The following is a 57,671-nucleotide window of genomic DNA, read 5'->3' on the forward strand; positions in this document are numbered from 1 at the left end:
ACCGCTGTTCACCGCCGCGGCCGCGATCGGCCTGCTGCTCGGGCAGTACGTCAGCGCAGCGTGGGTCCGGTACACCCGGCCGCGCGCAAGCATGCCTATCCCGGCATGTGCCCGCTCCCCCGGCGCCCCGGCCGCCGCCGTACCGCACGGACCCGCCATGTGCGCCGCGACCCTGCTGGGCCTGACGCTGTGGTGATCACCCGGCAATCCGATACGGTCGCGCGCGACAGGCACGATGAACACCGCCGACCGCCTGCCCGGAGCGCGGCGCCGACATGGGAAGATGGTCGGCGTGCTGCGCTGGATAACTGCTGGAGAATCCCACGGACCCGCTCTCGTCGCCCTTCTGGAAGGAATGGTCGCCGGAGTCGAGGTGAGCTCGTCGGAGATCTCCGCACAGCTGGCGCGCCGCCGGCTCGGTTACGGTCGCGGCGCCCGGATGAAGTTCGAGGCCGACAAGGTCACCGTGATCGGCGGCGTCCGGCACGGGCGCACCATGGGCGGTCCGGTCGCAATCGAGATCGCCAACTCGGAATGGCCCAAATGGACCACGGTGATGTCGGCCGACGCGGTGGACGAGGCCGAACTCGCCGATCTCGCCCGCAACGCCCCGCTCACCCGGCCGCGTCCCGGCCACGCCGACTATTCGGGAATGCTGAAATACGGCTTCGAGGACGCCCGCCCGGTGCTGGAACGCGCGAGCGCCCGGGAAACCGCCGCCCGAGTCGCGGCCGGCACGGTGGCGCGGGCATTCCTGCGCCAGGCGCTGGGGGTCGAGGTGGTTTCGCATGTGGTCGCCATCGGTACCGCGGCGAACACCACCGGGGTGGTACCCACCGCCGCCGACCTGACCACGATCGACGAAAGCCCGGTACGGGCGTTCGATACCGCGGCCGAGGCTGCCATGATCGCCGAGATCGAGGCGGCGAAGAAGGACGGCGACACCCTGGGCGGTGTCGTCGAGGTGGTCGTCACCGGACTGCCGATCGGTCTGGGGTCGTTCACCAGCGGGGAGAACCGGCTGGATGCGCGGCTCGCGGCCGCGCTCATGGGAATTCAGGCCATCAAGGGCGTCGAGGTCGGCGACGGATTCGAGACAGCACGCCGCCGTGGCAGCCAGGCCCACGACGAGATGCGACCGGGTCCCGATGGTGTGCTGCGCTCGACCAACCGCGCGGGTGGCCTCGAGGGCGGAATGACCAACGGCGAGGCGCTGCGGGTCCGGGCGGCGATGAAACCCATCTCCACCGTGCCGCGGGCGCTGTCCACCGTCGATATGGCCACCGGCGCGCAAGCTTCGGCGATCCACCAGCGCTCCGATGTCTGCGCGGTCCCGGCGGCGGGGGTGGTGGCCGAATCCATGGTTGCGCTGGTGGTGGCCCAGGCGGCGCTGGAGAAGTTCGGCGGCGATTCGATCGCCGAAACGGTGAGCAACCTCGACGGCTACGTGAAGCGGATCAGCGCTCGCCCGCACCTGAACCCGGGCGAACACGTCGCCGACCCGGCGTAATGTCCGCGCAGACCGATCCGCGCGGCCCGCGGGTGGTGCTGATCGGGCCGCCGGGCGCGGGCAAGACGACGATCGGCCGGAAACTGGCCCGTGAATTGGGCGTCGAACTGTACGACACCGATGCCGGTATCGAGGAGACCTCCGGCCGCAGCATTCCGGAGATCTTCGCCGGCGACGGCGAACCCGGCTTCCGGCGCCTCGAAGAAGAGGTGGTGGGCCGGGCGCTGCACAACCAGCGGGGTGTCGTTTCACTCGGCGGGGGCGCGGTGCTGTCCGAGAGCACCCGGGCCCTGCTGCGGGAATGCACGGTGGTGTATCTGGAGATCAGTATCGCCGAGGGCCTGCGCCGCACCGGTGCCACGAATACCCGGCCGCTGCTCGGCGGCGCCGATCCGGATACGAAGTACCGCGAAATCATGCGTATCCGCCGACCGCTCTACCGGGAGGTCGCCTCGGTGCGGGTACGCACCGACGGGCGCAGTCCGGGCCGGGTGGTTCGCGCGATCATGGGCAAACTCGGCCTCGAGCCGGTTCACCCGGAAACAACCGAAACCGATGTCGCGGCCGGAGCCACCCCGCAGCGTGCGAGCCGCTCCCGGGCACGGCGTCGCGCCCGGGCACGCGCTCGGCGGGCGGCAGCCGCGCAGCAGAAGTCAGCCGGGGCAGCCCCGGTCGACGCCGCTACCGCGGACACCGGAGCGAACAACGATGCCGGCCGGGCAGCGGCGGCCGAAGGTGAGAAGCCGGGCGCACCGGCGGACCGGCGAACCGAACCCACCGCCCCCGGCCTGCGCACACCCGGCCGGTCCCGCCGGGCCCGGGCCCGGCGCGCGCGGGCCCGCAGACAACAACGTGAACAGGCCGAGCAGACCCGGACCGAACAGGCAAAGACAGAAACGGAGCAGCCCAGGTGACAGAACCGACGCGTATCGAGGTCCGCACCGCACAGCCCTATCCGGTGATCATCGGCCGCGGTTTGCTCGGTGATCTCGTCGAGGCCGTGACCGGTTCCGGTGGTGTGCGCACCGTCGCTCTCTTCCATCAGCCCTCACTGGTCGAAACCGCGGAGGTGGTGCGCACGACGCTGGCCGAGGCCGGGGTAGACGCGCACCGGATCGAGATTCCCGACGCGGAGGCCGGTAAGGAACTCGCAGTCGCCGGCTTCTGCTGGGAGGTACTGGGCCGGATCGGCCTGACCCGCAGCGATGTGGTGGTCAGTCTCGGCGGTGGTGCGGCCACCGACCTCGCGGGCTTCGTCGCGGCGACCTGGATGCGCGGGGTGAAGATCGTGCATGTGCCCACCACCCTGCTGGCGATGGTGGACGCGGCAGTGGGCGGTAAGACCGGGATCAATACCGAGGCCGGGAAGAACTTGGTGGGCTGCTTCCATGAACCGTCGGCGGTGCTGGTCGATCTGGTGACGCTGGAAACCGTCCCGCGCAACGAGATCGTGGCCGGGATGGCCGAGATCATCAAGGCCGGTTTCATCGCCGATCCGGTGATCCTGGACCTGATCGAGCAGGACCCGGAGGCCGCGCTCGATCCGGCCGGCGATGTGCTGCCGGAACTGATCCGGCGCGCTGTCGCGGTCAAAGCCGATGTAGTGGCCGCCGATCTCACGGAATCGGCGCTGCGGGAAATCCTCAACTACGGCCACACCCTCGGTCATGCCATCGAGCGCCGGGAACGCTACCGCTGGCGCCATGGTGCGGCGGTCGCAGTGGGGCTGGTGTTCGCCGCCGAATTGGGTCGCTTGGCCGGTCGCCTCGACGATGCCACCGCCGACCGGCATCGCAGCATTCTGGAAAGCGTGGGCCTGCCCACCACCTACGATCCCGATGCCCTGCCGCAACTACTGGAGGGTATGCAGACCGATAAGAAGACCCGCTCCGGCGTGCTGCGGTTCGTCGTGCTGGACGGGCTGGCCAAGCCGGGGCGGCTGGAAGGCCCGGACCCCGCGCTGCTCGCTGCCGCGTACTCGGCGGTGGCCGGGGCGGGCTCCAGTGGTGGCGGCGCAATCCTGCTGTGAGCGGAGCGAGTGCGGCGAGGCAGTCGGCAGCCAACCCCCGTTCGACGGCCTGCCTGCCGGCATCGCAGGCAGGCCGTACTCGCCTTCCATGGAAACCGGCGGAGCTGTCCTGAGGTTGCTCGGTGCGGTGTTCGCGTGGCGATGGCCGCCATCGGTGCAACCCGGTGGGCCCCTACCGACCGTATGGCTCATCGCCGGCCCGGCCGTAGGGACGCAGTTGCCAGCAGCCGTCTCGGCACGGTTAACAGCCGTATCAGCCGAGCACCGGACAATCCGCACGGCGCGCAGCCGCACCGTACCGGTGGCCGAGTGGCCCGCCGGCATACGGGCGAGCGCACCCGGGCGACTGACTACGAGATTCGGCTCACCGGCACATCGCGGAGAAACGGCGATTGCCGGTGAGGCCGGGGTCCGTCGCCGGCAGGCCGGTCTCAGGCGGCGGAACCGGCGGGCCGGAGTCCGGCGGTATCGGCCGGACGGCCCTGCTCCCGGCGTGCCTGCCGCCGGCCCACGGCCACACCGATGAGCGCCGGGACGAAGATCAGCAGCACGATGAACGCGGAGGCGGCAGTCGCCTCGAAGAGCAGTCCGGCGTCGCCGAGATCGACCCGCGGTACGAAATCCAGCAGCCAGGACACGAGGCCGCAACCGATACCGCCGGCCACCGCGGCCTGCAGCCACAGAATGGTCAGATCGGCGCCGCGTTCCGGATCGGTGTTGGCCCGCCGGTCCGCCCGGCCGTCCACCAGGCCCCACGCGACCGCGGCACCGATCAACACCACCAGGCAGAGCAGCCGCAGCCACACCCCGTAGGTCGGGACGAACCCCATCGCGAATCCGAGGAGTACCCGGAGCACGACGGCCAGCCCACCGAGCGCCAGTGCCCGCAACAACCACGCAGTCATGCCGATCACCATAACGCTCTTCACCGTAAACTAGAACCGGTTACAGAATATCGATGGCATACGGTGGCGAACCGGGCGATCAGCCCAGGTCGGATACCGCGGCCGCCATCGCCGCCCGCGGAGCGGGTTTCCCGGTGAACTGCTCGACCTGTCCGTAGGCCTGTTCGAGCAACATCTGCAGGCCGCCGACCACGGTATGACCCGCCGCCGCCACCGCTTCCGCGAGCGGGGTCGGCCACGGGTTGTAGAGGGCATCGAGCACCACCGGCGCCGCCGCCACCGCGCCGGCGATACCGGCTGCCGCCTGATACGGGACAGTGCTGACCACCGCCCCGGCCGCCGCGCAGCGCCCCGCCAGCTCGGGCGCGTCGAAGCCGATGACCTCGGAATCCGCGCCGAGTTGCGTGGCGAGTTCGCGCGCACCGGCGGCCCGGCCGGCGTCGCGCGCCACGATCGTGACCCGTCGCGCGCCCAGTCCGGTCAGCGCCAGCAGCGCCGGCCGGGCGGTCCCGCCGGCGCCGAGTACTACCGCTTCGGTCAACTCGGTCACCCCACCGCCGCGCAACGCACCCAGTACACCGTCCACGTCGGTACAGTCCGCCCGCCAACCGGATTCGGTCCGCACGAGGGTATTGGCCGAGCCGACGAGCATCGCACGTTCGGTGCGTTCGCCGGCATAGGCGAGCGCGGCCTCCTTACCCGGCATGGTCACCGATAGGCCGACCCATTCGGGTCCGAGTCCGTCCATCAGCCGTGGCAGTTCGGCCGCGGTGCATTCGATCCGGTCGTAGGACCAGTCCAGGCCGAGCGCCCGATAGGCGGCCAGGTGCAGCTGTGGAGAGCGGGAATGGGTGATGGGGCTGCCGAGTACGGCCGCCCGCCGTGGACCGCCGGTCGATACTGACCGCGCCGCCGATCCGGAGTCGGCCGTGCTGCCGGAGCCCTCCGCAGTCCCGGAAGGCCCCGTCGATCCGGGCCTGCCACCCGATTCAGCGCCCACTGTCGAGAATCCCGCTTTCCAATGCCAATTCGATGTTCTGCAGATGCTCGCCGTAACTCTCGGTGAACAGCGTCGTACCTTCCTTGTCGACCGTGACGAAATACAGCCAGTCACCCGGCTCGGGCTTCTCCATCGCCTCCAACGCCTGGATCGAGGGAGCGGAGATCGGGGTGGCGGGCAGCCCGGCCATGGCGTAGGTGTTCCACGGGGTGGTCTGCGCGCGATCGGCGTCGGTGGTGGCGACCTCGGTTTTGTCCAGGGCGTAGTTGACCGTGGAATCGAACTGCAGCGGCTGGCCGATATCGAGCCGGTTCACGATCACCCGGGCCACCTTGCTCATGTCCTGGGGCAAGGCTTCGCGTTCCACCAGGGAAGCCCCGATGAGCGTTTCGTAGGGACTCAACCCGTTGGCTGCCCCGGATTCGAGCAACCCGGTGGACTCGTAGCTCGCCGCGCTTTCGCTGACCAGTTTCCGCAGGATCTCCTGGGCGGACCCGGTCGGATCGAAATCCCAGCTGCCCGCGGCGATCAGCCCCTCGAGCTGACGCCGCCGGTCCGGCACCTGCCGGACTGCATCCATAGCCCATTCCGGCACGCCGAGGGCGGCCAGATCGGTACCGGCGCCGGCCTCTTCGAGTTGTTCGTAGGTGATACACCGGCGTTCGGGGCCGTCGCCGACACAACTGGCGGCGGCGATCTTGGTGTAGATGCCTTCCTTGCGGGCGCCGGTGTTCACATCGTGCTGATCGTGCAACTGCCGGCCCTCCGAGATGACCAGGCTGCCCACTCGGGTTTCCGGCGCCACCAATGCCGCGACGGCATCCCGACCGGGGCTGCGCTCCGGAATGGCGTAGTAGCCGGGCTGTACCGAACTCATGCTCTCGTTCTGTACGGCTGCCTCGTAGAACGCTGCCGAGCTGGCCACCACACCGGCTTCTTCCATGGTGGCGGCTATCTCGGTGGCCGTATCGCCGGCCGCCACGTGAACCACCACCGGCGCGCCACCCGGCCCGGGGAAATCCTCCGGCGGGGTGTAGCGGTTGACGAGCTTGTACACGCCGGCGCCGAGAATCAGCACGAGCACCACCGCGGCGGCCGCCCAGAGCAGCTTCTTGCGGCCCCCGCTCTGTTTCTCCCGGGCCCGCCGGGCGGCGGCTCGGCCCCCGCGGCGAGGTACCGGCCGGGAGCGGGTGCGCGGTCGCGGCTCGGGCTCGTCGTCCTCGTCCTCGTCGTCGATGTACTCGTCCTCGTCGACGTAGCGGGGGATGACTGTGGTGTCGTCGTCCTCGTACGGGTCCCAGCCGGTATCCGGCTCGGCATCCCATTCGGGGTCGTCGGCTACGGGCGTGGCGGCCGCCCGGCGGGACCGCTCCCAGGCCTTGTCGTCGCGGCGGTATCGCCGCTCGGCCTCACGCTGCCGGAACCGCGCCTCTGCCTGCGCCCACCGATCCGTCATTCATCGTCTCCGAACAACGCGGTCCGTTCCGCGTCCTCGGCCGACCTCATCATCGAACTCCGTTCGTCCAACCAGCTCTGCAGGATCGAAACAGCAGCCGCCTGATCGATCACCTGCCGCTGTCCGCGTGCTCGGACACCGCTGTCCCGCAGAGCGCGTGCAGCAGACACCGTAGTCAAACGTTCGTCGGAAAGGCGGATCGGCACTTCGGGCAGCGCGTCGCGCAATCTTCCGGCGAACTCTACGGCCAGCCGTGCCGCGGTGCCGCTTTCGCCGCGTAGCGTGCGCGGCAACCCGACGATGATCTCCACCGCCTCGTATTCCGCCGCGATCTCGGCGATCCGCGCGATATCCGCGCCGACGGCCGGCTTCCCGCGCGCACCGGGCGCGGCGGCACCTGTCGTATTGCGTCCGGACCGGCGGCCGGGCGCACCGGCCCGGGGCACCGTCTCCACCGGAGTGGCCAGCACACCGCCGGGGTCACTGGCCGCCACCCCGATCCGAACGCTGCCCACGTCGATGCCGAGCCGGCGGCCGCGGCCCGGGTCGGCATCGGGGTGCGGCCGGTCGACCGGGATATCCGCGCCGGAACCAGCCGCCATCAGCCGGCGTGTGTGCCGATATGGTCCCGGACCGCCGCCAGGCCCGCCTCGATACCCGACGGGTCCGACCCCGCGCCCTGGGCCATCTCGGGCTTACCGCCGCCGCGGCCGGAGATGCTCGGGCCGAAGACACCGACCAGCGCACCGGCGGCGAAACCCTCATCCTGGGCTGCCTTGTTCACGGTGACGACGAACGGCACCTTGCCCTCGTTATTTCCGAGCAACACCACGATGGCGGGCGTGGAGCCCAGCCGGCCGCGGATATCGGCCGCCAGGGTGCGCAGATCCCCGGCCGCGACGCCCTCCGGGGCGGCCGCCGCCACCAGCAGCACATCCCCGATCCGTTGCGCGGCGTCGGCGTACGAGCCCGCTGAGGACAACACCGCCGCCACCTTGGTCCGCTCGAGCTCCTTCTCGGCGACCTTCAGCCGATCCACGAGCTGCTCCACCCGTCCCGGAACTTCGTCGGAAGGCACTTTCAACATGGACGCGACACCGGCCAGCAGCGCCCGCTCCTTCGCCAGATGCCGGTACGAATCCAGCCCGACGAACGCCTCCACGCGGCGCACCCCCGAACCCACCGACGACTCCCCGAGCAGGGTGATCGGGCCGATCTGGGAGGAATGGCCCACATGGGTGCCACCGCACAGCTCCATGGAGAACGGTCCGCCCATCTCCACTACCCGCACACGGTCACCGTAGTTCTCGCCGAACAGGGCCAGCGCACCCATTTCGCGAGCCTTCGGCAGATCGGTGACGAAGGTGTTCACCGGATAGTCGGCGCCGACACCGTCGTTGGACACCGCTTCGATATCGGCCTTCTGCTGTTCGGAGAGCTGGCCCTGCCAGTTGAAATCGAACCGCAGATACCCGGGCTTGTTCATCGAACCCGCCTGCACCGCATTGGGACCGAGGACCTGCCGCAACGCGGCGTGCACCATATGCGTTCCGGAATGTCCTTGGGTGGCACCGCGCCGCCAACCGGGATCCACCTGGGCGAGCACCACATCGCCCTCGGTGATCTGTCCCTGTTCCACCGTGCACCGGTGCACCCAGAGCTTCTTCGCGATCTTCTGCACATCGTTGACGGTGAGCTTGGTACCGGCGGTGGTGATCGTGCCGCGATCGGCGATCTGACCGCCCGATTCGGCGTAGAGCGGGCTGCGGTCCAGGATCACCTCGATATCGGTACCGGCGACCGCGGTCGGCACCCGGACGCCGTCGCCGATGAGCGCGAGCACTCGCGCCTCGGAGGTCAGTTCGTCGAAACCGGTGAACTCGGTATCGCCCCGGTCGACCAGTTCCTTGTAGACGGAAAGGTCGGCGTGGGCATGCTTACGGGCGTGCGCGTCCTCCTTGGCCCGCTGCCGCTGCTCGGCCATCAGCGACCGGAAACCCGCCTCGTCCACGGACAGGCCGGCTTCGGACGCCATCTCGAGCGTCAGGTCGATCGGGAAACCGTAGGTGTCGTGCAGGGTGAAGGCGTCGGCTCCGGAGATCCTGCCGGTCTTACCGGCCGGGGTGGCCGCCTTGACTTCCTCGACGGTTTCGTCGAAAAGCCGCGATCCGGTGGCCAGCGTCTTACGGAAAGCGGTCTCCTCCCCGACCGCGACCGTTTCGATCCGCGCGAAATCGGTGGACAGCTCGGGATAGGACGGCGCCATCAGCTCGCTCACGACCTGCATGAACTGGCTCATCACCGGTTGCTCGGCACCCAGCAGCCGGGCCGAGCGCACGATCCGGCGCAGCAGCCGCCGCAGCACATATCCGCGCCCGTCGTTGCCCGGATTGACGCCGTCGGCGATCAGCATCGCGGACGTGCGCGCATGGTCGGCGATGACCCGGAAGCGCACATCGTCGGCGTGTTCGACACCGTAGGACCGGCCGGTGAGTTCTTGGGCCTTGTCGATGATGGGGCGCAGCAGATCGGTTTCGTAGACATTGTCGACACCCTGCAGCAGCAGTGCGATGCGCTCGATACCCATCCCGGTGTCGATGTTCTTCTTCGGCAGCACACCCACCGGCGGATACCCCAGTTTGGGGCTGTCCTCGCCGCGGACGTCCTGCATGAAGACCAAGTTCCAGATCTCCAGATAGCGGTCCTCGTCGGCGACCGGTCCGCCGTCGCGGCCGTACTCGGGTCCGCGGTCGTAATAGATCTCGGAGCAAGGCCCACCGGGACCGGGCACTCCCATATCCCAGTAGTTGTCCTTGCCGTCGCGGAACTGGATCCGTTCCTCGGGAATGCCGGCCACCTTGCGCCACAGCTCGGCGGCTTCCGGATCGGCCTCGTAGGCGGTGACCCAGATCCGTTCGGGATCGAACCCGTAACCACCGTCCTCCTGGGACCTGGTGATCAGTTCCCACGCGAAGCGGATGGCGTCTTCCTTGAAGTAATCGCCGAACGAGAAATTGCCGGCCATCTGGAAGAAGGTGTTGTGCCGGGTGGTGACGCCGACTTCTTCGATATCACCGGTGCGCACACATTTCTGCACACTGGTCGCACGCGGGTAGGGCGGCGTCTGCTGACCGAGGAAGTACGGTTTGAACTGCACCATGCCCGCGTTCACGAACAGCAGGTTCGGGTCGTCGAGAATCAGCGATGCACTGGGCACCTCCGTATGCCCGGCACGAACGAAATGGTCCAGGAATCGCCGTCTGATCTCGTGGGTCTGCACAGATATCCAGCCTACCGGGACGGTGCACGCGAATTATCACCGAGCCGGGTTAGCCGCACCGCACCGGTCGAACGCGGCCTGTCCGGTGCCTTCGGTGGACAGCCTGCCGCCCGCGACCATTCTGCTCCGGCGAGACCCGAGGCACCGGCGGCCCCTTCGAGATCGGCGAGGATCACGACGTCGCCGCGGTCGGCGCCTACCCTCTGCCGCGTCCGTCCCGGCTCCGCAGGCCACGTACTATCCTGCGCAGGGTACTCACCCGGGGACCGACCGCCCGCTCGTTGCCGTGGTCGGTCGGGTGGTAGTAATCCACACCGACCAGCTCATCCGGCGGGTACTGCTGGGCGAGCACACCGTCCGGGTCGTCGTGCGGGTACCGGTATCCCCGGGCATTACCGAGCGCCGCCGCACCGGAGTAGTGGCCGTCGCGCAGATGCGGCGGCACCGCACCCGCCTTACCGGCTGTCACATCGGCCATGGCCGCGCCGATCGCGGCCACCACGGCACCCGATTTCGGGGCCGTGGCGAGATGGATGGTGGCCTGAGCCAGTGCCAGCCGGGCCTCCGGCAACCCGACCAGCTGCACCACCTGCGCCGCGGCCGTCGCGGTCTGCAACGCGCTGGGGTCCGCCATCCCGATATCTTCGCTGGCGTGGATCATCAGCCGGCGGGCGATGAAACGCGGATCCTCCCCCGCGGTCAGCATCCGGGCGAGGTAGTGCAGGGCGGCATCCACGTCCGAGCCGCGAATGGATTTGATGAACGCGCTGATCACGTCGTAATGCTGGTCACCGGCCCGGTCGTAACGGACGGCCGCCTTGTCCACGCTGGCGGCGACCAGGTCGAGGTCGATCCGGCCGTCGAGCGAGGATTCCGCGGAGGCCTCCAGGGCGGTGAGCGCGCGACGGGCGTCCCCGCCGGCGATCCGCACGATATGGTCGATCGCCTCGTCGGTAACGGTGAACTGCTCGTCCAGCCCGCGGGGATCGGCGAGGGCGCGGGTGAGCACGGTGCGGATATCGTCGGCCGTCAGCGACTGCAACTGCAGCACCAGCGACCGGGACAGCAGTGGGGCCACCACGGAGAACGACGGGTTCTCCGTGGTCGCGCCCACCAGCAGCACGATCCGGTTCTCGACCGCGGCCAGCAGCGCGTCCTGCTGCGTTTTGGAGAACCGGTGCACCTCGTCGATGAACAGCACGGTCTGCTCCCCGGCGGTGAGCCGCCGCCGGGCCACATCGATCACCGCCCGCACCTCTTTGACTCCCGCCGACAACGCGGACAGCGCCTCGAACCGGCGCCCGGTGGCATGGGAGATCAGCGAGGCCAGCGTGGTCTTCCCCGTTCCCGGCGGCCCATAGAGCAGAACCGACGCCGCACCCGACCCTTCGACGAGGCGGCGCAGCGGTGAGCCGGCCCCGAGCAGATGCTGCTGCCCGACGACCTCGTCGAGGGAGGCGGGCCGCATCCGCACCGCCAACGGTGCGCGGGTATCACCGACCCGAACAGCCTGATCCTGCCCGGCAAAGCCCGGTGCATCCGGCCCCGCACCGGGCATATCGAACAGCCCGTCGCTCATGCCGCGCCTTCTGTGGGCCGGAGAGAACTACCGTGGTGACCTTTCGCTACCGCTTCCCGGCCTGACGCACTCATGGCTGCGACCGTACCGTCCGCCCCCGACCCCCGTCCCCACGTGGACTCGCCGGACCGTCCTGGACCCGCGTCACGGCCCTCTTGCGGGCGACAGCCACGACCAGAGCGAGTGAGTCCCCTTCGAGACAGACCCACGGAGCGGCCGGCGATAAACACAGCCCGTCCCTTACAGACCGTCTACTCGCAAGCAGCGTAAACAGGCCCCACTCCACGCTGAAACTGCGGCTTCGCCTGCACCGACCCCTACCTCAGCTGAGATGTTCGTCGAGCAGCGCGCACACACCTTCGGCAAAATCGCCGACCGCGTCGTTGCCGAGGCACCGCGCGTCCTCGGCCAGCCCGGCCCACCGGTTGAGCAGGGCATCCGATCGCGGCACCGACAGCCCGTGTTCGCGGGCGGCCGCGATCCGGGTGTGGTCCGCGGGCAGGAACCAGTACGTGCTCAGCCAGACCCAGATCAGCCGCGCCTCGAGGATCTTCTCGGCCAGCAGGTCGTCATCGGCGAGAGCCGGCCATACGCCGACCACCTCGGCCCGCCATGCCTCCACCATCTGATCGGCCAGTTCGCGGGACAGTTCGATATCGCACAGACAGCCGGGGAAGGACACCAGCGCGTACGCGATATCGAGGGTGGCGTCACGGAAACCGCCCCATTCGTAGTCGAGGATGCGGGCGCCCTCGTCGTTGATGATCACATTGTCGGGGCACAGGTCCGAGGGGCTGAACGCCCGGAACCGCCCGCCGCCGAACAGCCGGGCCCCGTGGGCGACCTGGTCGGCCACCTCGTCGGGCACGTCGATGCCGAGTTCGCGCCGCAGCAGGGCGGGTACCTCCGTGACGGCGGCCTCGGCCTGCTGGGCTATGCCGTCCACCCGGTGCAGTACGTCGACCCGGCGGAGCAGTGCGACGAAATCGAGTTCCCGTCCGACCGTGGCGGCATGCATCCGGCCGAGCGCCTGCGCGAATGCCATCATCGCGTTCTGGGCGGCCGGTTCGGCGCCGCTGCGCAGCACATCGGTGAGTTTGGTGTTCTCCCCCAGATCGCTCAGCACGAGCAATCGGTCGGGCAGACTGTGCGCGATGAGGTACGCGCCCGGGCGTTCGCCCCGGCTCAGCGCGGTGGTGAACTGGTAGGACACCGCTTCCCGGAGGAAGGCCGAATCGACGCTGGCGACCCCCGGCATGATCGTCACGTTCTTGGGGTCCGCGACGGCGCCGCGCACCTGCTTGACGATCAGGGTGCGTGGTAGGGAGAACGCGTTCTCGGCGACCCGGACCCGTAGGACGGTGGTCCGTCCGCTGCCGCTGAGTTCGGCGGGATCGCTCAGCTTCACCGGAGCACCCATTCGCTTTGTGAGCAACTGCTGTGCTGCGGATACGACTTCGGTGGCTCGTTCGGCCAGTAGTGCAGTCATCGCATCTCAAGTTACTCGCATTCGGTCACTTCTAGCGAGCGGTTGAACAACCTTTCCGTGTCGCCCGGCGTGTCAGACGTGTTCCCCGGTGTATCTGCGGCCTGCTTGACAGCGCTTCGCAGGTCGGGTTTTCTCGATCTGAACTGCTGTGCGCCACACCGGAAACCATTTGAGCCGAAAGGTATGCCAGCGTGACCGACACACCGAGTTCCGCCCCCGACTCCCCCGGTGCCCCGGACACGGCAGGCAGGCGGCCCACGCCCGGTGAAACCCGGCCCCCGACGCCCGGTGGCCCGGCCGCGGACGCCTCGCGAACAGGCGATTTCCCCGGAGGTGTGGTCCACGACCCGGGCCGGAGCGATCCGCCCAGGATGGAGAAACCCGTCACCACGGCGGGGCCGGGTACCGACCCCGCCGCGCGCACGGTCACCGATGGGCCCGAACCGCTCGCCACCACCGGCCGGCCCGCGCCGGACGGCACCATTCCCGATCCGGCCGCCGGCCAACCCGTCTACGGGCCTCCCGGCACGGGCCCCGGGCCGGAATCGCAGGTCTACGGCTACCAGGCGCTCGGCACGGGAGTCCCCGGCCGGCTCGATATCGGGCACGCGCTCAGTTACGGCCTCGAGAAGTTCCGTCGCAATCCAGGACCCTGGGTCGCGGCGACCTCGCTCGGCTTCATCATCTATCTGCTGTTCTACCTGGTGGCCCGGATCACCGAACCCCGGTCGGCGACCGCTCTGCTGGTGCTGTTCGCCGTTGTCATGGCCGGTCTCTGGGCGCTCCAGGCCGCCCTCGTACGAGGCGCGCTCTATGAAACCGACGGGTACCGGCCCGGTTTCGGTTCCTATTTCTATATCGGCAACTCGGGCAACGCATTCCTGACCGCGCTGCTGGCCTTTCTGGCAACGACTCTGGCCTCCGCGCTGTGCTTGATTCCCGGAATGCTGGTCGGTATCGGCTGTATGTTCTCGCTGCATTTCGCCATCGATCAGGGTCAGACACCGGTCGAAGCGATCAAATCCAGTTTCCTGCTGGCACTGCGCGATCCGTGGCGGGTGTTCCTGCTGGTACTGACCGTCGTCGTGGTGGCCGGCCTCGGCCTGCTCGCCTGTGGTTTCGGGCTGCTGGTGGCCGGTCCGGTGGCGGCGATCGCGGTGACCTACGCATATCGCACGCTCACCGGCGGCCCGGTCGCACCCGTCTGACGTACGCCGTCTTCCACAGAACACCGGCGCCGGACCGGCGGAATATCGTTCGGCGTTCGAGGAGTCGAACGCCGAACGCCCGTACCGATACTCCTGGCCGGAGCGAACCGGAAACGGGTCCGCCACCGCCGGTACGCACCCGGCCGCCAGTCGATGACATCAGCGGCCGGGTATCGGGTCCGTTGCTCTAGCCGGCTCCGGCCTCGGTGACCGCGGCCCCGGCCGCACCGTTGGTCTCGGCCTTGTTCTTGTCCTGCGGCCGGGCATCCAATCCTGCTTCTTTACGCTGCTGCGCGGTGATGGGCGCAGGCGCGTCGGTGAGCGGATCCACGCCACCGCCGGTCTTGGGGAAGGCGATGACCTCGCGGATCGAGTCGAGTCCGGCGAGCAGCGCGACGATCCGGTCCCAGCCGAAGGCGATACCACCGTGCGGCGGGGCACCGAAGGCGAAGGCGTCCAGCAGGAAGCCGAATTTCTCCTGTGCCTCGGCCTCACTGATGCCCATCACCTGGAAAACCCGTTCCTGCACATCCTTGCGGTGGATGCGGATACTGCCGCCGCCGATCTCGTTACCGTTGCAGACGATGTCGTAGGCGTAGGCGAGGGCGGAGCCGGGGTCGGTGTCGAAGGTGTCGATCGATTCCGGTTTCGGCGAGGTGAAGGCGTGGTGCACCGCCGTCCACGACGAATGGCCCAGCGCCACATCGCCGCTGGCGGTGGCGTCGGCGGCCGGTTCGAACAGCGGGGCGTCCACGATCCAGACGAACGACCACGCGTTCTCGTCGATCAACCCGACCCGCTGCGCGATCTCCGACCGCGCCGCACCGAGCAGGGCACGCTGCGCCTTGGCCGGTCCGGCCGCGAAGAACACACAGTCCCCCGGCTGGGCGCCCACATGCGCGGCCAGTCCCTCCCGTTCGGCCTCGCTGAGGTTCTTGGCGACCGGGCCGCCGAGCGTGCCGTCTTCACCGATCAGCACATACGCCAGACCTTTGGCACCACGTTGTTTGGCCCAATCCTGCCAGGCGTCGAGCTGGCGCCGCGGCTGGCTCGCACCGCCGGGCATGACGACGGCACCGACATAGGGGGCCTGGAACACCCGGAACGGTGTCTCGGCGAAGTATTCGGTGCATTCGGTGATCTCCACCCCGAAGCGCAGATCCGGTTTATCGCTGCCGAACCGGCGCATCGCTTCGGCGTAGGTCATATGCGGGATGGGGGTCGGAATCCGGTAGCCGATGAGTTCCCACAGCGCCACCAGGATGTCCTCGGCCAGCAAGATGACATCCTCCTGACGCACGAAGCTCATCTCGAGGTCGAGCTGGGTGAATTCGGGCTGGCGGTCGGCGCGGAAGTCCTCGTCGCGGTAGCAGCGCGCAATCTGGAAATAGCGTTCGATACCGCCCACCATGAGCAGCTGTTTGAACAGCTGCGGGCTCTGCGGCAGTGCGTAGAAACTACCGGGCTGCAGACGCGCCGGTACCAGGAAGTCGCGGGCGCCCTCCGGCGTCGAACGGGTCAGCGTCGGGGTTTCCACCTCGACGAATTCGTGCCGGGCCAAGACCGCGCGCGCAGCGGCGTTCACCTTCGACCGCAGGCGGATGGCATGGGCCGGAGCCTCGCGGCGCAGGTCGAGGTAGCGGTACCGGAGGCGGGCTTCCTCGCCGGGCTGCTCGTCGAGCTGGAACGGCAGCGGGGCACTCTCGTTGAGCACCTCGAGTTCCTTGACGTTCACCTCGACGGCGCCGGTCGGCAGTTCGGGGTTCTCGTTGCCCGCGGGACGCTGTTCGACCACACCGACGATCCGTACGCAATACTCCGCCCGCAGCCGGTGCGCCTGCTCGGCGGCCGGACCTTCGCGGAACACCGCCTGCGCCACCCCGGAGGCATCGCGCAGATCGATGAAGATCACGCCACCGTGGTCACGCCGCCGCGCCACCCAACCGGCGAGGGTCACAGTCTGACCGGCCTGCTCGGCTCGCAACGAACCGGCCAAGTGGGTGCGCAGCACGGGATTCCTTTCGACGTTCGGAGCACACCGGGACGGCCACCGGATGCGGTTGCCATCGTAGTGTGCCCCGGCCGGTGTACTGAAACGGATATATTTGCCAGCACCAGCAAAGTCGCAGCAAATACTTTCAGACGGGATGCTCGCATGACCTTCAACGAACGCGTGCAGATCGACCCCGGCCGCGCTTCCTCCGGTGGCGGCCCCGGCCGCGGCGGCAAGCTGGCCCTCGGTGGGGGCGCCGGCGGACTGATCGTTCTGGTCATCGCCCTGTTGATGGGTGGCGACCCCGGGTCGGTGCTCGGCGGGTTCACCGGCGCCCAGGACACGGGGCAGCGCGAGGTCACCGCGGGAACCCCCGAGCACTGCCGGACGGGCGCCGACGCGAATACCTATGTGGACTGCCGGGTGGTGCTCACCGCCCAGAGCCTCGATGCCGTGTGGGGCACGCAGCTGCCGGAACAGACCGGTATCGCCTACGAACAACCCGGGTTGCGCCTGTTCACCGGCTCGGTGGCCACCGGTTGCGGGTATGCCACCAGCGAGGTCGGCCCGTTCTACTGCCCGGCCGACCGCACCGCGTACTTCGATGTGGGCTTCTTCCAGGAACTCGTGGACCGCTTCGGCGCCGCGGGCGGACCGTTGGCACAGGAGTATGTGGTCGCGCACGAGTTCGGCCACCACATCCAGACCTTGCTCGGGGATATCGGCCGGGCCCAGCAGGATCCGCAGGGCCCGGAATCCGGGGCGGTACGCACCGAGTTACAGGCCGACTGTTACGCCGGCATCTGGGCACACTACGCCGACCGGACACCCGCGCCCGGCTCGGACACTCCCCTGTTGCAACCACTCGGCGATGCCGATATCCGGGACGCCCTGTCAGCGGCGGCAGCAGTCGGCGACGACCGGATCCAGGCGGCGGCGCAGGGCCGGGTGAACCCGGAGGTATGGACGCACGGCGCGGGCGAACAACGACAGAAGTGGTTTCTCGCCGGATATCGCACCGGTGCGGTGCGGGCCTGCGATACCTATTCCGCGGCGGATCTGGACAATCCCCAGGGCCTGCGCTGAACCGGTATCAGAACTGGCTGTCGTAGCCGGCGTCCTCGTCCGGATCGACCGCACCGATGACCTCCGGTGCCGATTCGCCCAACGGACCGGTGAGGTCGTCGTTGCCGGTCGCGCTGCGGTAGGACTCGACCGTACGACCGTGTTCCTCGTCGCTGTTGCGCTGACCGGCCGCACCCGGCGCGCCGCCACCCATGAAACCACTGGACGCGGGGGTGGTGGCCGCGGGAGCCATACCGGCGGGGAATGCGCCCGGCCGGACCACCGTGCCGATCGGCGGAGTGGTTGCGCCGGGAACCCCCGGCACCGACGGCGCTCCGGGCAGGCCCGGGGTACCGCCCGGCGCACCGCCGGTCGACAAACCCGGGCTACCGCTCGGCATACCGGGACTACCGGTGCTCAGTCCGGCCGCGGTGGTCGATGCCGGTTCCCCAGTGGTCGAGCCCAGTACCGACTCCAGCGCCGACGGATCCTGGGCAAGGCTCTGCGCCTGCTGCAACATCGGTTCACCGACGCTCTGCGCCACTTGCTGGGCGGCCTGCGCGGCCTGCTGACCGTCCACGCCGAGCATCTGCTGCACCACACCGCCCAGCTCCGCGGTCTTGCCCGCGAGGTCCCCGCGCGTGATGTTGGCAACCGTGACGGCCTGGCCCAGATGTTCGGTGGCCGAGGCGATGAGCGCGGTCTGCGCGGGCGGGGTCATCACCACCGGCGCGAGGGCGGTGGCCTGGGTGAGGAAGGAGGCCGCAATGGTGCTGAGTTGCGCATTGCCCTGCTGCACCACCGCGGCCGCGGCCTGCGTCATGGCCGAGATGTCGAAACCGCGCTGGCTGGTCTGCACGCCGGAATTGTTGGCTTCCTGCCCGGCCGTCTGGGCGGTCTGGGCAGCCCCGCTCTCCCACGACTGCCCCATGGCGGTCAGGCTGCTCTTGCCGACGCCCATCGCCACCTCGATGACCTGGGATGCCTGGCTGAGGATGGCGGTGGGGTCGAGCGCGCCGATGACCCCGGTCCCGAAACTGCTCAACAGGTCGCGAATGGGTGCGAACAGCACATCGATCCCGGGCAGCGCCGGGAGCGCGGCGCCGTTGAGCAGGGCGCCCACCGGATCGGACGGTAGTGCGGGGGCCGCTGCGGCGGGAACGCCCGCGGCGGGTGCGGCAGCACCGGCGGGCGCGCCCACACCGGCAGCCGTTGCCGCCTGGCCGAGGAGGCCCTGCGCCGTCTCGACCATGGGGGCCGCTGCCTGGTTCACGACGCCCAGCACATGATCTGCCTGAGCGGATACGTCGTCGACGGCGCCGGAAAGGATGTCCTGAGCGTCCGGCGGGTCACCGGCGAGCCCGGAAAGCCCCGGAGCCCCGCCCGGGACGCCTGCCGGCGCGGGGCCGTCTTCGGAAACCCGCTGCGAGAGAATGAATTCCGGCGATTCGACCGGCGATTCCCCCTCGGGTAGTTGCGCCAGCGGGATATCTTGGATGGCAGCACCCGGGTCCGGTGCGGTGGCCGGGGCCGCGGTCGCGGGGATATCGGCGGGCGCGGCGGGAACGGCATGCTGCAATTCCGGAGCGATGAGTCCCGCGGTGCCCGCGCCGTTGTCGAGCGGTTTCACAGCGCACCCCCCGCCGCGCCGAGCGCGCCGGCGGTGCCGTCGTCGGTGAGGTCGTAGTTGAGCGCGGAGGAGAACGCCGCTTGGGACAGGTGCTGATATTTGGCCGCGAGATCGTTGATATCGCGGGTCTGCAGCACCTGCGCGGCGGCGAACATGGCCAGATAGTCGGCGCCGATCAAACCGAACACCGGCGTCAGCGCGGCGATATTGCGCAGGGCATCGATATTGGCGACACCGGCGATTTCGGTGCCGATCCCGGCGTTCGTGGTACCGAACACCCGTAGCGCTTCGGTTTCCACCGAGGTATTGCTCATCGGGCTCCCCCCTGATTCATCGTGAACATCATCGCCACCGCGTGAAACTTCTCGTGTGCCACAACGACACGCGCCCCTGCGGCATCAAATGGTTGCCGACCGAATATAGCCCACCCCTCCGTTCCCGGACGAGACCGCGCCCGGACGCGAAACTAGAACAGGTTGCAAATTAGAACGAGTTCTATATTGTCGTCCGCATGAAGGTCGCAGTGACCGGCGCAGCCGGCTACCTGGGTACGAATCTGCTCCCGTTGCTCGCCGAGCGCGGCGACGAGATCACCGCCATAGACCGGGTAGCGCCCCGGCACGCCGCCGCGGAGAACGTCACCTGGGTGAGCGCCGATGTCCTGGATCCGGCCTCCATGCGGGCCGCCCTCGACGGCGCCGAGGTGGTGTACCACCTGGTCGCAGTGATCACCCTGGCAAACAAGAACGACCTCGCCTGGCGCGTGAACACCGAGGGCGTACGTGTCGTGGCCGAGGCCGCCCACGCCGTGGGCGTCCGCCGGTTCGTGCACGCGAGTTCGATTCACGCCTTCGACCAGTACAGCTGCGGCGGCTCGATCGACGAAACCACCCTGCGCTCCACCGACGCGGGCCTGCCTGTCTACGACCGGTCCAAATGGGCCGGTGAGATCGAACTCCGGAAGGTGATCGAATCCGGCCTGGACGCGGTCCTGTGCAACCCCACCGGCGTCTTCGGCCCCGCCGACCACGGAACCCCGCTCTCGCGGATCAACCGCTCCCTGCGCGACGCCGCGCGCGGCCGTATCCCCGCCATGATCGACGGCGGTTTCGACCTGGTCGACGTCCGAGATGTGGCACGCGGCCTGATCCTCGCCGGTGAACACGGCCGTACCGGGGAGAATTACCTGCTCGGCGGCGAGATGATCTCCATGCTCGAGCTCTGCCGGATGGCCGCCCGGCACGGCGGCAAACGAGGGCCCCGTTTCTCCATCTCGCCGAAGCTCGTCGCCGGTCTCATCCCGGTGATGGAGCCGATCGGTAAACGCCTGGGGACCGATGTCGTCTCCAAGGCGGCGCTCGGCGCGTTGGTTTCGGCGCCGCTGGTCGACCACGGTAAAGCCGCCGGCGAACTGGGGTATAAGCCCCGGCCGATCGACGATACCGTGCGCGATCTGGTGGCCTTCTTCGCCGACCCCCACGCCCCGCTCCCGGATTTCGACCCGGCTGCTTGACAGCAGTTAGAACGCGTGTTCGACTGGTCGCGTGCGGTGGCAGAACCAGACCCTGGACGCCGACGACGGCGCACTGCCCGGCCTCGGCCGGGCCGGGTTCGCCCGCACCGTACAGACCCCGGAGTTCGAGGGCATCACCTTTCACGAGGTGCTCTGCAAGAGCGCGCTGAACAAGGTCCCCGACGGCTCCCACCTTCCGTTCCGGTGGACGATCAACCCGATGCGCGGATGTTCGCATGCGTGCCGCTACTGCTTCGCCCGCGGATCGCACGAGTACCTCGAACTCGATGCCGGAACGGATTTCGACACCCAGATCGTGGTGAAGACGAATATCGCGGCGGTCCTGCGCCGGGAACTCACCCGCCGGTCCTGGCATCGGGAACAGGTGGCGCTGGGCACCAATACCGATCCCTATCAGCGGGCCGAGGGCCGATATCGGCTGATGCCCGGAATCATCGGGGCCCTCACCGATTCCGGTACGCCGTTCTCTCTCCTCACCAAAGGCACGCTGCTGCACCGGGATCTACCGCTGCTGAGCCTGGCCGCACGCGAAGTCCCGGTGCATATCGGGATTTCACTGGCCCTGCTGGACCCGGAGTTGCAGCGCGGCCTGGAACCCGGCACCCCGGGCCCACGGGCCCGCCTGGATCTGGTCCGCGCCTGCGGTGATGCCGGTTTCGCGGTCAATGTGATGGTGGCGCCGGTGCTTCCGTATCTCACCGACGGCCGGGCCCAGCTCGACGAACTGTTCGGCGAACTGGCCGCGGCCGGCGCCGGGTCGGCGGTCGTCGTTCCGCTGCATCTGCGCGGTAGTACGCGTGGCTGGTTCCTGGGCTGGCTCGCCGAAACCCATCCGGCGCTGCTGCGCCGGTACCGGCAGCTCTACCGGCGCGGCGCGGCGGTCGCTCCCGAGTACGCGTCGTGGCTCCGGGAACGGGTCGATCCACTACTGCGCGAGCACGGGTTGCGCCCGGATGAACCACGTCTTCCGCAGGCCCGTCCGGCACCGGAACCCGCCCGCACGCCGCAACTGGAACTGTTCGCCTGAACCCGGACGCCCGTTCGGCGGGCCGGTGCGGACCCAGGACGCGGCGCAGCCGCACGGAACGTTCGTGTGAAGTGGTCTCGCCGACTCGGGCCGATCCTCCGGGCACTCCCACCGGACCGCGCGCCGACGGCGCACCGGACGCGCACTTTCCCGGCGCGACGCCCCCCGGCAAGGGTAGGTTGGCGACTGGTAGCTCATTTCGACGAGGAAGTGAAGCACACATATGGTCTCGCACCCCGACAACATCGCCCCGTCCGATCCCGCGACCGCCGAAAACCCGCCCGGTGCAGCGGTACTGGATCGCGTCGTCATCCGGTTCGCCGGGGATTCCGGTGACGGTATGCAGCTCACCGGTGACCGATTCACCCACGAGGCGGCGGCGTTCGGCAACGATCTGGCCACCCAGCCCAACTTCCCGGCCGAGATCCGGGCTCCGCAGGGCACCCTGCCGGGTGTGTCGTCGTTCCAGATCCAGATCGCCGACCACGATATCCTCACCGCCGGAGACCAGCCGGATGTGCTGGTCGCGATGAACCCGGCGGCACTGAAGGCCAATCTGGCCGAGTTACCGCGCGGCTGCACCCTCATCGTCAACACCGACGAGTTCACCAAACGCAACCTCACCAAGGTCGGCTACACCGCCGATCCACTCGCCGGCGAGGACCTCGCGGATTTCGTCGTGCACCGGGTCCCGATGACGTCGTTGACCCTGGCGGCCACCGAACCCGCCGGTGTGGGCAAAAAGGATGGTCAGCGGGCGAAGAACATGTTCGCCCTCGGCCTGCTGTCCTGGATGTACGGGCGGCCCATCGGCGGCACCGAGAAGTTCCTGCGGGAGAAGTTCGCGAAGAAACCGGAAATCGCCGAGGCCAATATCCTCGCCTTCCGATCCGGCTGGAACTACGGCGAAACCACCGAGGCGTTCGCTACTACCTACCGGGTCGCCCCGGCCGCGCTGCCCGCAGGCACCTATCGGCAGATCACCGGGAACACCGCCCTGGCCTACGGCCTTATCACCGCCGGCTCGCTGGCGGGCATCCCGCTGTTCCTCGGCACCTATCCGATCACACCGGCCTCCGATATCCTGCACGAGCTGAGCAAACACAAGAACTTCGGTGTCACCACTTTCCAGGCCGAGGACGAGATCGCCGGGATCGGCGCCGCGCTGGGCGCCGCGATCGGTGGTGCCCTCGGAGTCACCAGCACGTCCGGGCCGGGGCTGGCGCTCGAGAGCGAAACCATCGGGCTGGCGGTGATGACCGAACTGCCGCTGGTGATCGTCGATGTCCAGCGCGGTGGGCCGTCCACCGGTTTGCCGACCAAGACGGAGCAAGCCGATCTGCTGCAGGCCCTCTACGGCCGCAACGGCGAATCCCCGGTCGCGGTGCTGGCGCCGCGCTCACCGGCCGATTGCTTCGCCACCGCGGTAGAAGCGTCCCGGATCGCGCTCACCTACCGGACACCCGTTCTCCTGCTGTCCGACGGGGCGATCGCCAACGGGTCCGAGCCGTGGGCCATCCCGGCGGTGAGCGAACTGGAACCGATCGACCCGGCGTTCGAACCCGCGGGCGACGATGATTTCCAGCCCTATGCCCGCGATCCGGAGACCCTCGCCCGCCCCTTGGCGGTACCGGGCACCGCGGGCCGCGCGCACCGGATCGGTGGACTGGAAAAAGCCGACGGCAGCGGTGACATCTCCTACGATCCGGCCAACCACGAGCTGATGGTGCGGCTGCGCCAGGCCAAGATCGACGGTATCTCGGTACCGCCCGCCGAGGTCGACGATCCCGACGGGCAAGCTCGAGTCCTGCTCATCGGGTGGGGCAGCTCCTACGGGCCGATCGGCGAGGCCTGCCGCCGTGTCCGCCGCCGCGGGGCCCGGGTCGCCCAGCTACATCTGCGCCACCTCAATCCGCTACCGCCGGACCTCGGCGACGTCCTGCGCCGCTACGACACCGTGGTGGCGCCCGAGATGAACGGCGGCCAGCTGGCCTGGTTGCTGCGGGCCGAGTATCTCGTGGACGTGCAACCATGGACGAAGGTGGCGGGAACGGCATTCTCTGCCCAGGAACTGGTCGGCGTGATCGACGCGGCCCTGGACGGCACACTTACCGAACTGGAGCAGAGCAAGGCCTTCACCGCGCGAGCTCGAGCGACGTATCGGGGGAACGGGGGCACCGCATGATCCGGTCAGGTCCCGAGACGGTAGCGGAGTGTGGCCGCGGAGGGCCCTCGATCATGCGCGAAAGGGGCACAGCATGACCATTATCGATACCTCACCGACCGGTGCGGACCTCGGCATCACCCCCGTCTCGGGTTCGACCGGCGTACCGCGCGCGGATGGTCCGCAGAAGGCGAAGGACTACACCTCCGATCAGGAGGTGCGCTGGTGCCCCGGCTGCGGCGACTACGTCATCCTCGCCACGGTGCGCGGTTTCCTGGCCGAACTCGGCCTGCGCCGGGAGAACCTCATGTTCGTCTCCGGAATCGGCTGCTCGAGCCGATTCCCGTATTACCTCGACGCCTACGGGATCCACTCGATCCACGGCCGGGCTCCCGCCATCGCCACCGGGCTGGCGGTGACCCGCCCGGATCTGTCGGTGTGGGTGGTCACCGGGGACGGAGATGCGCTCTCCATCGGCGGAAACCACCTGATCCACGCGCTACGCCGCAATGTGAACATGACCATCCTGCTGTTCAACAACCGGATCTACGGTCTCACCAAAGGGCAGTACTCCCCCACATCCGAAGCGGGTAAGGTCACCAAATCGACGCCCATGGGTTCGGTCGATCATCCGTTCAACACCCTGTCGGTCGCGCTGGGCGCGGAAGCGACCTTCGCTGCCCGGGCGCTGGACTCCGATCGCGCGGGTCTCACGGAGGTGTTGCGCGCCGCCGCCGAACACCGCGGCACCTCGTTCGTGGAGATCCTGCAGGACTGCCCGATCTTCAACGACGGTTCCTTCGATGTGCTGCGGCGCGGCGACAGCGAATCCCGCCTCATCCGGCTCCGGCACGGTGAACCCCTGCGCTTCGGCACCGACAGCGAATACGCGGTGGTGCAACGCGGTTTCGGACTCGCCGTGGCACCGACAGCCGAAGTTGCCGAGGACGAGATCGTCGTCCACGACGCCCACCGCGATGATCCCGAGTACGCCTACGCCCTGTCGCGCCTTTCCGACCAGGATCTGGACCACGTGGTCACCGGTATCTTCCGGGCCGTCCGGCGAGCAACCTACGACGACGGCGTCCGGGCGCAGACCAGCGCGGCCCAGGAGAAGATCCCGCCCGGGCCCGACGCGCTACAGCGTCTGCTCACCGGATCGGAGACCTGGACGGTCTGACCGGCGCATTCCCTCTCGCGCCGCGGGCCGGCCCGGGCAGCCGGATCGGCCCACGCGGCGGTTTTCGGCGCAAGGTACCGCGTCCCGATAATCACCTGGAATGCGGTGCTCACTCCGCTGCACCGAGCCGGCCGGGCGAGCCGGACCATCGCCGAAGCGATCGGCACGGCACTCCGGCAGCGGTGTGCAGTCCCGGCCTGTCCGCCTTTCGGAGCTTTGCAACCCGCTCGACGCCGCCACGGTGCCGGCATCCCGGCGCGTTCGTTCTCCGCGCCGCCGCGCACGGCGGGTGCACACACCTGCGCTGCCCAGCCGCCGAGGTCACCGATATCCAGACTGCTCACGCATCTCGGGACGGCGACTCATCGACCGCCACCTGTCTCAAAACAGTCCGGTGATCTCCTGGTCCGTGAGGACGATCGGTGCGACATAGTCCTTGGACCGGGCCGCGGTGGCCGCCCGGTACAGCGGGCGCTCCGGGAGGGCGGCATCGCGGGCTTCGGCGCGCAACTGGTGGACCAGTAGGTCGGCTACCGCGAGGCCGGCGGCGAGTTCGCTGCGCGACAGCGCGTCGGCGAGCCGGCGCAGGCCCAGGATATGCAGTTCACGGCCGCTGCCCGCATCTGTGTACATGGCAAGCGGCACCAGTTGGCGGTCCGGGCCGGCCGTGAGCCGCAGGATCACCCGGCTCAGACGGCCCGGGTGTACCAGCAACTCGACACCGGTTACGGCGGGCACTCGCAACCGGCGCGTCCGCCACAGTGTCCGCGCGTAGAGTGTGTTCCCGGCCAGCCACAGGCGCCGCCGCCGGACTGCCAGAACGTACCCGGCGGCCGGTACGGCCACCACGAGCGCCGCCACCACACCGGTGACCGGCCCCAGGAACAGTCCGGCCACCAGACCGACGACCAGGGCGAGACAAACCGCGACCAGCACCAGGCGGCGCAGCACCGGCGCGTACATCTCGGGTGCAACCAGGTCCAATCCGATTCGCTGATCGGCATCGGGTGGGGGCGAATCGGTCACGGCAGCGCTTTTCGGTCCGGGAGCAGGGTCGCCCGCAGAGTACTACGGGCGGTCGGACAGGGTGGCGACGATCTCCGCCAACGGGATCTGCCGCTGATCGCCCGTGCGCATATCCTTCAGCCCGATGGTCTGTTCGGCGAGATCGCGGTCGCCGAGAATCAGCGTATAGCGGGCGCCCGACCGGTCGGCGGCCTTCATGGCTCCTTTGACCCCGCGGTCGCCGTAGACCAGGTCGACGCTGATCCCGGCGGCCCGGAGTTCCCCGGCCAGCACCACCATCCGCTGTTTCGCGGCATCGCCGAGCGGAACCCCGAATACTTCGCAGCGGGCCGGATCGCCCGCGGCGACCCCTTCGGCGGCGAGCGCCAGGACGGTGCGGTCCACCCCGAGCCCGAACCCGATACCGGACAGCGCCTGCCCACCGAGTTCCGCCATCAGACCGTCGTAGCGGCCGCCGCCGCCGATCCCGGATTGTGCGCCCAGGCCGTCGTGCACGAATTCGAAGGTCGTCTTCGTGTAGTAGTCCAGGCCACGCACCATCCGCGGGTTCAGCACATACGGCACGCCGAGCGCGTCGAGGTGGGCGAGGACCCGGTCGAAGTGGTTTTTCGCCGTTTCGGACAGGTGATCGAGCATCAGCGGCGCGTCGGCGGTCAGCTCGCGGACCTCGGGCCGTTTGTCGTCGAGTACGCGCAGCGGGTTGATCTCGGCGCGGCGGCGGGTTTCGGCGTCGAGGTCGAGACCGAACAGGAATTCCTGCAACCGCTCGCGATACTGCGGACGGCAGGTTTCGTCGCCGAGCGAGGTGATCTCGAGCCGGAAACCGGTCAGGCCCAGACTGCGGAACCCGGCGTCGGCGACCGCGATCACTTCGGCGTCCAGCGCGGGATCGTCGACGCCGATGGCCTCCACCCCGACCTGCTGCAGTTGCCGGTAGCGACCCTTCTGGGGGCGCTCGTAACGGAAGAACGGACCCGCGTAGCTCAGTTTCACCGGTAGTTGACCGCGGTCCAGACCGTGTTCGATCACCGCGCGCATCACCCCGGCGGTGCCTTCCGGCCGCAGGGTCACGCTGCGTTCGCTGCGGTCGGAGAAGGTGAACATCTCCTTGCTCACCACGTCGGTGGACTCACCGACGCCGCGCGCGAACAGTTCGGTGTCCTCGAAGATCGGCAGCTCGATATGCCCGTACCCGGCGAGTCGGGCGGCGCGGAGCAGGCCGTCGCGCACCGCGACGAACTCGGCCGAACCGGGCGGGACGTAATCCGGCACCCCCTTCGGGGCGGAGAAGCTGCTGGTCTTGGTCACGGTGAACCAGTTTCCACCACCCGGCCCGGTCGAGTCCAACCGGTTACCGCGACCGCAGCGCCCGCCCGGCAGTACCGGGCGATATCCGGGGGCTCACAGCCGGAGATGGCAGACTCTCATTCCGGAACCAACAGACCAGAAGCGACCGGCCGGGCCCGGGCCCGGCCGCCGCACGGGAGGAACGTGGTAGTGCCGAGCAACGAACAGCGCCGAGCGGCGGCGAAACGCAAGCTGGAACGACAGCTCGCCAACCGGGCCGAACGCGCGCGCAAGCGTAAGCAACTCACCATCGCCGGATCCGCGCTCGGCGTCGTCGTGGTGATCGCCGCGGTGACCGGTGTGTATTTCCTGACCCGCGGCGAGGACAACGCCGATTCCGCCGCCTCGCAGACACCCGACGCCTCGCTGTCCAGTACGCCGGGCGTCGCACCGCCGCCGCCCGCGGCCGCCAAACCGGCGAGTGTGAACTGCGTCTACAACGACACACCGGAGCCGGCGGCCAAACCGGTGGAGAAGCCGCGCACGGAGGGGATCCAGACCGGCGACGGAAACGAGTCGCTGAGCCTGAGCGTGGACACCAACCACGGCCCACTCGGGCTGACGCTGAACAATGCCGAGTCGCCGTGCACCGTGAACAGCTTCGCCAGCCTGGCGGGCCAGGGTTATTTCGACGGTACGGATTGCCATCGCCTCACCCAGGGCGAGGGGCTGAAGGTGCTGCAGTGCGGTGATCCGACCGGCACGGGTACCGGGGGCCCGGGCTATCAGTTCGACAACGAGTACCCCACCGACCAGTACCCGCCGAACGATCCGGCTCTGTCGAAACCGATCACCTACAAGCGTGGTGTGCTGGCAATGGCGAATGCCGGGCCGGGCACCAACGGTAGTCAGTTCTTCATCGTCTACGGCGATTCGATGTTGCCGCCGAACTACACGATTTTCGGCACCGTCGACGAGGCCGGTCTGGCCACCCTGGACACCATCGCCGGGCTCGGCCAGGACGAATCCAACGGCCCGGGCGACGGGAAACCGAACCAGCCGGTGACGCTGAAATCGGTACGGATCGACTGAGATCGGCCGGGCGGGTTCGCCCCCGTAGCCGGCCCGTAGATATATGCTGGTCGGCGTTACGTAGTGAAGACTGTGCCCCTGTCTCTCGGGTAATCTCGAAAGTGGGAGTGCGCGTGACCATGTCGCGCTCACCGGTCGCCGTTCGGGCCGGTGCGCTGCCGGCGGGATCTTCCGGAGAGCGGATCCCGGCGGACCGTTCGCGGGTCGGGTGGCGAATCCCGATTCGCCCGGCGCGGCTCCGCTGCCGCCGGGCACCATGAACACCCATAGTGACCACCGCAGTATCGGGAGCAGCCATGTCCGAGGATATCGACGATATCGGCCGGGAAACCGCGGCCATGATGAAGACGATGTTGCAGATCGCGACGCTCGTCGCGCTGAAAACCCGGGAACGCGGTCAGCGTGAGGCCGAGGCCCGCGTGAAGCTCACCGAGGCGCGGGTGAAAGAGGCCAGGGAACTGCAGATCCGTGAGGCGCGCGATGCCAAGTCCAAGGATCCGCGCAACCTCGCATTGGCCCAGACCATTTCACGGGCGGCGGCCGAGGTGAAACCCGGCTCCTCCGTCCCGCAGCGGGAAACGGGCGCTTATCGCGGGGTACAACTGGAGAAGGACCGGGTCACCCTGGAACGATTCGCGGAGAATTCCGACCAGCTGACCGGGGCGGCCACTGCGGTGAGTTACGACTCGGTGGAGCGCCGGGCGGCGCTGGCCGCGCATCTGTCCAGGATCGGGATCGCCCCGGAACTCGCGGCGGCCCGGATGCTGGTCGAGGTGGGTCAGGCGGGTCCGGCCAGCGAAGCGGCCCGCAACCGCCCGGACCGGACCCCTGCGGTCCAGCGCGCCCGGGAGCAGGAACTCAGCCGAAGTCGCGGACTGGAACGGAGCCGCTGACCGCACTTCGGCGGTTCGCCGGAATTTCACCGGGCTGCGGCCGCCGGTGCCGATCGGCACAACACGAAAACGCCCGTCGTCGACGGGCGTTTTCGTGTACGGCACCACGGACCGTCAGCGTCGTGGATCCTCGATATCGATACCACCGGCGGGTTCGGATTCCGCGGCCGAACTGTTCTCGTTGTCCTCCGGTTCGCTGAACAACCCCTGCGGCGGTGCGGCCAAGGGCAGCGGATCGAGCCTGTCCTTGTGCCCGTTGCGTACGCTGCAGTACTTGAACGGACCGCGGGGATCGAGCAGAACCGCCATGTGCTGATCGGCATGGTCGAGGAACCACACACTCATTCCGGTGGCCGGATCCTGCCGGAGATGCTCCCAGGCCCGCCATACCGCGTCGAGCCGGACCACTGCCTCGGTGTGTTGCCACCATTGCGGGCACCAGACGGTATCGCTGAGGTCGCTGACCTGGCGGCGATAGACAACGCTGAGGTAGTTCTCGACGAACTCCACCACGTTCTCGTAGACGAGCTGTCCTTGCTGTGGGGGGGTCTCGGTCACAGCGGGCGAACCTCCTGCCTGTCTCCCGGCCCGTTATCCGGTCCGGGGGGTGTTTCTCCCGGTCCATTATCCGGTCCCGAGGGTGTTTCTCCCGGTCCACTGTCGGGTCCCGGGGATGTTTTCTTGATGAGCGATGGAGAGCCGATGAGATCGGCGACAAGAGTTTTCTGCTGCGGATCGTGCTGTTCGATCGACTTCTTCACCAGCGACGCGTATTCGCCCTCCCACCATGGCACAGTCCGCACCAGTACCGGCGGCGCACCGGACGAGAACACGATCGCGCGCCCGCGTGGCAGCGTGGCCAGCGCCTGCACCGTGAACGTCTTCGACGAGCCCAGCGACCGTGAGTAGCTCTTGCTGCCCTTGGATTCCGAGACCGACCCCGATATGGACGAATGCTCGCCGATCGCTTCCGAACGCTCGCGCAGGAAATTCGCATCGTCGACACCACTGCCGAACACCTTGATATTGGCGGCCGACCAGAGCGCGTTCATCCCGTCGTCGCCCCAGCACCGGGCGCCCTGCGCCCAGGATTGCAGGACAGTCATGACCACGATGCCGCGTGACCCGAAGTGGCTGTACTGCTTGGGCAGATCCTTCCAGCGGACCACATTCGCGGCCTCGTCCAGCACGGCCAGCAGCGGAATCGGCAACCGCCCGAACGCCGATCTCGACGCCTTGCGCATGGCGACATCGATAACGGCCTCGGTGAGCGCGCTCACCAGCGGGGCGGCGGACCCACGGCCTTCGAGGGACAGGCTGTAGAGCGTGCCGTTGTTCTCGATGAACTCCAGCTCGTCGAACTGCGCCCGGTCTCGTTCGTTGGGATCGGTTCGCGGGGTCACCCATTTGTGCACATTACGCAGTTTCAGGCAGCGCACCATTTTCTTGGCGGTACTGAAGATCCCGCTGCGGGTCCGCGGATCGGCGTCGTACTGGGCGCGCAGACCGGACGCCGAGTAACCGTGCCCGGCATTGGCCAGCAAGATGACCGGCTCGTGGTCGTTCGGGTTGGTCACCCATTCCCAGATCTGCGTGATCGGCCGCATGCCGACCGCGGCGGCCAGGAAAAGACCCGCCAGCAGGTCTTCGGCCTCCGGGTCGAAGAAGTTGTCCTTACCGGAATCCGAACCGCTGTCGGCGTCGGCGAAATGCCCGGCCAGCCGCGCCGCCCGCATCTCGCAACCGTCGCTGTGCGCGTCCACCCAGTCCAGCGGGTTCCAATACCAGGTGGGCTCCTCGGCCGCGACGCCCTGCGGATCGAATACGAAGGTCCGGCTGCCCTTGGCTTCCCGGACGTCCCGGGTGGCATCCACGACATCGCGCTTGTTGGAGGTGGCCAGGACCGGGCCGATGGCACTGAGAATCGCCGGAATGACCCGTGAACTGGATTTCCCCTGCCGTGGCCCCCAGATATCGAGGTGCAGGTCCTCGTAGGAGCCGTAGAGCATGGAGCCGTCGGCGACGGCGACCCCGATCGGCACTCCCGGCGCATCGTCGGAGCCGAGCCGTACACCGAGCTGGGCAGCCTTTTCCCGGACACCGGCCTCGGTGATGGCCGCGATGGCACCGCCGTTGCCCATGACATCGGCCTTGTCGTCCACCGCCAGCCGGCCGATACTGCGCTTGGCGGCGGCCCGGCGGCGCCACAGCACGAACCCGGCCAACGCGGCGACGACCAGCACCAGGATCACCGTGGCGCCGGTGGGCCAGCGCAGTTCGCCCTTGACCATGCCCGCGATGATGGCGATCGGATTGACCGGCATATCCTGCTTCTGCAGCGAGAGCATATTGCCCAGATGCAGCGCCGCCCAGACGGTTCCTAGGACCGCACCGCCCACATATATCGCGATCAGGGTGAGATCCGGGCCGGGGACGGCCGGATCCTTCACCGGTTTCTTCTTCGCCATACCTGCCTCCTCAGTGGTCCCCGCCCGTGGTCACCGATAGCCGTCGAGCCGCCAGCCCGCGGGCGTATGCACCACGGTCGCGATCACGGTGGCCGGTGCCAGGGGTTCCTCGCGGCCGTCCGGGTAGACGACGGTCTGCTCGATTCCGATCTTGTACTGCCGCACAGCAGGATCCGGTCCGGCGGGCGGCCGCTCCCCGGACGCGAACGTGAACGCTTCCACCCGCGCACCCGCCGCCGCCCATTCACCCCAGCGCAGCGAAACACCGGGAACCGCCGCGGTATCCGTGGGCGCGTCCAGAACCCGGACCAGGCTGGGGCCCAGGAATCTCCGCGCGCGTTCCAAGGAATCACCCGGCACCTCGGTTGCCGGTTCCCACCGGTAGATCTCCCGCAGCGCGGCGACAGCGACTCCCTCGGGCGTGGCCGGATCCGGTGCGGGGACGGCCTCCAGCTGCCGCGGAGTGGAAACGGCCGGGCCGCCTGTCGTTCCCGCGTCGCCGCCACCGCTACAGCCGCTCAGCATCGTGATGCCCAGCATCAGCGCCACCACCAGTCCCGCACCGGCACTCGTCTTCCGGTTCCAGGTTAACCGCCACGACGCCGGACGAGCCGCCGATCCGCGCGTGTTCACAGCACCCTCCTCGCTCGGGCATCTCCGGGTACCGGTGCCTGGGCGACTCCACCGGCGGCATCCGCCGTGACCGCGGGGGCCGCGTGGATCATCTGCCCGTTACCGGCGTAGATGCCGACCCGGGCGGGGCCGCGCTCGGCGAACTCGCTGAAGACCAGGTCACCGGGCTCCATTTCGCTGACCGACACCTCGGTTCCGGCTTCCCACTGCTGTTCCGCGGTGGGTGGTAGCGAGACCTCGCCGCCGGACGCGGCGAATACCGCGGCCGAGGTCAGACCGGGGCCGTCGAGGCCGCCGCTGCTGGGCCCCTGCGGCCCCCCGCCACCCCAGACGTACGGAGTGCCCAGCCATTGGTGTGCGGCTCGCACGATCTCGTCGCCGGCGGCAGCATCGGTATCGGGGGTGAAGCGGCCGGCGGCGCCCGGGTCGCGGTACTCGGCCTCCATAGCGAGGATGTTCGCGACGTACGGCTGGGTTTCCGAATAATGTGCGGCAACCTGGTTGGGCATCCCACCGGAGGCCAGTACCGCCCCCTCGCCCGCGTTGTACGCGGCCAGTGTCAGCGCGACCACATCGCCGTGCACCCGGCCCTCGGCGATCCAGCCGTTGATCTTGTGCGCGATCGCGCACATATACCGGCCCTGGCCGATGATGGCGTCACCGTCGTCCCATACGCTGGCCACCCCGTTGCCGTCGGCGTCGATGACATACGGCTGTCCGTCATCGGGGTTCGTACTGGCGGCGGTACCGGGCAGGAACTGCGCGAGACCCTGCGCCCCGGCCGGGGAGGTGAGACCGCGCCGGAAACCGGACTCCTGGCGGCCTTGCGCGGCCAGCAGCGACGGCGTGATCTGCGGGCACAGCGATCCCGCCCGGCGGTACCAGATCTCGAGTTCTGGCGGTACCTTCCCGCCGGCCAGCGCTCCTCCGGGGGTACCGAAACCGCGTACGCACGCCGGGTCGGTCGAATAAGCACGCGCACCACCGAGGTCGGGAGTCGGTGCGCCGTCGAGCCAGGGCACCGGGTCGATCTGCCGGCCGCCGGTGAACCGGCCGCCGGGCACGACCTCGAAATGCAGGTGCGGACCGCTGGATTCACCGGCCGAGCCGACCATCCCGATATGCTGACCGGCCCGCACCTGCTCCCCCACCCGCACCAGCACGCCGTGGTCCCACATATGCCCGTAGACGGCCGAAAACGCCCGCCCGTTACGCGGATCGATCGAATCGACCACGATCCAGTTCCCGAAGCCGGACGCCGGACCGGCAGCCACCACCACACCGTCGGTGACCGAGAAGATGGGGGTGCCGTCCGGAGCCGCCAGGTCGATACCCTTGTGCCCGCCGCCGCGCGAACCGAAGACATCGGACACCGAATACGTTCCGGCGGCCATCGGCCAGGTCCGGTCCAGCGGCCCGGCACCGGCGGCGAGTGACGGGGTGGCGGTCGCGGCGGGGTTGGCGGTCGCATCCGGGAGATCGCCCGCCGCCCGCGGATCCCCACCCGGCGGGATCGCTCCGGTCGGATCCACCACCGAGCCCCCTTCGCAGGGGTCGTCCACCGCAGGCAGCACGATGACCAGAATCACCGTCATCAGCCCGAGTACCACTCCGAGCGCTGTCCACAGCACCGATTTCGCGTTCACGGCCGCGCCTGATTCACGTGTGGCGCCGGCTTTCGTTCAAGCTGTCCGCCAGCGCCCGGTTCACTTCGGCGGCCGCGGCCAACTGCTGCTGCAACAGCGTGACCTTTCGTCGCAGGGCAGCCGCGTCCATCCGGTCCAGACCCGGGCCCTCCGCGGCTCGTACCCAATTGCGCACCGAATTCGTGTGCACCCCGATCTGCTCGGCCACCACCCGGCACGCTTCCGATTCGCTGCGCAGTTTGCCGGTGAGCGCGATGACCTGCTCCACGGCTGCGGCACGGACCTCGGGCGATACCCGCCGATACGACCGGTGCGGCATCATGAACCGCTCCCTCCCCCGGAATACGCACCGTCGCCGGCCGCGGCCTCGCGGGCGCCGGAACGGCCCGGATACGCGGTGAACTCGTCGAACCGCTGATTGGTGTCGTGGATTCCACTGAGCTTCTCGGCCGCGGTGAACTCCATGTGGAACGGGATACCGGGCCGGCGATCCTCACCGATCTTCAGCAGGAATTTGCCGGTACCCGGTGGCGAGGGCCGCATCTGCCCCGGTTTGAGCGCCTCCCCGGTAAGTGCCTGGGGAGCCGACCAGCTGGTCACCATCTCCTCCTCGGCAACGGTGAAGGGCACCGTGCTGTCCAGCCGTTTGATCTCCTCGGCCGGCAGGGCACCGAAGATCTTGGCGCGGGCACGTTCCAGGAAGCCCAGTGCTTTGGCGATGGCCGCTTCCGACCCGAGCGCTTGCAGGTCCTTGATCGTATGGCTGATCATGATGAGCGCGGTGGCGATACCGCGCTGCAGACGGGTCAGTTCGTCCACCCGGTCGACCATGAAATCGCCGAGGCCGAGCACCTGCCACAGTTCGTCCATCACCACCTGGAAGTAGCGCTGCGGGGCCATCCCCGCGTCGGTGAGGGTATGCGCCGCCTCCACCGCGGCGAAACCGTCGGCCCAGCAGGCCAGCATGACGGCGGCCTTGAGTTTCTTGTCGCCGTTCGGGATATGGGAGACGTCGATGCAGACCGCCACCGAATCGGTATCGATCGGTACCGTGGTCTGGCCGTTGAACACCGCACCGAACGGCCCCTGGGTGAGGGCGCGCAACGAACGCCGCAGCCCCCTGATCGCCTCCTGGTACTCGCCCGGGCTGTCGGCGCCGGCGTCCAGCATCATCTCCTCGCCACCGGCGACGATGACCTCGAGCAGGTTCTCCATGATCGGCGGCCGGTCCGGGGTGTAACCGCTGCTCGGCCGGTACAGGATCCGCAGCGCGGTGGAGACCAGCGTCTCCTCGTAATCACGCACCCGCGCCCCGCGCACGAGTTCCACCAAGCCGGCGATGAGCGTGACCTGCCGTGCGTGCAGATCCTGCAGTACCTGACGTTGCAGTTCCGGATGCTCGTCGAGCCGCGGCACGATATCGCCCAGGACCCCGCCGGCCAGCGGATTGAGTTTGCCGTGGCCGTATCCCAGATCGATCACCTGCCCTCCGACCAGCTCGACCAAGCGCCGGTAGTCGGGTTTGACATCGGCGAGGATCAACGGGGTGATGTTCTGCGCGACCCCGCCGAGCACGATGCGGCGGACCAGCGACGATTTTCCGAAACCGTTGAGCCCCAGTACGAACAGGCTCGGCGCGGTGATGAAACTCCCCCGCATGAACCAGTTCATCGGATCGAAGCACACAGGTGCGCCGGTATGCAGATGCGATCCGAGCGGGGTCCCGATCAGCGGTGCGCCGGCGCCGACCGACCACGGCCACAGCCCGGCCACCTGCGCCGTCGTGGCCCGGTACTCGACGGGACGGCCGACGACATTCATCCGGCCGCCGCCGGCCCCCGCATAGCCGCGTTCGGTGAGCTGTGCGGTCTGCCGGTCGAAACCGTCCTGGAACTCCTGTTCGGCGCGGGCCTCGTAATTGCGCCGACGAATATCGTCGGTGCGGACCCGGAAGGTCGCCCACGCCGCCCGTAATCCGGCGCCCTCGCGGCTGATCTCCTCCAGCCGGGACCGCGTCGCCGGATCGAGCAGCGGCGGCCCCGACTGTTTGCGTTTCTCGGCCCGCACCTTCGCCCGGCGCGCGGCCTTGTCGAATTCCGGGGTGCCCATCGCCCGGTCGGCGGTGGTATCGACTCGGGCCCGGCGCACCCGTTCCCGGTTCGCGGCGCCCCGTTCGCGCGGAGTCCGGCCGGCCGGATCGGTGCTACGCGGGGCCGCGGCCCGGCGTTCGGTACGTGAGCGGCCGCCCTCGTGCCGCTGACCGGTTACGTCGGGTTCCCGGCCGCGCCGGTCCTCGTCCCGGCCCGGCCGGGTCCGCTCGCCGGTGGCGGCCCGGACCCGGTTCCGTTCCCGCAAAGGGGGTTCGTGCTCGCGTACCATCAGTCGTTCACCCTGCCAATGCTTTCGGAATGGTCGCGTGCTCGGGCAGGATCACCCCGCAGCCGAGCGATGCCGCGAAGGCCGCGGCCTGGTAGCGGTAGCACCGGCGGATCTTCAACCGGGCCTGGGTGGACAGGTCGCGGGTGATGGCCTCGATCCGCGGCAGATCGCCGCGCAGGGGTTCGGTGATGGTGACCAGCGCACCGAACCGAGTGACACCGTGCCCGCGGGCCTGTTCCTCGCGGGCCTGCTGGGTCGCCCCGACCCGAAGTGTCGCCGAGGCCGACACCACACCCCGTTCGCTCTGCTGGGCGACCAGGGCGTTCTTGAAATCGTCGTCCACGATCTCGGCGGCGTCGGCGGCCGAATGCGGCCGGTACACGATGGCGATCCGCTTCCGCGGCACCTCCGGATTCGGCGCGAGCAGGCGCTGCAGTACCCGTTCGTCCACCGCGCCTTCGGGTGCGGTATCCATCTCCCAGGTAACCGAGCGGCCGCCGTCGTGGATCAGATGGTCCCATTTCTCGTCGTGTGATACCGGGCCCGCGTCCGCCCAATCCAGGCCGTGGCCCTCGGGTTCCCCGGCGGCGACTTCGAGGTCGGCCTGTGAGGCCGGGTCGTAGCTGCGCCGGATGAATCCGATGACCTCCTCGGCCGACATCGGCTGGGCCCGGACCCCGGCCTCGGCGAGCGCGGAGCAGATACCGGGCAGGCGGCGACCGATCTCGACCGCTTCCTCGGCCGGGTTCTTCCGCCGCTCCGCGGTGGTCGCCTTGAAGGTGATCGCGACCCGCGGCAGCAACTGCACCCGTTCCTGCGGTAGTTCGGTGGCCAGCTCGTACATCACCTGCTGGGCGAGGTCGGGCGATTCCGGCCGGGTGATCGTGGAAACCTCGGTGAGCAACCGGTTCCCGGTTTCCGGGACGGTATCGATCACCGGCACGACGGCGACGATATCGCTGGTCTGCCCGACCGAGGCCAGGAAGGTGCCCCAGGCCGAGACCCAGCGGTCGATCACCGGCTGGTCCACCGCCTCGTGACCCTGCGGCCAGGCGCGCAGCACCACCGTGTACTGCGCGAACTGTGGTAGGTGGATCATTCCGAAGCTGTAGCCGCCGGCGTCGATGCCCTCATACAGTTTCGACGGGGCAAGTAGCCCGGGCAGGCGGGTGAAACCACCCGGGACCCGGGAGAACCGGCCACCGCGGTACACGTGCTCGCCGCGGCTGCGTGAACGCATCCAGTGGAACATCATCAATCCCGTCTCGTAGCCCGAGCGCCCCCCGTGCCGCATGACCAGGGGCGCCATGATCACCACCCCGGCCCCGCCCACGATGGCGCCCCATTGGAAACCGCCGACCATGGCGACGACCAGCGCGGTGATGACCACCACGAAACCGAGCACGGTCTCTTCCCAGCGCAGACCGAAAAGGCCGGCGCTGCGCGGTTTCTGCCACAGCCCGTAGGAGCGGCGTTCGTAGGTTTCGGTGCTCGTCATCGCGGGATGGTGCTCCTACCGAGGTCGGGGGAACGGTTGGTCCAGCGGTCACCCGCGACATCGCCCATGGCTTGATCGGCGCGGGTCATCCCGGCGGTCGCGGACCGGGCAGCGCCGATTCCGCTGGCAACGCGGGACGAACCGGACGGTACACCGCCACTGCGCGGCGGTTCACCCGACCGTTGCGGCTGCGGCGCCGAGGCGCCGCCGCCACCGCCGCCGCGCGGCGGGGGCATCGGCCGTGGCGCACCGCCACCGCGCCCGCCGCCGGGCGGCGGGGGCCCCGCTGCGCCGCCGACGTACCCGGCGCGGCCCGGGGCGGCCGCCCCCTTGGTGCCCACCGCCTTGGTACCCATGGCGCCCAGGCCCGCGGCGGCGAGCAAGGTGCCACCGGTCGCGGTCAGGCCCGAACCGCCGCTGCCCACGATCGCCACCGCCGGCGTGACCAGCCGCATCAGGGCGGGCAGGACGAACGCGACACTGCACAGCAGCACGATGGCGACCAGCATGCGCTGAGCCTCTTCCGCTTCGGGCAGACCGCCGGCCGGGGTCAACTCGTCGACGTGGCCCGCGGTGGTGAAGGCGATCATGTACACGATCGCGGCCACGGGTTTCCACAGCATGAACGCGATGATCCAGCCGACCAGTTTCTGGTACGACTGTTTACCGGTATTCATCCCGGAGGCCGCAGCCGCCAGCGGCAGCACACCGGCCGCGATCACCAGCAACCCCTGGCGCACGATGGCGAGCACGATCTGGGCGAGCGCCCCGAGCAGGCCGACGATGGCGATTATCAGTACGAGACCGGGTGAAAACGCTTGAAGTTTACTGGTTTTCACCATGAGCTCGGCCAGGTTGCGAGCGTTGCCGTCGGTGGAATCCTGGATGATCCACTCGGCGAACCGGTCCGAAGCCACAGTACCGGCGACGATCACCGCGCCGAGCATCCACGAACTGAACACCACTCTGGTGAACATCCGGAACGATTCCGCCGCCTCGTTCATAGCCGCCCCGCGTCTGGCCTCCGCCAAGCGTAGACCGGTGATGATGATCGAGGCGATCAACAGGAGTATCTGCACCTGATAGGTGTAGTCGTTGATCTTGGTGAACAAGCTGCCCGAATCACTGGCCACCTCGTTGGGCACCTTCATCCAGAAGGTCAGCGCCAGGATGATGGCCTCCCCGAGGCCGTTCATCAGCGAATCGACCACCTTGCCGAAGGTGGAATCCCACGCCTTGTCCTTGACCGCGGTCGCGGCCTCGCCCGGATGGGCCGCCGCGTTACCCGCCTTGCAGACGGCCGCCGCGGCATCACCCAGCGAAATCCCGGGAATGCCGAGATCGTCGAGGGCGTCGTGTATCTCGTTGCAGGTCTGGTCCCAGCCGTAGGTCTGGCTGTTGGCCACGGCCGGAGTCGTGACCATCACGGTGAAGATCACCGCGAAGATCGTGACGAATCGTCTGGCCAGCGTAACTCGCCGGGAAACCGCGGGATCCCGGCGCCGACCGGCGGGCTCGCTGTCTTCGCGCACTACCTGAGCTTCCACTTCACGTCCCAACAACGGAATCACCATCGAGTCCACCCCTCCAGCGATTCGACATACTCGGTCTGTGTGTTCGGCGAGGTGGTGGGCTTCAACCGCCAATCACCCGCATCCCACACCATGATCAGCCGCATGGTCACCCATACCGGTTTCCCGCCCAGCGCCGGAGCGCGCAGCGCCAGCCGCACTATCGCCATGTCGTCGGCGTAGTCGTCGATCTTGAACGCATCGGAGGCCACCAGATACCGGGTCACCGATTCGGGTTGCTGCTCGGGCAGCGCATCCGCCTCCAGGGCCTTGTCGTAGGCCGCGATCTGCTGTGCCGAAACCCGCACCTGCCGCACGTAGAGATCGCGGTGGCCGGGCCGCGCGTTGAGCCGGTAGGTGATCTGCGCGGCGGCCAGTGCGGCGCCCTGCGGGGTATGCGAATAGCCCACTGCCAGACCGTCTTCGATCCGCGACGGACCGTCGGAAGTGGAGAACGGCACCGAGGCGCCGTACACCCGCTGCCAGCCCCGCGGCGCGGTGGTGCCCGCCGGTGCCGCCGTGAGCCAATCCGGATCCGACGGACTGCGCTGCGACGACGGGTCCTGCGGCAGCACCTGCCCCGCCGGGTTGTTCGGAATATCCACCCGGCGGTTGAAGACGTCCACGTCCGGATCGGCGAAACCCTCGCCCACCGCCGGCGCGGGTGCGGGCCCCGCCGCAGGCTCGTCGTCGCGCCCGGTCCACATGACGACACCCACGACCACGATCAATGCCAGCATCGCCGCGGACGCCACGACACCGAAGGAGACTCGGTCACGCTGATAGGTCTCCTTCCCGCTCACTTCGGGGCCTCCACTCTCACTGCGTCACTGGGTATTTCGCCGACGGGTTCGATGGGTCGCGCGGTCGATTCCGGATCCGGCAGCCGTAACCGCCAATCGTCGGCGAACCACTCCACCGTCGTATGGTTGACGGCTTTCGAGCTGTCCGAGTATTCGCTGTACACATCCACCGCAGCCCGCCGATCGGTGTACTCGGTGATCCGGTACCCGAGCAGGCGGGGCGCATAGACCGGATCCGCGGGCCCGCTGATGGACACCTGCACCCGGTTCACCGCCCATTCGTCCTTCGCCGGGCCTGGAACCACTTCCCGCGCAGCGATATTCGACCATTGACTGTCATCGGCCACCGACAGTCGCACGGCGTGCACCATCGCCGCAACCCCGGCACCGGTCGGCGAATGATCGAAACCTGTTGCCGCGCCGTCGGTTTCCACGGTCGGGCCCTGATCGGTATGCGGCAACGGCACACCCTGGAAAGGCTGCCAGCGCACATTCGTCGGCGGCGCGGACAGATCCGGCGGCGCCGTCGCGTCGCCGTCGCCACAGCCGACAGCACCGGTCAGCAGGACCACTGCCAGTAATCCGGCAGCCCGTATCGCACCGAACCGCGGTGCGGACGGTGTTTCGGTCGAATTCATCCGCAGGTCGTTCCCCTCGCCTCGCCCCGGCTCATCCGGGCAGGAACGCCAGCGCGATACCGGAAGCGGTACTGGCGACGGCCGCTCCCAGCAGGCTCATGAGCACACCGTGCGAGGCGTCGTTCATCGCCAGATCGCCCTTGAAGGTGAGCCACAATTTGCCCGCCGAGACGATCAACCACGCCAGACAGCCCATGAGGACGAACCACAGCAGCCAGTTCAGCAGCTGCATCAGCGGTTCCAGCACTTCGGCCGGCATTTGCTTGTACGCCAGTACACCGGCCGCCCCGACCAGATCCATCTCTACCTCACGTTCCGATGACGGCGTTCATGATGGTGCCCGCGCTGGTGGCCACCACACCGCCGATCATCGCGCCGGCCACCATCTTCGGCGACTCCAAGCCGCCACCGGTCCACTTCTCCCACGCGAATTTACCGCCCGCGTAGATGATGCCGCAGATACCGGACAGCAGCACGAACCAGGTGAGATAGCGGACCAACTGCAGGATCTTGTCGGAACCGGGCGGCGCCTCCGGGGTCGGATTACCTATCTGCGCCAATACGGCCGTGTCGTAGACCTGGTGAACCGCAAGAAGTACGGTGCTCATCGGGTGCCTTTCTCGATAGCTGAGGTGCAACATTGGGTCCGCGCGAGCGCGGGGAGCACAGAACGGGAAATGTGCTCGACGGGCATCACGACATCACTCCTCCACGAATCTCGATCGGCCCCGGGCGGGGGCGGCCTCCGATTCTTCCAGGGCGGCACGGGCGGCCGCGACGATCTCCGAGCCGAGTTCCCGGATATCCAGGGGAACTTCGTCGAGCGGGTCGATCCGGCGGCGGCGCTGCGCGGCGACCGCCACCCCGGGCGTCCACACCGGCAGCTTCTCCGGTTCGACCAGCGTCCATTCCTCGTACCACGGCACCTGCCAGATCTGCCCGGCCAGCGAGGCCACGACATCGCGATACCGGCGGATCTCCGGCGCCATCCGGCCCGGCCGGGCCGCCACCGTGATCAACCCGAGAACCTGGCTCGGTCCGGCCAGCCCGGCATGGTGCTGGCGCAGCAGATCATGGGCGTGGGTCAACCCTGCGATGGTCTCCCGGGCGACCAGCACCACGAACGGTGATTCCCGGTCGAAAACGCCCGGCCAGCGCCGCCCGGAATCAGCGGCGGGCGCAAGGATATGCGCGAGCGTGCTGGCGCCGGCACCGCCGTGCACGCCCAGCAGCCAGACCAGCGGCGCGCGGCCGGCGCCCGGCACGGGTCGATCCCAGATCGCGGCGCGGCGCGATTCCGGCGGGGGTACCACTCCGGCGGCGGCACTACGGTCGGGTCGGCGAGGAAGATTCATAGCGGCCGTCATGATGCCACCCCGGCGAGTAACCGCTCATAGGTCTGCCGGGTCTCGTCGGCCAGGGCGATATGCCGGACCAGCTCACCACGGGCGAGATGCGGATCGTAGGGCACCTCGACGATATCGCGGACCCAGCCGGCCAGATGCTCACGCAAATGATCGGCGACCCGCGAATCCACCCCCGGATGCTGGTGCGACACCACGATGGTGGTGTCGCCGACGATGCCACCGCCCATCGGCTCGGATTGATCGCCGTATTCGTCGTCCAGCCATTCGAGAGTCACGCGCAGCCGGTTGGCCGCGTCGACGCGCGCCGGAATTGCCAGGACCAGGGCGACATCCGCGTCGTCGAGCAGGGGGCGCAGCTGGCGCCCGGCGATGGGGCTACCACCGTCGAAGATCGCGGTGTACCCGGCATGATCCACCGCCCGCGCCACCGTCAGATAGCTGGCCCGGCGGCGCAGCGGCGCGGCGTCCCGCCACAACAGGCCGATTCCCGAGGTCGCGCGCGACATACAGTCCTTCAGCGGCGCCGGCTCGTCGTCCCCGCGACCGTACAACCACTGCTGCAGGCTGATCGGGTGCAGATGCTCGTCGGCGCCGCGCAGGGCGAGATCGCCGCCCGCCGGGGTGGCGTCCACAGCCACCGTGGCCGTTCCCGTGAGACCCAGTTCGCCCGCGAGACCCAGCGCGGTGGTGGTCGTTCCGGCACCACCGCAGCCACCGACCACCAGGATCGGCCGGGCCGCGCCCGGGGTGCGGCCACCACTACCACGCAGCCGGACCACCGACGCCTTCCGGTTCCCGCCCGTCTCGTCCGCCGCCGAATCCGGCGCGGTGTCGAGCCAGCGGCTCCAATCCTCTCCCATCCTGCACTCTCCTCTATCCGGCCGTGATACCCGTGATGAGGGTGCGGCCGTCGATCGCCGCGGTGGTGACCGTCTGCCTGCTGTAGGTGGCCGGCTCACCACCGGGCCGGTACTCGGTGACCTCGACGGAATACCGCCCGTCGGCGACGGTCACGATGCGGACGCAATGCCGGGTTCCGGGGGCGACGCTGTCGATCCCGGCCTGGATCACCGCACTGGCGGACACCGCGGCGTCGGGCGCCACCACCGCACGAGCAGCAGTACCGGAACGCTCTACGTAGTACGCATATTGGAAGCGCAGAATTGCGGCGGGCCCGGAATCCGTTCCGCCCGGGCCGGCGCCACGCAGTACCGACCCGTCCTGTTCGTCCGGGCATTCGGGACCGGCCGCGGCGCCCGTACTACCGGCGGTGAAACGTAACCCGGCCCCGTCGTCGGGGCCGGCGGCCCGCGGTGCGCCCGGAGCCAGTAGGTACACCACCACGGCCGTGGCGATGGCGAGGACGACGACGGCGGCGGCCAGCACACCGAATGTCCGGCGCCGGCGGGCACCGGCGTCGCCGGACATATCGCGTAACCGGCCGGGCGTGCGGCCGATACGGGCGGGCTGGGCGAGTTCGTCGTCGTCGGGCCAGGGCAGGCGCAGCAGATCACCGTCACGCTCATCGGCCGGCTCGTCCACCCAGTCGGACCAGCCGCCGGTGAATTCACTGCGCCGGCCGGACAGTTCGGCGGGTGCCGGGTCCGGCGTGGCGGACGCGCTACCGGCCTCGGCGATGTAGTCGGGGTACCTGGCGGGGCCGTCGTCGGCGGCCGCGGCGATCTCCGGTTCGGACCGTCCGGCCGGGCGGTCCACGGCGGCACTGTCCCCCTCGGGGGTAAGCGGGTCGTACCATCGATCGAGCTTTTTGTAGGACTTCAACATTCCCCCATTCCCGTGGCGCCGGGCACGTGATATCGCATCATCGATCCCTCTCGGCGATCAGTTCACGGAGAACGAGTCGTTTTCGGTTGTCGGGGGTGTATCGGACCGGTGTGCCGACGGTCGATCCGGGGACGCGCCGCCGGCTCCTGTCCCGAATGGGAATTGTCCCGTACCGGAGGGAGCGGGCGCAGGCGACGCGCCGGGCCCGGTTCCTGAGAATCCGGCCGACGGCGGCGACGCCGCCCCGGGAACACTACCGAGCGGCGCCGGCTCACCGGCCACCGGTTCGCTGCCGCTGCCGTAGGCGTTCGCGAGATCCCGCGCGGCGGCGGCGAACCAATCGGCGATGAACTTCGTCGGCGCTTCACCGGTTGCCGAAATCGCCGCGTTGCCATAGGCCTGGTGCCGCTGAATGGTGTCCCAGTAGCGCACCCACGTCGTGGTATCGAGCAGGGCGTGGTTGTCCTGGATATTGTCGACGACGGCGTTGAAAGCCTGACTCACCAGCCGGATACCGGTGGTGGGCGGAACGAGTTGCGGAATCGCGCCCAGCAGCTTGGTACCCAGCATCAGCAACGCCGCCGGCGGATTCGCCAGCCCGGCCATGGCCAGCTCGGCGATCGCCGTCGGATTCAGCACCGTACGCACCACGGTGACCACCGCATTGAGCCCGATCATGCCCACCTTCAGCAACGCGCGCATCGCGCCCGGAATATCCAGTGGGGTCCGCGGATCGGCGGCATCGGCCAGCCGTTCGGAGATCGATTTCTTCGGCGAGATGTTCAGGTTCGCCAGCGAGGTACCCGAAATATCCTCGTTGACCACCTTGGTCGCGGTTTTGATCGACGTGAAGGCGAGCGCCTGGGCCACCGAGGTGAGCGAGGCGATGGGATCGCCACCACTGAGCTTGGCCTGCCCCACGATACTGGCGACCGCCTTCAGAATCGGCGCGCCCTCGGGTGCGTCGCAGGCGAGGTCGCCCGCGGCGCAGAAGCTGGCGACTCGTCCGGTGAGGGTGCCGAAATCCTCGGCGGTGTCCCGGTTCGGGGCGATCCCGCCACCGGCCGCGGGCGCCTGTGGAAGCGCGGCGATACCGGCGATCTCCGCCCCCTCGGTACCGGGTGCGGGATCCGGGTTCGCCTTACCCGGTGCGCCGGGAAACAGCGGGGCCCCCGGGGTTCTGGTGGGATCGCCGATCAGAGCCACGGCCGCGATCTTGTCGTCGGGCAACGGCCCTTGCCCCTGTCCGACCTCCTGGGCGAATACCGAAGCCACATGGGCGCCCTGGGAATACCCGACGATGGCGAGCCGGGTTTCGGGGCAGCGTTGCGCCACCGATACCGCCATGGTGCGCAACCGGATCAGCCCACCGCTCACCGATTCCGAGTACGGGGTGACGCTACCGCCGTCTATCCCACCGAAACTGGACTCGTACGGCACGTAGGCACGCTGGACCAGGCTCTCCTCGGGCGCCGCGGCCATGAGCGGACGGAACACCGTGGACAGCATCCCGGTATCGGTGGTGGGCGCGGCATCCGGCGACGATTCGCCGGTGCCCTGAATACCCAAGGCATACAGGGCCGGACAGGTACCGATCGGAAGTTCCGTGGACGGACCCGACGGACCCGAGAAGTCGGGCGGCTGCGCATATGCGGGAGCGGTGAGGGTCCCTGCCGTCACGGTCGCCACAGCGACGGTGAGTGCGATCAGCATCCCCGAGAAACTTCTGCTTACAGCCATAGCGACCCGCAATCACTCTTACCGCAGTTACCGAGCGCGACGAAACGCAGTAAACGGTAACAGATTCCGGCTATCACCGCTGAAGCGGCGAAGAGTTTACGCGACCCGCCAGCACCGCCTGTACGCGCCACGGCGCGTTGCAGCCCGAATGTTACAAATTTCCGGAGCGGCCCGAGCGGCTGCCAAGGCCCCGAAACGCTCAGGCCGCGGAGGTCACCCGGTAGACGTCGTAGACGCCCTCGACGTTGCGGACAACATTGAGCAAATGGCCCAGATGCTTCGGATCACCCATTTCGAAGGTGAACTTGCTGATCGCCACCCGGTCGCCATGGGTGGTCACAGCCGCGGACAGGATATTGACCTTCTCGTCGGCCAGTACCTTGGTGACATCCGAAAGCAGCCGGGTGCGATCCAGGGCCTCGATCTGGATGGCCACCAGGAAAACCGAATGCGGCGACGGCGCCCATTCCACGTCGATGATGCGTTCCGACTGCTCCCGCAGCGAATCGGCGTTGGTGCAGTCGACCCGGTGCACACTCACCGAACCCCCGCGGGTAACGAATCCCAGGATCTCGTCCCCGGGGACGGGGGTGCAGCATTTCGCCAGCTTGGCCACGGTGCCCTCGGCACCGGGGATCAGCACTCCGGCATCGCCGCTGAGCCGCTGACGCGGCGGGGTGGTGGACGGGGTGGAACGTTCGGCGAGTTCGTTCTCCACGTCGCCGATTCCGCCGAGCTGCGCCATGAGCCGCTGCACCACATGATGCGCGGAGACCTGGTGTTCGCCCACCGCGGTGTAGAGCATCGAGATATCGCCGTAGTGCAGTTCGTGGGCCACGGCTGTCATCGCGTCGACGTTCATCAGCCGCTGCAGCGGCAGACCGACACGTTTGACCTCTTTGTTGATCTGCTCCTTGCCGTTCTCCAGCGCCTCTTCCCGGCGCTCCTTGGCGAACCACTGGCGAATCTTGGCCTTGGCGCGCGGCGAGACGACGAAACCCTGCCAGTCGCGGCTGGGCCCGGCGTTGGGGGCCTTCGAGGTGAAGACCTCCACGACCTCCCCGTTCTCCAGTTGCCGTTCCAGCGCGACCAAACGGCCGTTCACCCGGGCGCCGATACATTTGTGCCCGACCTCGGTATGCACCGCGTAGGCGAAATCCACCGGCGTGGACTTCTGCGGCAGCGTGATCACATCGCCCTTCGGCGTGAAGACGAAGATCTCCGGGGCCTTGAGGTCGAAACGCAGCGATTCCAGGAACTCGGCCGGGTCCGCCGCCTCGCGCTGCCAGTCCAGCAGTTGCCGCATCCAGGCCATATCGTCGACCTCGGCCGCATCACCGGAGTGGCGGCCCTTGGTCTCCTTGTACCGCCAGTGCGCGGCGATCCCGAATTCGGCGGTGCGGTGCATATCGTGGGTGCGGATCTGCACCTCGAGCGGTTTACCGTCCGGACCGACCACGGTGGTGTGCAACGACTGGTACACCCCGTAGCGGGGCTGGGCGATGTAATCCTTGAACCGCCCCGCCATGGGCTGCCACAGCGAATGAACCACGCCGACGGCGGCGTAGCAGTCGCGCACCTCGTCGCACAGGATTCGGATACCCACCAGATCGTGGATATCGTCGAAATCCTTCCCCTTGACGATCATCTTCTGATAAATCGACCAGTAGTGCTTGGGCCGGCCTTCGACCGTCGCGGGTATCCGGGACGCGGCGAGGGTGTTCACGATTTCGGCGCGCACCTTCGCCAGATAGGTGTCACGTGACGGTGCCCGGTCGGCGACCAGCCGGACGATCTCGTCGTACTTCTTAGGGTGCAGAATCGCGAACGCGAGATCCTCGAGTTCCCATTTGACGGTCGCCATACCCAGCCGGTGTGCCAGCGGCGCGATTACCTCGAGGGTTTCGCGGGCCTTCTTGGCTTGCTTCTCCGGCGGTAGGAACCGCATGGTCCGCATATTGTGCAGCCGATCGGCCACCTTGATCACCAGCACCCGTGGGTCGCGTGCCATGGCGATGATCATCTTGCGGATGGTCTCGGCCTCCGCGGCCGCGCCCAGGTTCACCTTGTCCAGCTTGGTGACGCCGTCGACCAGGTGGGCGACCTCGGAGCCGAATTCCGCGGTCAGCTGTTCGAGCGTGTACCCGGTGTCCTCGACGGTGTCGTGCAGCAGGGCCGCCACCAGGGTGGTGGTGTCCATCCCCAGCTCGGCGAGGATATTCGCCACGGCCAGCGGATGGGTGATGTACGGGTCGCCGGACTTGCGGAACTGGGTGGCATGGCGTTCGTCGGCAACGTCGAAGGCGCGCTGCAGCTGCGTCAGGTTCGCCTTCGGATACAGTTCCCGATGCACCGTGGCCAGCGGTTCGAGCACCGGTTTCACCGCGGGAATACCGCGCTGACCGGTCATCCGCCGGGCCAGCCGGGCACGCACCCGCCGGGAGGCCGAACTCGGGACGGCACCGGACTGGCGGGCGGGCTCGGCCGCGGCACCCGGACGCGGGCCACCCGCGGAGGCGGCGGCCCCGGCACCGTTGGACGGCGATCCCGATGTCTGCTCGACATTCGCCTCGCCCAGATGCTGAGTCATGCCACCACCTCTCCGTGCCGCGGCGTAACACCGCAACGCTTCAGACCACCAACTTTAGACCCCGCAGCCGTACGGGAGACCCCAGAGCAACACCATCGACACCGATCGATACGCCGACCCACCCGATAGAACACCGTATTCGACCGCGTCCTTCCCACTACGCGCGGGTTCGGGTCCATTACCCGAGCCCATCCGGGGTCAGTTCGACCCGCCTGGTGATACCGATATCGGCCAGGAACCGCCGATCGTGACTCACCACGAGCAGCGCGCCCTGGAATGCCGCCAGGGCCTCGGTGAGATGCCGCAGACTCACCAGGTCCAGGTTATTGGTCGGCTCGTCGAGAATCAGCAGTTTGGGCGCCGGATCGGCGAGCAACAGCATTGCCAGCGCGGCCCGCAACCGCTCGCCACCGGAGAGCGCAGCGGCGGGCACGTCGGCGGCGGCACCGCGGAACAGGAAACGGGCGAGCTGGGCGCGGATCCGCTCCGGTTCGGCGTGCGGAGCGCCGGCGGCGACATTGTCGAACACGCTGCGGTGCTCGTCGAAGAGATCGAGCCGCTGCGGCAGCATCCGCCACGGCACCCGCGGCGGTTCGGCGGTGAGCCGCCGCAGCAGGGTGGTTTTGCCGACCCCGTTACGGCCGGTTATCGCGACCCGCTCCGGACCGTCGACCACCAGCGAGACCACCGGACCGTTGGCCAGCCGTACCGCTTCCAACGCGACCACGTGCTGACCGGGATACAACCGCGTATCGGGTAGCTCGATCCGGATCTCGCGGTCGTCGCGTAATGATTCCTCGGCTTGTTCGAGCCGGTCCTTGGCCTCCTGAACCTTCTCGATATGACTGTTGCGCAGTTTGCCCGCCGAGACCTCGGCCTGCCGTTTCCGCTGTCCCATCACGATCTTCGGTTCTCGTTTGTTCTCGTACATCTTCTGCCCGTACCGCTGCCGGCGGTCGAGCTTGATCCGGGCCTCCACCAGCTCCCGCGATTGTTTCCGCATATCGCTGCGCGCGTCGCGGATCGCCGCCCGGGCGGCCTCCTGCTCCTGTTCGACGATCTGCTCGTAGTCGCGGTAGTTACCGCCGAACAACCGCAACCGGCCGCCGCGCAGTTCGGCGATGGTGCCCATCCGGTCCAGTAGTTCGCGGTCGTGGCTGACCACCACTACGGTGCCGGTGAACTGGTCGACCACATCGTAGAGCCGGGCGCGGGCCGCCGAATCGAGGTTGTTGGTGGGCTCGTCGAGCAGTAGCACCTGCGGTTCCCGGAGCAGTTCGGCCACCAGGCCGAGCAGAACGGTTTCCCCGCCGGAAAGAGTTTCCAGCCGGCGATCCAGCTGTGCTACGGACCCGGCCAGGTAATCCAGTCCGAGCCGCCCGAACAAAGCCACCGCGCGTTCCTCGATATCCCACCGGGTGCCGACGAGATCGAAATCGCTCTCGTCGCCGGAGCCGGATTCGATTCGGTGCAGAGCTTTCCGTACGTCGGCGATACCGAGTACGGCATCGACCTGCTGTCCCACCGCCAGACCGAGATCCTGCCGCAGGTAGCCGAGTTCACCGGTTACGGTGATCGAGCCGCGCGCGGGACGCAGTGCACCGGCCAGCAGGCGGAGAAGTGTCGATTTCCCGGCGCCGTTGGCCCCGACGAGTCCGAGATGGCCGGGCCCGAGAACCGCATCGAGCCCGTCGAACACCGGAGTTCCATCCGGCCAGGAAAAACAGAGATCGGAAAAAGATATATCGGCCACAATTGCCCCTGAGGTATCGATACGAACGCGGCGCGCAGAATGCGGGCCGCACGAGCGACTACCTCATGAGAGCAACGGCATCTCCGATCCCCGGGAACAAGACCTCGACGAGAATACACCCCGGCACGGAACCGTGCCAGCGTTTCAGGACCGGGATCACACGAGTCCCGGAAGCCGCGCGCTAGGCCGTGATGATCGAGGTGACCGGGTAATCGCCCTGACGGGAGCGACCGCCCAAGCCCTCGAGTTCCAGCACCACCGCCGCGGCCACCACCTGCGCACCGGCGGAGGTGAACAGATCCGCTGCCGCCGCCAGGGTGCCACCGGTGGCCAGTACATCGTCGAGCAGCAGCACCCGCCGACCGGTCAGCTCGACGCCGGTGGCCGGGATCTCCAGCGCGGCCGTCCCGTACTCCAGGTGATACTCCCGGGTGATCACCGGGGGAGGCAGTTTGCCACGCTTGCGGACGGCCAGCACCCCGGTGCCCAGCCTGGTCGCGACCCCCGCGCCGAGCAGAAAACCGCGGGCGTCCACCCCGGCGACCAGGTCCGCGTCCGGAACCAGCGCGGCCAGGCAGTCGACAACGGTCCGGAAACCGTCGGCATCGGCGAAAACCGGCGTGAGATCGGCGAAGCGCACCCCGGGCTCCGGGAAATCATCGGCCCAGCGAGTGAGGCGCCGGACGAGGCCGGCGGTGTGTCCGCCGCGTTCGCCGGCCGCTTCGGCGGGTTCTGCCGCCGCGTGCTTACTCATCGGGACACCTCTTTCTCAACCGCACTCGGTATCAACGCTGCAGGACCCACTGGTCCATATTCCAGCCGGATCCGGCCCGAGTGGGGCCCGCGATGCCATTGTCCAGGCCACCGGCGAACGCGATCGTGCGGGGAGTCGCGAACAACGGGATGCTGGGCAGCTGCGCCCACAGCAGGTTCTCGGCCTCGGTGAGCAGATTCAGCTGCGTGGTCGAATCATCTTCGGCGGCGAGCTGATCGGTGATCGAATCGTAGCGTCCGTTACGGAACTGCCCGATATTGAGCCCGCTCCCGCTGCGCAGGCCCCCGATCGCGGCGATACCGTCGAGTGAACCCGCCGGCCCCGGCGCTCCCCCGGGGCCGCCCAGCACCGCGTCCACCGCGCCGTCCCGCAGTCGCATCGGTGTGAAATCCGGGGTGCTCGCATCTTCTACGGTGATACCGGCCGCTCTGCACGCATCGGCGATCATCGACACCGTCTGCGCCCGGCGGGCATCGGGGGCGAGATAGCCGATCCGGACGACCATCCCGTCCTTACCGGCGTCGGCCAGCGCCGCCTGGGCGCCATCGACATCACCGGCCGCGAACGCTTCGGCGGCGCCGGTGACCACCGGGTAGTACAGCGAATCCTGCTGCAGAGTCCGCGAATTCGACGGCCCGGAGCCGAGCCCCGCCTCGGGCGCCTCGGTGACCCGGCCGAGTCGGTCGAAAAGTCCCTGCCTGGGCACGCAGAGAGCGAAAGCGCGCCGCGCGGCGGCCGATTCGAAAACCCCGCCGGTATTGAGTACCAGTTGTTCGATACCGCGGCTGGGCAACTGCTGGACGGAGTAGGAGTCCAGATTCAGTTCGGGCAGCGAACCCGCGCCGATATCCACCACGGCCGCCGAACCGTCCGCCACCCGCGCGGCGAGATCGGCCGGTTTGGGGTACACCACGATCCGGCCGGTGGCCGGCGCCTCCCCCCACCAGCGTTCGTTGGCGACCAGGACTAGGCCGTCCTCCAGGCCGAACGATTCGATCCGGTACGGCCCCGACGACGGGAAGCGCGTGATGTCGAGTTCGCCCGGCTCCAGGTTCCAGCCGGTGTTCCAGAACTGGGCCAGCCGGTCCAAGGCGGGACGGTCGTCGTTCTGAACAGCGGCGACGATATCGGGAACATTCGCCGCCTCGGCCGCCACATGGGCGGGCATCAACTCACCGGCGCCGAACAGCGTGCGCCACGGCAGATAGCGCTTTCCGGGCCGGAACACCACGGTGCCGTCCTTGGACCCGGGCTGGCATTCCACCCGTTCGATATCCTCGTAACCGGCGGTGCTCGCCGATTCGAAACCCGGGAACCGGCCACTGCGCGCCGCCCACGTGAATACGAGATCGTCGCAGGATGTGGGCACACCGTCGGAATAGACGCCGCGCGGATTGAGCCGGTACTGGATCGTCTGCGCCTCACCGGGCACTTCCTTGGCGGTGCCGACATCGGTATCGGCGACCGGCTGACCGTCGGGCCCGGTGTAGAAGAACCCGGTCAGCACCCGGCCGAATACCGCCTGCGCCGAGGCGGCACCCGCCGCGGTACCACCGTTGTAACTGGTGACCGCGGTATCGACGGCGTACCCGATCGAGGGCACCTGATCCTCACCGGAACATCCCGCCACCAACCCGGCGGCCGCGGTGGTCGCCGCGAGCACCGCGATCGTCCGGCGCAGATATGGCAGTCGCATCGATCCGTACCCCTCGTTTCAGTGCCGCCTCTGTCGTTTACCCGTAGGACGCGCGCCGGGCGCGGGCCCGGCGGTACCGGTGCCGCGCGTGGGGCGTGGTTCCCGGCTCCCCGGCTCCGCGGGCCGCGGGGCCGGGCCGGCTCCCTGCGGAGCCCGACCGGCCCGCCGGGCCTGCACCTTCTTGGTGTGCGCGGCGACCGGGCCCCAGCGCTCCTTGATCGAAACCAGCAGCGGGGTGGCGAAGAAAATGGACGAATAGGCGCCGACCACCGTGCCGACCAGCTGAACCAGCGCGAGATCCTGCAGCGTACCGACGCCGAGCATCCACACCGCGATCACCATGAGACCGATGATCGGCAGCGCGCCGATCAGGGTGGTGTTGATCGACCGCATCAGCGTCTGGTTGATCGCGAGGTTGGCCTGTTCGCCGTAGGTGCGCCGGTTGGTATGCAGCACGCCGCGGGTGTTCTCCTCGACCTTGTCGAAGACAACGACCGAATCGTAGAGCGAGAAACCGAGAATGGTGAGCATGCCGATCACCATCGCCGGGGTCACTTCGAAACCGACCAGCGAATAGATACCGGCCGTCACCAGCAGATCGAAGACCAGAGCCGCCAGCGCGGCGATCGCCATATCGCGTTCGTAGCGGAAACCGATGTATACGCTCACGATCACCAGGAACACCACCAGCGCGATCAGCGCCTGCCGGGTGATCTGCCCGCCCCAGGTCTCGCTCACATCGGAGGCACTGATGGCGTTGCGGCTCGGGTTTCCGCTGTCGTCGGTGGGCTGGAACTCGTCGAACAGCGCGGATTGCAGGGCACCGAGTTCCTCGGCGCTCAGCGTTTCCGAACGGATCAGGATCGTGGCCGTATCACCGGTGCCGACGGTCTGCACCGATTCGGGCTCCGAGCCGATCACATCGGAGTACACCGTTTCGACCTGCTCGGTGGTGGCGTCTCCGGCCGGTAGCTGGATTCGGGAGCCGCCGACGAAGTCGATACCGAAGGTGAAACCCCGGATCGCCATGCTCAGCAGGCAGATCAGCACGATCACCGCGGTGATGATGTACCAGCGCCGGCGGTGGCCGACCACATCCAGTACACCGGTGCCGGTGTACAGGCGGGTCATCCAGCTCTGCCGGCCGCCCGGCGCGCGGGCAGGTTCGGGCTTGTCCATGGTCACGGAACTGTTCATCGTCACGCCTTCCCCACCGCGGCCTCGGCCACCTTGCGTTCCCGGGCCAGCTGCTGCATAGCGCCGAGCCCGTTCACCGAGGGCTTGGCCCAGAAGGCGGAACGGGCGGCCAGCTGCACCAGCGGGGCCGTCACCAGGAACACCACCACGACATCGAGAATGGTGGTCAGTCCGAGAGTGAACGCGAACCCGCGCACCTGCCCGACGGCCAGCACGTAGAGGACTGCCGCGGCGATGAAGCTGACGGCGTTACCGGAGAGAATGGTTTTACGGGCCCGCTGCCAGCCGCGTGGTACCGCGGACCGGAAACTTCGCCCCTCCCGTATCTCGTCCTTGATGCGTTCGAAGAACACCACGAACGAGTCGGCGGTCATCCCGATACCGATGATCAGGCCCGCGATACCCGCCAGGTCCAGGGTGAATCCGATCCACCGCCCGAGCAGCACCATGATCCCGTACACCGCGATACCCGAGCCGATCAGCGACAGCGCCGTCAGGAAGCCCAGCATGCGGTAATAGATCAGGCAGTACAGCAGCACCACGGCCAGCCCCACCGCGCCGGCGATCAGGCCCGCTTGCAGCGAAGAGAATCCGAGCGTCGCCGAAACCGTTTCGGCTTCCGAAGTCTCGAACGACAACGGCAGCGAACCGTACTTCAGGGTGTTCGCCAGGTCCTGGGCGGACGAGGCGGTGAAATTACCCGAAATCTGGGTGCGCCCGCCGAGCTGAGGTCCCTGCTGAACGACGGGGGCGCTGACCACCTGCGAGTCCAGGACGAAGGCGACCCGCTGCTGCACGTACTCGCCGGTGAGCGCCGCCCACGCGTCACTGCCACCGGATTTGAATTCCAGGTTGATCTCGTGGCGGGACTGCTCGGTGTTGAACCCGGAGGTCGCGTCGGCGATCTCCTGGCCGTCGATCCGGCTCTTGTCGAGCAGGAAGACCTCGGTGCCGTCGGTGGAACAGGTGACCAGCGGCAGATTCGGGTCGTCGTTACCGGCCAGCGGATCGGCCGCGGCGCAGTCCATCGTGGACATCGCCAACTGCTGCATGGCCGGGTCGGTGCTCTGCCGCAGGGTCTTGGCGGCTTCGATTTCCTGCTGGGCCTGTTCCTGCGGGCTCAGCGATTGATCGGCGGGCGCCGGCTCTCCCGGAGCCGGGGCCGGAGCGGGCTCGGTCGCGGGCGGCGGCTCGGGCGCGGGCGTACCGGGCGCCTGCGCCGGGCGGACCTCGAGGTCCTCGGCGGGCACCGGGGCCGCGGCGGCGGGGGTCTCCGGAGCCGGCTGCTCGGGTACGTCGGTTGCGCCGTCCCCGGCCGGCGGCGTATCGGGTGCCGGGGCGGGCGCCGGTGGAACGGCCGGCGCGGTGGGCTGACCGGGCTGCTGCTGGGCCTGCGGACTACCGGGCGCCGGAACGGCCTGGAGTACCGGGCGGATATAGAGCTTGGCGGTCGTCGCCAGCGTGCGGGCCTGCTGACTGTCGTCACCGGGGACGGTGATGACGAGGTTGTCGCCGTCGATCACCACCTCGGAGCCGGAGACGCCGAGGCCGTTCACCCGGTTCTCGATGATCTGCTGGGCCTTGTTCAGGCTGTCCTGGCTGGGCCGGTTTCCGTCCGGTGTCCGGGCGGTCAGCGTGACCCTGGTACCGCCCTGCAGGTCGATGCCCAGTTTGGGCGTCGGTGATTTGTCACCGGTGAAGAACACCAGCGCGTAGATCGCGGCCACCAGCACGCCGAAAAGGGCGAGCCAGCGGAGTTGATGCGCCGATCCCTGGGAAGGTGGCACAGGTCGTCATCTCCTAGGCGGAAGTTCTGGGTGGAACGGCCGGCCGATACGGGCGCGCCCGCGTGGATCGGCCGGGCACACGCCGAGGCCACCGGTCGCCCGGGTATCCGGTCCGGTGGCCGGGCCGTGGAATTCAGTCCTTGGTCAGCCGGGTCTCGGTCTGCTTCGGGGTTTCCTCCGCAACGGACGCGGCGGACTCCTCGACAGCGGGCGCGGCCGGGGAATCGGCCGGCTCGGCGGTCGCGACGGCATCGGCGCCGGTGTCCTCGGCGGCGGCCTCGTCCTCGGTGCGCACCTCCCGGATCGCCAGGCGCAACCAGGTGGTCACGACATCCTCGGCGATCTCCAGATCGACGGTGTCGTCGTCGACCTCGACCACGGTCCCGAGCAGACCCGAGGTGGTGGTGACCCGGTCACCGACCTTCAGGCTGTCCTGCATCTGAGTGACCTTGTCGGCCTCTTTTTTCTGGCGGCGCATCCCGAAGAACATCATCGCGAGCATCGCAGCCAGTAGGAGCGGAAACAGGAGATCCATGGTCGAAGTCAGTTCCTGATCTGGGGGTCCGGGGACAGGTACGCACACAGTCTGCCAGTTCCTCGGCCCGGCGCCACACCCGCACGCCGGAAAAGTGGTGTCCGGCCGGAGCCACCCGGCCACGTGAGTGCGGCCGCAGTCCCGGCGATCCACCTGCCGGGCAACCGGTTCCGGCCATAATCGGGCCATGACGCCCGACGATGTGCACCACGTCACTTTCACGACAGCGCCGTGGGGGCGGCGCGGCTACCGGATGGAGGATGTCGACGATCTACTCGACCATATCGCCGCTGCACTGGCCGGGCGGACCGCTCTCAGCAGCGAACGACTCGGCAGTGGGTTCCGTCCGGGCGGCGCCTGGCTGAACCGCGGCTACCATCCCGACGAGGTGGATGCCTTTCTGCGGCTGGTCCGGGCCGAATTCGGGGTCTGAACCGGCGGGTGCCCGGCCGTCACCCCCGCGGCGCAACCACCGCCGCCGCGCGGACGCCGGCGCCGAACGGGCGGGGATCATGCCCGGTGCACATCGGTGGTCCGTATCGGACGACGCCGTACCGACTCATGGTGCGACATCGCGCCGGCTTCGGGAAAGCCACAGCGCACCGCCCGGACAACCGCCTCGCTATTGCCGGACGCCACAACTCGCGGACGAGTCCGGAGCGTTTCCCGGCCACCGCGAGTTACCGCCGGGCGATACCGGCCGGTCGGCGCCATCGGCCGACTGCGTCCGGCGGGCTACCGGTCGAAGAGGTCGAGCGTGGGCTGCGGTTCGCGACCGCGAACCTCGAGCGCGCCGAACGTGAGATCCGGCGGCGGTGTCAAACCGAGATGCGCCCAGGCCGCCGCGGTGGCAACCCGCCCGCGCGGCGTCCGCGCCACCATCCCCGCCCGGACCAGGAAGGGCTCGCACACCTCCTCCACGGTGGTCGCCTCCTCCCCGACCGCGACCGCCAGCGTGGACACACCGACCGGCCCCCCGCCGAAGCCACGGACCAGGGCGCCCAGCACCGCCCGGTCCAGGCGGTCCAGCCCCAGCGCGTCGACGTCGTAGACCTCCAGCGCGCCCCGTGCCACCGGGAGGGTGATCCGGCCGTCGGCGCGCACCTCGGCGTAGTCGCGAACCCGCCGCAGCAACCGGTTGGCGATACGCGGCGTTCCGCGGGAGCGCCCGGCGATCTCGGCGGCGGCGTCGAGATCGATCTCCACCCCGAGGATCTGCGCCGACCGCTGCACGATGAGCAGCAGTTCGTCCGGTTCGTAGAAATCCATATGCCCGGTGAAACCGAACCGGTCGCGCAGCGGCCCGGTCAGGGCACCGGACCGGGTGGTGGCGCCGACCAGGGTGAACGGCGCGATCTCGAGCGGTATGGACGTCGCTCCGGGACCTTTGCCGACCACCACGTCGACCCGGAAATCCTCCATCGCCAGGTACAGCATCTCCTCCGCCGGCCGCGCCATCCGGT

At 68.5% G+C, this 57,671-nt stretch carries 48 protein-coding genes and 1 pseudogene (2 of these 49 only partly in view); 13 read left to right on the plus strand and 36 right to left on the minus strand.

The genetic code is table 11. The annotated features are described in order from the left end of the window. The 4 genes and pseudogenes from IU448_RS06165 to aroB form a co-directional block, all read left to right on the plus strand. On the plus strand, window positions 1–196 hold the 3' portion of the coding sequence (locus IU448_RS06165; protein WP_324188515.1) for a prepilin peptidase. 308 nt of this gene lie to the left of the window's left edge; only the last 196 of its 504 coding nucleotides appear in the window; its start codon lies beyond the left edge, outside the window; the stop codon is at window positions 194–196. A gap of 87 nt (window positions 197–283) precedes the next feature. Then, window positions 284–1,510 (plus strand): chorismate synthase, encoded by a 1,227-nt coding sequence (gene aroC, locus IU448_RS06170; RefSeq protein ID WP_195055066.1) that lies wholly within the window; start codon window positions 284–286, stop codon window positions 1,508–1,510. Continuing rightward, window positions 1,510–2,028 (plus strand): annotated as a pseudogene (locus tag IU448_RS28780) (shikimate kinase); the annotation flags it as partial. The gene aroC and the pseudogene IU448_RS28780, both read left to right, overlap by 1 nt. 392 nt (window positions 2,029–2,420) lie before the next feature. Then, window positions 2,421–3,539 carry a 3-dehydroquinate synthase gene (aroB, locus tag IU448_RS06180; protein WP_195054465.1) on the plus strand — a complete coding sequence of 373 codons (1,119 nt, stop codon included), beginning with the start codon at window positions 2,421–2,423 and terminating at the stop codon, window positions 3,537–3,539. Window positions 3,540–3,970: 431 nt separating this feature from the next. Here aroB and IU448_RS06185 read toward each other — a convergent pair whose 3' ends face one another. The 7 genes from IU448_RS06185 to IU448_RS06215 all read right to left on the minus strand — a co-directional run bounded on the left by IU448_RS06185 (window position 3,971) and on the right by IU448_RS06215 (window position 13,248). Further along, the gene (locus tag IU448_RS06185) at window positions 3,971–4,444 is read right to left on the minus strand and encodes a B-4DMT family transporter (RefSeq protein WP_228812039.1); all 474 of its coding nucleotides are present in this window, start codon (window positions 4,442–4,444) and stop codon (window positions 3,971–3,973) included. A 79-nt stretch (window positions 4,445–4,523) separates the two neighbouring features. Further along, window positions 4,524–5,444 carry a shikimate dehydrogenase gene (locus IU448_RS06190; protein WP_195054466.1) on the minus strand — a complete coding sequence of 307 codons (921 nt, stop codon included), beginning with the start codon at window positions 5,442–5,444 and terminating at the stop codon, window positions 4,524–4,526. Next, on the minus strand, window positions 5,434–6,900 hold the full coding sequence (locus IU448_RS06195; protein WP_195054467.1) for an endolytic transglycosylase MltG: 1,467 nt from the start codon (window positions 6,898–6,900) through the stop codon (window positions 5,434–5,436). The genes IU448_RS06190 and IU448_RS06195 overlap by 11 nt, the downstream gene beginning before the upstream one ends. Next, on the minus strand, window positions 6,897–7,502 hold the full coding sequence (gene ruvX / locus IU448_RS06200) for a Holliday junction resolvase RuvX (RefSeq protein WP_195054468.1): 606 nt from the start codon (window positions 7,500–7,502) through the stop codon (window positions 6,897–6,899). The genes IU448_RS06195 and ruvX overlap by 4 nt, the downstream gene beginning before the upstream one ends. Continuing rightward, on the minus strand, window positions 7,502–10,180 hold the full coding sequence (alaS, locus tag IU448_RS06205; RefSeq protein ID WP_195054469.1) for an alanine--tRNA ligase: 2,679 nt from the start codon (window positions 10,178–10,180) through the stop codon (window positions 7,502–7,504). Before alaS ends, ruvX begins: the two co-directional genes overlap by 1 nt. A gap of 196 nt (window positions 10,181–10,376) precedes the next feature. Next, window positions 10,377–11,759 carry a replication-associated recombination protein A gene (locus IU448_RS06210; RefSeq protein ID WP_195054470.1) on the minus strand — a complete coding sequence of 461 codons (1,383 nt, stop codon included), beginning with the start codon at window positions 11,757–11,759 and terminating at the stop codon, window positions 10,377–10,379. 322 nt (window positions 11,760–12,081) lie between these two features. Then, window positions 12,082–13,248, minus strand: coding sequence for a phosphotransferase family protein (locus IU448_RS06215; RefSeq protein WP_195054471.1), 1,167 nt, complete (start codon window positions 13,246–13,248; stop codon window positions 12,082–12,084). A gap of 191 nt (window positions 13,249–13,439) precedes the next feature. Between IU448_RS06215 and IU448_RS06220 the strand changes: the two genes are divergently transcribed. Then, a complete protein-coding gene (locus tag IU448_RS06220; protein ID WP_195054472.1) occupies window positions 13,440–14,456 on the plus strand; it encodes a hypothetical protein in 1,017 nt (338 codons plus the stop codon). A gap of 187 nt (window positions 14,457–14,643) precedes the next feature. Here the strand turns inward: IU448_RS06220 and aspS are convergent, their stop codons facing one another. Beyond that, a complete protein-coding gene (gene aspS / locus IU448_RS06225; protein ID WP_195054473.1) occupies window positions 14,644–16,467 on the minus strand; it encodes an aspartate--tRNA ligase in 1,824 nt (607 codons plus the stop codon). Between the two features lie 144 nt (window positions 16,468–16,611). On the opposite strand from aspS, the gene IU448_RS06230 reads away from it, so the two are divergent. Next, entirely contained in the window at window positions 16,612–17,535 is a 924-nt protein-coding gene (locus IU448_RS06230; RefSeq protein ID WP_195054474.1) for a neutral zinc metallopeptidase, read from the plus strand. A gap of 7 nt (window positions 17,536–17,542) precedes the next feature. Here IU448_RS06230 and IU448_RS06235 read toward each other — a convergent pair whose 3' ends face one another. Next, a complete protein-coding gene (locus IU448_RS06235; RefSeq protein WP_195054475.1) occupies window positions 17,543–19,144 on the minus strand; it encodes a hypothetical protein in 1,602 nt (533 codons plus the stop codon). Continuing rightward, on the minus strand, window positions 19,141–19,458 hold the full coding sequence (locus IU448_RS06240) for a type VII secretion target (RefSeq protein ID WP_195054476.1): 318 nt from the start codon (window positions 19,456–19,458) through the stop codon (window positions 19,141–19,143). The genes IU448_RS06235 and IU448_RS06240 overlap by 4 nt, the downstream gene beginning before the upstream one ends. A 197-nt stretch (window positions 19,459–19,655) precedes the next feature. On the opposite strand from IU448_RS06240, the gene IU448_RS06245 reads away from it, so the two are divergent. The 4 genes from IU448_RS06245 (at window position 19,656) to IU448_RS06260 (ending at window position 25,049) form a co-directional block, all read left to right on the plus strand. Beyond that, entirely contained in the window at window positions 19,656–20,657 is a 1,002-nt protein-coding gene (locus tag IU448_RS06245; RefSeq protein WP_195054477.1) for an NAD-dependent epimerase/dehydratase family protein, read from the plus strand. 31 nt (window positions 20,658–20,688) lie between these two features. Further along, the gene (locus IU448_RS06250) at window positions 20,689–21,705 is read left to right on the plus strand and encodes an Rv2578c family radical SAM protein (protein ID WP_195054478.1); all 1,017 of its coding nucleotides are present in this window, start codon (window positions 20,689–20,691) and stop codon (window positions 21,703–21,705) included. A 223-nt stretch (window positions 21,706–21,928) separates the two neighbouring features. Next, window positions 21,929–23,890: a 2-oxoacid:acceptor oxidoreductase subunit alpha gene (locus tag IU448_RS06255; protein WP_195054479.1), complete on the plus strand. Its 1,962-nt coding sequence runs from the start codon at window positions 21,929–21,931 to the stop codon at window positions 23,888–23,890. Between the two features lie 73 nt (window positions 23,891–23,963). Further along, a complete protein-coding gene (locus tag IU448_RS06260; RefSeq protein ID WP_195054480.1) occupies window positions 23,964–25,049 on the plus strand; it encodes a 2-oxoacid:ferredoxin oxidoreductase subunit beta in 1,086 nt (361 codons plus the stop codon). A gap of 381 nt (window positions 25,050–25,430) precedes the next feature. On the opposite strand, the gene IU448_RS06265 is transcribed toward IU448_RS06260, so the two are convergent. Both IU448_RS06265 and hisS read right to left on the minus strand, forming a co-directional pair. Next, a complete protein-coding gene (locus IU448_RS06265) occupies window positions 25,431–26,075 on the minus strand; it encodes a hypothetical protein (RefSeq protein WP_195054481.1) in 645 nt (214 codons plus the stop codon). A gap of 42 nt (window positions 26,076–26,117) precedes the next feature. Continuing rightward, entirely contained in the window at window positions 26,118–27,383 is a 1,266-nt protein-coding gene (gene hisS / locus IU448_RS06270) for a histidine--tRNA ligase (RefSeq protein ID WP_195054482.1), read from the minus strand. Window positions 27,384–27,572: 189 nt separating this feature from the next. Here hisS and IU448_RS06275 point away from each other — a divergent pair, with 189 nt between their 5' ends. Further along, entirely contained in the window at window positions 27,573–28,454 is an 882-nt protein-coding gene (locus IU448_RS06275) for a peptidylprolyl isomerase (RefSeq protein ID WP_195054483.1), read from the plus strand. 296 nt (window positions 28,455–28,750) lie between these two features. Then, the gene (locus IU448_RS06280; protein WP_195054484.1) at window positions 28,751–29,347 is read left to right on the plus strand and encodes a hypothetical protein; all 597 of its coding nucleotides are present in this window, start codon (window positions 28,751–28,753) and stop codon (window positions 29,345–29,347) included. Window positions 29,348–29,461: 114 nt separating this feature from the next. Here IU448_RS06280 and IU448_RS06285 read toward each other — a convergent pair whose 3' ends face one another. From IU448_RS06285 to yajC, 23 genes are all read right to left on the minus strand, one after another. After that, window positions 29,462–29,905: a DUF4913 domain-containing protein gene (locus IU448_RS06285; RefSeq protein ID WP_195054485.1), complete on the minus strand. Its 444-nt coding sequence runs from the start codon at window positions 29,903–29,905 to the stop codon at window positions 29,462–29,464. After that, on the minus strand, window positions 29,902–31,815 hold the full coding sequence (locus tag IU448_RS06290; RefSeq protein ID WP_195054486.1) for a type IV secretory system conjugative DNA transfer family protein: 1,914 nt from the start codon (window positions 31,813–31,815) through the stop codon (window positions 29,902–29,904). Before IU448_RS06290 ends, IU448_RS06285 begins: the two co-directional genes overlap by 4 nt. A 30-nt stretch (window positions 31,816–31,845) precedes the next feature. Then, window positions 31,846–32,448: a hypothetical protein gene (locus IU448_RS06295; RefSeq protein ID WP_280456587.1), complete on the minus strand. Its 603-nt coding sequence runs from the start codon at window positions 32,446–32,448 to the stop codon at window positions 31,846–31,848. After that, window positions 32,445–34,094, minus strand: a complete 1,650-nt coding sequence (locus IU448_RS06300; RefSeq protein ID WP_195054487.1) for a peptidoglycan DD-metalloendopeptidase family protein — start codon at window positions 34,092–34,094, stop codon at window positions 32,445–32,447. The genes IU448_RS06295 and IU448_RS06300 overlap by 4 nt, the downstream gene beginning before the upstream one ends. Before the next feature lie 13 nt (window positions 34,095–34,107). Beyond that, entirely contained in the window at window positions 34,108–34,416 is a 309-nt protein-coding gene (locus tag IU448_RS06305) for a transposase (RefSeq protein ID WP_195054488.1), read from the minus strand. Continuing rightward, on the minus strand, window positions 34,413–36,473 hold the full coding sequence (locus tag IU448_RS06310; protein WP_228812040.1) for a hypothetical protein: 2,061 nt from the start codon (window positions 36,471–36,473) through the stop codon (window positions 34,413–34,415). The genes IU448_RS06305 and IU448_RS06310 overlap by 4 nt, the downstream gene beginning before the upstream one ends. A gap of 7 nt (window positions 36,474–36,480) precedes the next feature. After that, window positions 36,481–37,971 carry an SCO6880 family protein gene (locus IU448_RS06315; RefSeq protein WP_195054489.1) on the minus strand — a complete coding sequence of 497 codons (1,491 nt, stop codon included), beginning with the start codon at window positions 37,969–37,971 and terminating at the stop codon, window positions 36,481–36,483. Beyond that, the gene (locus IU448_RS06320; protein WP_228812041.1) at window positions 37,968–39,545 is read right to left on the minus strand and encodes a conjugal transfer protein TraG N-terminal domain-containing protein; all 1,578 of its coding nucleotides are present in this window, start codon (window positions 39,543–39,545) and stop codon (window positions 37,968–37,970) included. The genes IU448_RS06315 and IU448_RS06320 overlap by 4 nt, the downstream gene beginning before the upstream one ends. Further along, window positions 39,539–40,345, minus strand: coding sequence for a hypothetical protein (locus IU448_RS06325; RefSeq protein WP_195054490.1), 807 nt, complete (start codon window positions 40,343–40,345; stop codon window positions 39,539–39,541). The genes IU448_RS06320 and IU448_RS06325 overlap by 7 nt, the downstream gene beginning before the upstream one ends. Then, a complete protein-coding gene (locus IU448_RS06330) occupies window positions 40,342–40,983 on the minus strand; it encodes a hypothetical protein (protein WP_228812042.1) in 642 nt (213 codons plus the stop codon). Before IU448_RS06330 ends, IU448_RS06325 begins: the two co-directional genes overlap by 4 nt. Before the next feature lie 31 nt (window positions 40,984–41,014). After that, window positions 41,015–41,284, minus strand: a complete 270-nt coding sequence (locus IU448_RS06335; RefSeq protein WP_033241575.1) for a hypothetical protein — start codon at window positions 41,282–41,284, stop codon at window positions 41,015–41,017. A gap of 7 nt (window positions 41,285–41,291) precedes the next feature. Next, the gene (locus tag IU448_RS06340; protein WP_195054491.1) at window positions 41,292–41,591 is read right to left on the minus strand and encodes a hypothetical protein; all 300 of its coding nucleotides are present in this window, start codon (window positions 41,589–41,591) and stop codon (window positions 41,292–41,294) included. A 93-nt stretch (window positions 41,592–41,684) separates the two neighbouring features. After that, window positions 41,685–42,350: a hypothetical protein gene (locus IU448_RS06345; RefSeq protein ID WP_195054492.1), complete on the minus strand. Its 666-nt coding sequence runs from the start codon at window positions 42,348–42,350 to the stop codon at window positions 41,685–41,687. Further along, window positions 42,347–43,210: a MinD/ParA family ATP-binding protein gene (locus IU448_RS06350; RefSeq protein ID WP_195054493.1), complete on the minus strand. Its 864-nt coding sequence runs from the start codon at window positions 43,208–43,210 to the stop codon at window positions 42,347–42,349. The genes IU448_RS06345 and IU448_RS06350 overlap by 4 nt, the downstream gene beginning before the upstream one ends. Window positions 43,211–43,223: 13 nt before the next feature. Continuing rightward, entirely contained in the window at window positions 43,224–44,135 is a 912-nt protein-coding gene (locus IU448_RS06355; RefSeq protein ID WP_195054494.1) for a hypothetical protein, read from the minus strand. A gap of 57 nt (window positions 44,136–44,192) precedes the next feature. Then, window positions 44,193–45,875 (minus strand): cutinase family protein, encoded by a 1,683-nt coding sequence (locus tag IU448_RS06360; protein WP_228812043.1) that lies wholly within the window; start codon window positions 45,873–45,875, stop codon window positions 44,193–44,195. 199 nt (window positions 45,876–46,074) lie between these two features. Next, window positions 46,075–48,465, minus strand: coding sequence for a RelA/SpoT family protein (locus tag IU448_RS06365; RefSeq protein WP_195054495.1), 2,391 nt, complete (start codon window positions 48,463–48,465; stop codon window positions 46,075–46,077). 178 nt (window positions 48,466–48,643) lie between these two features. Beyond that, window positions 48,644–50,218 carry an ATP-binding cassette domain-containing protein gene (locus tag IU448_RS06370; protein WP_195054496.1) on the minus strand — a complete coding sequence of 525 codons (1,575 nt, stop codon included), beginning with the start codon at window positions 50,216–50,218 and terminating at the stop codon, window positions 48,644–48,646. A gap of 181 nt (window positions 50,219–50,399) precedes the next feature. After that, window positions 50,400–50,972, minus strand: a complete 573-nt coding sequence (locus IU448_RS06375) for an adenine phosphoribosyltransferase (RefSeq protein WP_195054497.1) — start codon at window positions 50,970–50,972, stop codon at window positions 50,400–50,402. Between the two features lie 31 nt (window positions 50,973–51,003). Beyond that, complete coding sequence (locus tag IU448_RS06380) at window positions 51,004–52,689, minus strand: ABC transporter substrate-binding protein (protein WP_195054498.1); 1,686 nt, start codon at window positions 52,687–52,689, stop codon at window positions 51,004–51,006. Between the two features lie 18 nt (window positions 52,690–52,707). After that, complete coding sequence (gene secF, locus IU448_RS06385; RefSeq protein ID WP_228812345.1) at window positions 52,708–53,868, minus strand: protein translocase subunit SecF; 1,161 nt, start codon at window positions 53,866–53,868, stop codon at window positions 52,708–52,710. Window positions 53,869–53,888: 20 nt separating this feature from the next. Beyond that, on the minus strand, window positions 53,889–55,673 hold the full coding sequence (gene secD / locus IU448_RS06390) for a protein translocase subunit SecD (protein ID WP_195054500.1): 1,785 nt from the start codon (window positions 55,671–55,673) through the stop codon (window positions 53,889–53,891). Window positions 55,674–55,806: 133 nt separating this feature from the next. Then, complete coding sequence (gene yajC, locus IU448_RS06395; protein WP_195054501.1) at window positions 55,807–56,208, minus strand: preprotein translocase subunit YajC; 402 nt, start codon at window positions 56,206–56,208, stop codon at window positions 55,807–55,809. 187 nt (window positions 56,209–56,395) lie between these two features. On the opposite strand from yajC, the gene IU448_RS06400 reads away from it, so the two are divergent. Then, a complete protein-coding gene (locus IU448_RS06400; protein ID WP_195055072.1) occupies window positions 56,396–56,641 on the plus strand; it encodes a DivIVA domain-containing protein in 246 nt (81 codons plus the stop codon). A 302-nt stretch (window positions 56,642–56,943) separates the two neighbouring features. Here IU448_RS06400 and ruvB read toward each other — a convergent pair whose 3' ends face one another. Next, window positions 56,944–57,671 carry the 3' portion of a Holliday junction branch migration DNA helicase RuvB gene (gene ruvB / locus IU448_RS06405; RefSeq protein ID WP_195054502.1) on the minus strand. Its footprint extends 364 nt past the window's final position, so only the last 728 of its 1,092 coding nucleotides appear in the window; its start codon lies beyond the right edge, outside the window — the gene reads right to left on this strand; the stop codon is at window positions 56,944–56,946.

It is taken from the genome of Nocardia flavorosea (genome assembly GCF_015477805.1).
GTDB classification, from domain to species: domain Bacteria; phylum Actinomycetota; class Actinomycetes; order Mycobacteriales; family Mycobacteriaceae; genus Nocardia; species Nocardia flavorosea_A.

Bases quoted from the DNA above. Each gene is read 5' to 3' on its own strand.
- aroC (WP_195055066.1), top strand. From the start codon at position 284: ATGGTCGGCGTGCTGCGCTGGATAACTGCTGGAGAATCCCACGGACCC.
- IU448_RS06185 (WP_228812039.1), bottom strand. From the start codon at position 4,444: ATGACTGCGTGGTTGTTGCGGGCACTGGCGCTCGGTGGGCTGGCCGTC.
- IU448_RS06195 (WP_195054467.1), bottom strand. From the start codon at position 6,900: ATGACGGATCGGTGGGCGCAGGCAGAGGCGCGGTTCCGGCAGCGTGAG.
- ruvX (WP_195054468.1), bottom strand. From the start codon at position 7,502: ATGGCGGCTGGTTCCGGCGCGGATATCCCGGTCGACCGGCCGCACCCC.
- IU448_RS06210 (WP_195054470.1), bottom strand. From the start codon at position 11,759: ATGAGCGACGGGCTGTTCGATATGCCCGGTGCGGGGCCGGATGCACCG.
- IU448_RS06215 (WP_195054471.1), bottom strand. From the start codon at position 13,248: ATGACTGCACTACTGGCCGAACGAGCCACCGAAGTCGTATCCGCAGCA.
- IU448_RS06230 (WP_195054474.1), top strand. From the start codon at position 16,612: ATGACCTTCAACGAACGCGTGCAGATCGACCCCGGCCGCGCTTCCTCC.
- IU448_RS06240 (WP_195054476.1), bottom strand. From the start codon at position 19,458: ATGAGCAATACCTCGGTGGAAACCGAAGCGCTACGGGTGTTCGGTACC.
- IU448_RS06245 (WP_195054477.1), top strand. From the start codon at position 19,656: ATGAAGGTCGCAGTGACCGGCGCAGCCGGCTACCTGGGTACGAATCTG.
- IU448_RS06255 (WP_195054479.1), top strand. From the start codon at position 21,929: ATGGTCTCGCACCCCGACAACATCGCCCCGTCCGATCCCGCGACCGCC.
- IU448_RS06260 (WP_195054480.1), top strand. From the start codon at position 23,964: ATGACCATTATCGATACCTCACCGACCGGTGCGGACCTCGGCATCACC.
- IU448_RS06280 (WP_195054484.1), top strand. From the start codon at position 28,751: ATGTCCGAGGATATCGACGATATCGGCCGGGAAACCGCGGCCATGATG.
- IU448_RS06290 (WP_195054486.1), bottom strand. From the start codon at position 31,815: ATGGCGAAGAAGAAACCGGTGAAGGATCCGGCCGTCCCCGGCCCGGAT.
- IU448_RS06305 (WP_195054488.1), bottom strand. From the start codon at position 34,416: ATGATGCCGCACCGGTCGTATCGGCGGGTATCGCCCGAGGTCCGTGCC.
- IU448_RS06310 (WP_228812040.1), bottom strand. From the start codon at position 36,473: ATGGTACGCGAGCACGAACCCCCTTTGCGGGAACGGAACCGGGTCCGG.
- IU448_RS06315 (WP_195054489.1), bottom strand. From the start codon at position 37,971: ATGACGAGCACCGAAACCTACGAACGCCGCTCCTACGGGCTGTGGCAG.
- IU448_RS06320 (WP_228812041.1), bottom strand. From the start codon at position 39,545: ATGGTGATTCCGTTGTTGGGACGTGAAGTGGAAGCTCAGGTAGTGCGC.
- IU448_RS06330 (WP_228812042.1), bottom strand. From the start codon at position 40,983: ATGAATTCGACCGAAACACCGTCCGCACCGCGGTTCGGTGCGATACGG.
- IU448_RS06335 (WP_033241575.1), bottom strand. From the start codon at position 41,284: ATGGATCTGGTCGGGGCGGCCGGTGTACTGGCGTACAAGCAAATGCCG.
- IU448_RS06340 (WP_195054491.1), bottom strand. From the start codon at position 41,591: ATGAGCACCGTACTTCTTGCGGTTCACCAGGTCTACGACACGGCCGTA.
- IU448_RS06345 (WP_195054492.1), bottom strand. From the start codon at position 42,350: ATGACGGCCGCTATGAATCTTCCTCGCCGACCCGACCGTAGTGCCGCC.
- IU448_RS06350 (WP_195054493.1), bottom strand. From the start codon at position 43,210: ATGGGAGAGGATTGGAGCCGCTGGCTCGACACCGCGCCGGATTCGGCG.
- IU448_RS06355 (WP_195054494.1), bottom strand. From the start codon at position 44,135: ATGTTGAAGTCCTACAAAAAGCTCGATCGATGGTACGACCCGCTTACC.
- IU448_RS06360 (WP_228812043.1), bottom strand. From the start codon at position 45,875: ATGGCTGTAAGCAGAAGTTTCTCGGGGATGCTGATCGCACTCACCGTC.
- IU448_RS06365 (WP_195054495.1), bottom strand. From the start codon at position 48,465: ATGACTCAGCATCTGGGCGAGGCGAATGTCGAGCAGACATCGGGATCG.
- IU448_RS06375 (WP_195054497.1), bottom strand. From the start codon at position 50,972: ATGAGTAAGCACGCGGCGGCAGAACCCGCCGAAGCGGCCGGCGAACGC.
- IU448_RS06380 (WP_195054498.1), bottom strand. From the start codon at position 52,689: ATGCGACTGCCATATCTGCGCCGGACGATCGCGGTGCTCGCGGCGACC.
- secF (WP_228812345.1), bottom strand. From the start codon at position 53,868: ATGGACAAGCCCGAACCTGCCCGCGCGCCGGGCGGCCGGCAGAGCTGG.
- yajC (WP_195054501.1), bottom strand. From the start codon at position 56,208: ATGGATCTCCTGTTTCCGCTCCTACTGGCTGCGATGCTCGCGATGATG.
- IU448_RS06400 (WP_195055072.1), top strand. From the start codon at position 56,396: ATGACGCCCGACGATGTGCACCACGTCACTTTCACGACAGCGCCGTGG.